Raw genomic sequence first — 54060 nt, forward strand, 5'->3', positions numbered from 1 at the left:
CCTCGACCACGACCGCATCCTGCGCTCCTACCTCACCCACGTCCGCGCGACGCTGCGCACCAACTACTTCCAGACCGGCGTCGACGGCGAGCTGCACCCCTACATGAGCTTCAAGCTCGAGCCGTCCTCGATCCCCGAGCTGCCCGAGCCGCGCCCGAAGTTCGAGATCTTCGTCTACTCCCCGCGCGTCGAGGGCGTGCACCTGCGCTTCGGCGCGGTCGCTCGCGGTGGCCTGCGCTGGTCCGACCGACGCGACGACTTCCGCACCGAGGTGCTGGGCCTGGTCAAGGCGCAGATGGTCAAGAACACCGTGATCGTGCCGGTGGGCGCCAAGGGCGGCTTCTTCTGCAAGCAGCTGCCCGACTCCAGCGACCGCGACGCGTGGATGGCCGAGGGCATCGCCTGCTACACCACCTTCATCTCCGGGCTGCTCGACATCACCGACAACCTCGTCGAGGGCGAAACGGTGCCGCCGACCGGGGTCGTGCGCCACGACGGCGACGACTCCTACCTCGTGGTGGCCGCCGACAAGGGCACCGCGACCTTCTCCGACATCGCCAACGGCGTGGCCAAGGACTACGGCTTCTGGCTCGGCGACGCCTTCGCCTCCGGTGGCTCGGTGGGCTACGACCACAAGGCGATGGGCATCACCGCCCGCGGCGCGTGGGTCTCGGTGCAGCGTCACTTCCGCGAGCGGGGCATCGACTGCCAGACGGAGGACTTCACCGCCGTCGGCATCGGCGACATGTCCGGCGACGTCTTCGGCAACGGCATGCTCTGCTCCGAGCACACGCGCCTGGTCGCGGCCTTCGACCACCGCGACATCTTCATCGACCCCGACCCGGACGCCGCGACGTCGTACGCCGAGCGCAAGCGCCTCTTCGAGCTGCCCCGGTCGAGCTGGCAGGACTACGACACCGACCTCGTCTCCGAGGGTGGCGGCGTGTGGTCGCGCTCGCTCAAGTCGATCCCGGTCCACGACGCCGTACGCCGCGCGCTCGGGCTCGCCGACGGGGTCACGTCCCTGACGCCGGCCGAGCTGATGCGGGCGATCCTGCTCGCCCCGGTCGACCTGCTCTGGAACGGCGGTATCGGCACCTACGTCAAGTCGTCGGAGGAGACCCACGGCGATGCCGGCGACAAGGCCAACGACGCCATCCGCGTCAACGGCGAGGACCTGCGGGCCCGGTGCGTGGGCGAGGGCGGCAACCTCGGGCTCACCCAGCTCGGCCGCATCGAGTACGCCCGCCTCGGCGTCGATGGCGAGGGCGGTCGGATCAACACCGACTTCATCGACAACTCCGCCGGCGTGGACACCTCCGACCACGAGGTCAACATCAAGGTCCTGCTCGACAAGGTCGTCGCCGAGGGCGACATGACCGAGAAGCAGCGCAACAAGCTCCTCGCCGAGATGACCGACGAGGTCGCCGAGCTGGTGCTGCGCGACAACTACGAGCAGAACCTCGCGCTGGCCAACGCCAGCGCCCACGCGGCGCCGCTGCTGCACGTCCACGAGGACTGGATGAAGCAGCTCGAGCAGCGCGGGGTGCTCAACCGCGACCTCGAGGCGCTGCCCACCTCACGTCAGGTGCGTCGCCGCCTCGACCGCGGCCAGGGCCTGTCGGTGCCCGAGCTGTCGGTGCTGCTCGCGTGGACCAAGATCGTGCTCGCCGACGAGCTGCTGGCCTCCGACCTGCCCGACGACCCCTACCTGCGCGAGGACCTGCTCGCCTACTTCCCCGGGCGGATGCACGCCGACCACGTCGGCGCCATGGAGGAGCACCCGCTGCGCCGGCAGATCATCGTGACCCAGGTGGTCAACGACCTCGTCAACGGTGCGGGCATGACCTTCTGGCCGCGGCTGGCGGGGGAGACCGGCGCCTCGCCGGCGGACCTCACCCGTGCCAACTTCGTGGCCCGTGAGATCTTCGGCTCGCTGTCCCTGCGCCAGGAGATCGCGTCGTACGACAACGCAGTGCCGGCCGAGCGCCAGACGCGGATGCGGATCGAGATGCGCACGCTCGTCGAGCGCGCCTCGCGGTGGCTGGTCAACAACCGTCGACCTCCCCTCGACTCGCAGGCGACCGTCGACTTCTTCCGCGAGCGCGTGCAGTCCGTGATGGCCGAGCTGCCGGGGCTCATGAGCGGTCGCGAGGCCGACGGCTTCGAGGCCCGCCGCGACCGCCTCACCAGCCAGGACGTCCCCGAGGAGCTCGCCACCCGGGTGGCCGTGCTGTCGCCGGCGTACGCCCTGCTCGGCATCGTCGAGACGGCCGAGGAGCAGTCGCTCGAGCCGGTCCAGGTGGCACGGGTGCACTTCGCCCTCGGCGAGCGCCTCGGGCTGCCCGCCCTGGTCGACCGGATCTTCGCCCTGCCGCGCGACGACAAGTGGCAGACGATGGCCCGCGCGACGCTGCGCGACGACCTCTACGCCGTGCACCAGCAGCTCACCGCCGCCGTGCTCTCGACCACCGACGCCGACGACTCGGCGGCCGGTCGGGTGGCCGAGTGGGAGGACGCCGACGCGGAGCTGATCGGGCGGGCCGCAGCGACCCTGGACCAGATCTGCCGCGACGAGGCGGACCTGGCCCGGCTCTCGGTCGGCCTGCGGGTGGTGCGGACGCTGCTCACGCGCTGACGCCGCTAGCCTCGGCGGATGGGAGCGATCGAGGTCAGCGGCCTCACGATGGCCTACGGGGAGGTCCGGGCGGTCGACGACGTCTCCTTCGAGGTCGCTGACGGCGAGTTCTTCGGGATCATCGGGCCCAACGGAGCGGGCAAGACGACCACCCTGGAGATCATCGAGGGGCTGCGCCGGCCCGACTCCGGCGAGGTGCTGCTCCTCGGCGAGCGACCGTGGCCCCGCAATCCCGGGTTGCTGCCGCGGATCGGCGTCCAGCTGCAGGCGTCGTCGTTCTTCGAGCGGCTCACCGCGCGCGAGCAGATCCACACCTTTGCGTCGCTGTACGACGTCCCGCGCACCGTCGGCGACGAGTGGCTGGAGCGCGTCGGGCTGGTCGACAAGGCGGACACCCGCGTCGAGGACCTCTCCGGCGGGCAGCACAAGCGCCTCTCCATCGCGTGCGCCCTCGTCCACGATCCCGAGGTGGTGTTCCTCGACGAGCCGACCGCGGCGCTGGACCCGCAGGCCCGCCGTAACCTCTGGGACCTGCTGTCCGGCCTCAACGACTCCGGGCGCACCGTCGTGCTGACGACGCACTACATGGACGAGGCAGAGGTCCTGTGCGACCGGGTGGCGATCCTGGACCAGGGCCGGCTCCTCCAGCTCGACTCCCCGCAAGCCCTCGTCCGCGGCCTGCGGAGGTCGACCCGGATCACCGTGCCGGGCGACGCCGCCGGCCTGGACGGCGTACCCCACGTCGAGCGCCTCGAGCAGACCCGCGACGGCGTGGAGATCACCTCGGCGCAGCCCGGCGCCGTCCTCGATGCGCTCGCCGGGCTCGGGCGCCTGCACGGCATCTCGGTGACCAGCGGCACCCTCGAGGACGTCTTCCTCGAGGTCACCGGGCGGGAGTACCGCGCATGACCTCCTTCGTCACCCTGAGCACCGCGATCCTCAAGGGCTTCCTGCGGGACCGGGCGTCGGTCTTCTTCGCGATGGTCTTCCCCCTGATGTTCCTGGTGCTGTTCGGGGGCATCTTCGGCGACCAGGAGCAGTCGCGGCTCGACCTGGTCCAGGTCGGCCCGGTGGCGCTCCTCGACGAGATGCCCGCCGAGTCCCGGGCCGCCTTCGACGCGACCTTCGCCGTGGAGCGCGGCGACGACCTCGACGCGGCCATCGAGGAGGTGCGCAGCGGTGACGTGGACGTCGTGGTGGAGATGCAGGGCAACGAGCTCGTCGCCCACTACACCCGCACCGACCAGGTCGGCTCGGCGATCGTCCAGGGCTCGCTGCGCGCCTTCGTCGACGGCACCAACGTCGCCCTGACGGGCCAGCCCCCGACGTTCACGCTGCGCACCGAGGCCGTGGAGGATGACTCGCTCAAGGCCATCGCCTACGTCACGCCGGGACTGCTCGGGTGGGCCGTGGCGATGAGCGCGGCCTTCGGCGCCGCTGCGACCCTCAACGGCTGGCGCACGTCGGGCCTGCTGCGCCGCCTCCAGCTCGCGCCCGTCAGCACCCGCACGCTGGTCTCCGCCCGGGTGGCGGTCACGCTCGGTGTCGCACTCGTGCAGATGGCGATCTTCCTCGGCATCGGGGTGGCCCTCTTCGACCTCACGCTGACCGGTGCGTGGCCGGCCGCGATCCCGCTGCTGGTCGTCGGGACGCTGTGCTTCATGGCCATCGGGCTGCTCGCCGGTGCCGTCGCCAAGACGACCGAGGGCGCGGTCAACATGGCCAACTTCATCGTGCTGCCGATGGCGTTCCTGTCCGGCTCGTTCTTCCCGCTGGAGGGGGCGCCGGGGTGGCTGCAGGGCTTCTCGTTGCTCCTTCCGCTGCGCCACCTCAACGACGGGATGACCGACGTGATGGTGCGCGGTGACGACTGGACGGCGGCACTCGTCCCGATGGGGATCCTCGCGGCCTTCGCGGTCGCGGTGACCCTGCTGGCGGCGCGGTTGTTCCGCTGGGAGACGACCTGAGTCGCGGGTCCCGCCGAAACCTCCCGACCGGGGACAACCGGGAGGACCCCCACCGCCATCTGAAGGGCATGGACAGCAACGGGGTCGAGACGGCGACGATCGGCCGGGGGAGGAGCGCGGAGTCGCACGAGCGCGACTTCCCGGCGTACTTCACCGCCACCTGGCCGCGGATGTACCGCACCGCGCTCGCCATCACCGGCGACCGGGCCTCGGCCGAGGACGCCTGCCAGGCCGCCTTCGCCAAGGCGTACGCCGCGTGGTCTCGCGTCTGCGCCGCCGACCACCCCGACGCCTACGTGCGTCGGATGGTCGTCAACGAGGTGCTGGGCACCCGGCGGTCGGCGTGGTGGCGCCGCGAGCGACCGCACGCCGACGTCGGCGAGCCACCGCCCCAGCCGTCCTTCGACGACGGCGTGGCAGACCGCAGCACCCTGTGGGACGCCGTGGCAGCGCTGCCGCCCCGGCAGCGCGCGGTCATCGTGCTGCGCTACTACGAGGACCTCAGCGAGGAGCAGATCGCGGCCGCCCTCGGGTGCTCGCGCGGCACCGTCAAGTCGCAGGCGTCCGCCGCCCTCGGCAACCTCCGCCGCACCACCGGTGCGGCCCTCGACGAAGGAGACCTGGCATGAGCACCGACCTGCGCGACGCGCTCGCCGACCGTCTCGACCGCGTGACGCCGCCCCCGGGCGACCTGGTCGCGGTGGTGCGCGACGGCCGCCGGATCCGCAACCGGCGCCGGGCCGTGGCCGCGGGTGCCGTGGCGGCCGCGCTCGTGGTGGGCGGCCTGGCCGTCACCCAGCTGGTGGGTCCGTCCGACCAGAGGGCCGGGAAGGGCGACGTGGCGACCGACCCGGTGGTCGGTGCCGCCGACGGGCTGCGGGCGTACGCCGATCCCGGGGGCGACCTGCGCTACGGAGGTCTGCGGGTGCCGACCTCGCAGGTCCCCGGCTTCGACACCGACGCCGCCGCGACCCCCGAGGGCATCGTGTACTACGACGCCGGGTTCCCGGAGCTGTTCGGCCTCGACGGAAAGATCCACTCCCTGGTGCCGGGTCCGGTCGACGGGCGCGCGGACTTCCATCCGACGGTCAAGGCGGACTCCACGTCGTCCCGCGTGGCCGTGGCGATCGAGCGCGACGGCGTGCCTCGCATCTACGTCGTCGACACCGAGGCGGTCGCGGTGGTCGACGCCATCAACGTTGTCTGCGACTCCTGCGACGTGGTCATCGACGCCTTCGACGACGGGGCGGTCTTCTTCCGTGACGGCAACGGCACCTCGGTGTGGGACCTCGACGGCAACTTCGGCCGTCCCTTCGCCGGGCCCGGGACGAGGATCGCCGACGTCCGCAACGGCGTCGTGCTCTACGACGGTGACGTGCCCGAGCCCGAGCCGGGGGTGGGCCAGCGCGACTACACCTACGTCCCCGGAGCCATCGACTCCCAGCTCACCCACGACGGGGCCCACGTGCTCGCCTGGTCGAGCACCCTGGCCCCCACGGGTGCGGGCGACCCGCTCCGGCTGTCGGTCACCGAGGAGGAGGGCGCGACGAACTGGACCGTCGACACCGACGGCTCGGTCCTGGTCGCGTCGCGGGCGGGCAGCGCGACGAAGGTCTCCGACTGCGACCCCGTCACGGGTGCCTGCGACGAGGTCGAGGTGCTGGAGGTCAGCGGCGGCGACCTCGGGTTCCTCGGCAACGACATGTGAGGTCCTGATCCTGGTGTCCGGGCCGTCGTGCTGGTCTAGGATCCCCGGCATGATGACCAGGGGGATGGTCGTGGCGGGTGCGCTCGTCGCATCGACGCTCACGACGGCGCACGGAGCAGGCGCGGCGGTGGTGCAGGACCCGCAGGGTCCCTGCTTCTCGACCGGCAGCGACGACTTCGACCGGGTCGTTGTCAAGCGCAAGCCCGTGCGGACCAGGTCCGGGGAGCGGGTGGCCGACCTGCGCATCGTGGCCGGCCACTTCCACCTCAACAGCTCGGGCGGGGTGGACAGCACGGGTGAGTACTGGTGCGTCGACCTCGTGCCGGCACGGGACTTCGCCCGCCGCAACCCGAGGATCACCGGTACGTTCACCCAGTACGGCCACGACCAGGGACTCGCCCAACGCGGATTCGAGGACTACCTCTACTGGACGGGCTCCTCGCCGTCGATGAGCAGCGACGCACTCGCTGTGGAGGTCCGGATCGAGGGTCGACGCCTCCGCGCCCACCGCCTGGTGCGCGCGACGTTCCCGGAGCTCCCGCCACTCGACTGATGGGCAGCGGCGACGGACGGAACCCACCGCATAGGGTCGGCGCCGTGAGCCTGCTCCTCCAGACCCCACGCGCCCGGATCACCCGGCTGACCCGTCGCCTCACCGGTGCGGAGAGCCCGTTGTACGGCGCGACCTTGATGCTGACCGGTGCCTCCTCGGGCATCGGCGAGGCGACGGCGTACGCCGCGGCACGCCGCGGTGCGCACGTCCTGCTGGTCGCCCGGCGGGCCGACGAGCTCGAGCGGGTGCGACGGGCGATCGTCGCCGACGGCGGCCGCGCGACGGCGTACACCGTGGACCTCACCGACGGCGACGCCGTCGACGCCCTGGTGGCCGAGGTGCTCCAGCGGCACAGCGCCGTCGACTACCTGGTCAACAACGCCGGGCGCTCGATCCGTCGATCCCTCGAGCTGTCCTACGACCGCTTCCACGACTTCGAGCGGATGATGGCCGTCAACTACCTCGGGCCGGTCCGGCTGACGATGGGGCTGCTCCCGGCCATGCGGGCCCAGCGCTTCGGCCACGTGGTCAACATCGTGACCTGGGGCAACCAGATCAAGGCGCCCAAGTTCGCCGCCTACATCGCCGCCAAGAGCGCCCTCGACGTCTTCGGCCGGATCCTGGGCCGGGAGGCGTACTTCGACAACGTCACCTGCACCAACGTGCGGGTCGGGTTGGTCGCGACCCCGATGATCGGGCCGACCGAGGCCTACGCGGGCCGGCGGGCGGAGAGTCCCGAGCACTGCGCCGAGCGCATCGTGCGGGCCCTCGAGGACCGCCCGATCACGGTCAACGGGCTGATCGGGTCGACGGCCGAGGTGCTCAACCTGCTGGCCCCCCGGCTGACCGACCGCGTCATCGCAGAGCTGTCACGCCGTAGCCCCGACTCCGCCGCCGCGCGGGGCGAGGCTCCCGCCGACACGCGGACGTACGCCGCCCGCTGACCGCCCTCGCCGGAGCGGTGCGCCAGCCACGTTCCTGAGCGCGCCGCGGTGGCTCAGGCACCCCTCGTACGCCGCGTCGCGCGCGCCACGCGGGCGGGCGGTGCCCGGGCCACCTGCCCGGGCGCGGGAATGTCGCCTGCTCACCGCTCGCGGGGGAGTGGGGCGAGTGCCACGAGTGTGCGTGGATGCACCGTGCGCGCCGCGGGAACGGTGCAACCACGCACACTCGTCAGCGGATCAGCTGGCCTTCTTGGCCGCGGTCTTCTTCGCCGGGGCCTTCTTGGCGGTCTTCTTCGCCGCAGTCTTCTTGGCCGGGGCCTTCTTCGCGGTCGACTTCCTGGCCGCGGTCTTCTTCGTGGGCTTCTCGTCTTGGTGGGATTCGGAGTCCTCGTCGGCCGGGGCCTCGCCCCGGGCGGTCTTCGCCGCCGCCACCGACTTCTGGAGCGCGGCGAGCAGGTCGACGACCTCGCCGGAGGTCTTGGTGGAGCGCTCGGTGCGCTTGACCTCGCCGCCCTCGATCTTGGCCTTGACCAGTGCCTCGACCGCGCCGGCGTAGTCGTCCTCGAACTCCGAGGCGTCGAAGTCGCCGGCCAGGGTCTCGACGAGCATGTGCGCCATCTTGACCTCGGTGTCCTTGACGTCACCGACCTCGACGTCGAAGTCGGGCACCCGGACCTCGTCGGGCCACATCATCGTCTGGAGCACGATGACGTCGCCGCGCTCGGTCTGGCGCACGCGCAGCACCGCGACCGAGGTCCGCTGCCGCAGGGCCACGGTCACCACGGCCATCCGGTCGGCGTCCTTGAGGGCCTGGCGCAGCAGGGCGTAGGGCTTGGCGCCGGACTTCTCCGGCTCGAGGTAGTAGGACTTCTCGAAGAGCAGCGGGTCGATCTGGTCGCTCGGCACGAACTTCTCGACGGCGATCTCGCGCGACGACGTCGCCGGGAGCTCGGCCATGTCGTCGTCGCTGAGGATGACCATCTCTCCGTCCTCGGTCTCGTAGCCCTTGGCGATGTCGGAGTAGGGCACCTCCTCGCCGTCGAGGCTGCAGACCCGCTGGTACTTGATGCGGCCGCCGTCCTTGGCGTGCACCTGGCGGAAGGACACGTCGTGGGACTCGGTCGCGGCGTACAGCTTGACGGGGACGCTCACCAGACCGAAGGAGACGGCTCCCTTCCAGATCGCTCGCATGGGGTAAGCATGTCCCATGCGTCCGATGCTCGCCACCAAGGCGGACCGCCTCCCCACCGGCGAGGGCTGGTCGCACGAGGTGAAGTGGGACGGCGTCCGGATCCTCGCCGACGTCCGCGAGGGCAGCGGTGGTCGCGCCCGGCTGCTCACCCGCAACGGCAACGACGCCTCGATCGCGTGGCCCGACGTCCACGACAGCCCCCTCGGTGACCGGGACCTGCTCGTCGATGGGGAGGTCATCGGGCTCAACGCCGAGGGGCTGCCCGACTTCGGGGTCCTGCAGGAGCGGATGCACGTCCGCTCCGCGACCTCCGCGGCCCGGCTCGCCGAGCGGGTCCCCGCGACGTACATGGTCTTCGACCTGATCCGCCTCGACGGCGAGGACCTCACCGCCCGACCGCTCTCCGAGCGTCGCGAACTCCTGGAGGGGCTGGGGCTGTCCGGCACGTGGCAGGTGCCGGCGTCGTACGACGACGGGGCGATGCTCCTCGACGCCACCCTCCAGCAGGGGCTCGAGGGCGTGGTGAGCAAGCGGCTCTCGTCCCGCTACACCTTCGACGCGCGCAGCCCGCACTGGGTCAAGCTCGCGCACCGGCACCGGTTCTCCTACGTCGTCGCCGGCTGGCGACCGCAGGAGGGCACCAGCGACCGGCTGGCCGCCCTGCTGGTGGGCGAGCCGACGCCCGAGGGCCTGATGTACCGCGGCCGGGTCGGCAGCGGCATCGGGGGCGCGGCCAGCCGCCTGCTCACCGACCTGCTGGCCGGCTCCGAGCGCGACTCCAGCGCGTTCGCCGACGAGGTCCCGCGGGTCGACGCCACGGGCACCCGCTGGGTGGAGCCGATCGTGGTGGTGGACGTCGACACCCACAGCCGGACGCCGGGCAAGCGGCTGCGGCAGCCGTCGTACCGGGGCGTCCGCTCCGACCTGAGTCCTGACGACCTGACGGAGGACCCCGCGTGAGGACCCTGCTCGCCGTGCTGCTGCTCGCGCTGCCGCTGGCCCCCGCGCAGGCAGCCGCCCCGGCCCCGTCCGCGCTGGTCCTCGACGGCGTGCGCGTCGCGGCCGGCCCGACCACCACCCAGGTCGTGACGGTCAACCACACCGCCGGCCACCGGGCGCGGGTGACCTACTGGCGCCTCGTCGCGGGGGAGTGGGTGGCGCGGAGGCGCACCGACGACGGGCGCACCGGCTACGGCGGGCTGGTCGCCGGCGACCGGCGGGTGCAGGGCACCGGCACCACCCCGCTGGGCACCTACGGCCTGCTCTCCGTCTTCGGCACCCACCCCCGTCGTGACGCGGGGGCGCTCGACTACCGCCGCATCCGCCGCGGCGACCACTGGGTCCAGGACAACGCGTCGCCGCACTACAACCGCTACCGCAACCAGCGCCAGGGCGGCTTCCGTTGGTGGTTGCCGTCGTCGGACCCCAACTCGTCGGAGCGGTTGACCGACTACCGCCGGCCCTACGAGTGGTCGATCGTCACCGGCTTCAACGTCGAGCAGGTGCGGCACCGCGGCTCGGGGATCTTCCTGCACGTCAACGGCCGTGGTGCGACGGCCGGCTGCGTGTCCGCGCCACGCCGCTTCCTGCGCGCGCTCGTACGCCGCCTCGACCCGGCCGCCGCTCCGGTGATCGCGATCGGCCGCTGATGGCCGAGATGCAGGTCGACGTCGAGGGCCGCACCCTGACGATCAGCAACCTCGACAAGGTGCTCTACCCGCGCACCGGCACGACCAAGGGCGAGGTGCTCAACTACTACGCGACCGTCTCCGGGGTGCTGCTCCCGCACCTGCGCGACCGGGCGGTGACCCGGATCCGCTGGCCGCACGGGGTGGAGGGCTCCAGCTTCTTCGAGAAGAACAGGCCCGCCGGCACCCCGTCGTGGGTGCGCACCGCCAGCGTGCCGACGACGGGCAGCCGGGCCCAGTCGGACCGCGACACCCTCGACTTCCCGATCTGCGACGACCTCGCCACCCTCACCTGGCTCGCCAACCTCGCCGCCCTCGAGCTGCACGTGCACCAGTGGACGGTCACGAGGGCCGGCCGACCGCGCAAGCCCGACCGCCTCGTCATCGACCTCGACCCTGGCGAGCCGGCGAGCCTGCACGAGTGCTGCCGGGTGGCCCTGCTGGTCCGCGACGCCCTGGCCGAGCGCGACCTCGCGTGCAGCCCGGTCACCAGCGGCAGCAAGGGCCTCCACCTGTACGCCGCGCTGCCCCGCCAGCTCGACAGCGACGGCACCACCGCACTGGCCAGGGAGGTGGCCGAGGAGCTCCAGGCGGCGCACCCCGCGCTCGTCACGGCGACGATGACCAAGGCCAAGCGGCCCGGCAAGGTGTTCCTCGACTGGTCGCAGAACTCCGGCTCCAAGACCACGATCTCGCCCTACTCGCTGCGCGGCCGGGCGCTGCCCACGGTCGCCACCCCGATCACGTGGGACGAGGTGGAGGAGGGCGCCGAGGACCCCGTCGGTCTGGACCAGTTCCGCTTCGAGGAGGTCCTCGAGCGGGTGCAGGACCACGGCGACCTGTTCCTGCCCTGAGGTCGGTGCCACGATGGGCCGGGTGACGACGAGCCCGCCGCGGTCCTCGTCCGGACCGCCCGCCCGGCAGCGGGGTCCGGTACGCCGCTGGGCGCGCGCCCGGCCCGCCGACGTGGTGGACGTGTTCGTCTACGTCGTGGTCCTCAACCTGGCCGTCGAGTACGTCCCCTCGGTCATCAGCGAGGGCTTCACCCTGTCGTTGCTGACGGCCGTCCTCCTCAAGGTGACCCTCGAGGTCGTGCTCGGGTTGAAGGGCGCCGTGCTCACCCGGCTGCGCGCCGCCACGACCCCGGTCGGCAAGTCCGTCGCCGCCCTGGCCCTGTGGGCGGTCGCAGCCGGGAGCAAGCTGGTCGTCCTGTGGCTGGTGGACGTGGTCTTCGGCGACGCCGTGAGCCCTCGGCGGCTTCGTCCCGGTGACCCTGCTCGTGGTCGCCCTGCTGGTGTCCCGGTCGGCCGTCCGGGGCCTGCTGTACGACGTCCCGGAGACGACCTGACGCCTCGCCTGGCGGCGTACCCCGGGGGTGTCCCGAGGCCCCCTGAGCCGGGTGGGACTGCTGTTACCGAACGGTGGAGCAGATGTGTGGTCCACGTGTGCCCTCGGTGGGAGCGACGTGACGGCCCCCTCCCTACGTTGGTCCTGTCGACCTCGGTCGGCACCCAAGCAACCGTGGTGGGTTGGGACTGCCCGGCCGACGGACCCCCTTCGTCGGCCGGGCCATCCAGCTCCGGCAGCGGTTGCCCGCGACGACAGCCTCCCGAGGCCGAGGACACCGCCCATGCTGTTAGCCGAGCTCGACGAGCCCGTCGCAACTATGCTCGCGGACATGGCACAGGTACTGGTCGTCGAGGACGAAGAAGACATCGCGTTTCCGCTCGTCCGCACGTTGGAGCGCGAGGGCTACGAGGTCACCTGGGTGCCCAGCGGTCGTGAGGCGCTCGCGCACCTCGCATCGGCGTCGGCCGACATCCTCATCCTCGACCTCGGCCTGCCCGACATGGACGGCCTCGACGTGTGCCGCGCCGCCCGCGACGGCGGCTTCGAGGGCGGGATCATGATCGTCACCGCGCGTGCCGGCGAGCTCGACCGCGTGGTCGGCCTCGACTTCGGTGCCGACGACTACCTCTCCAAGCCCTTCGGCCTCGCCGAGCTCCAGGCCCGGGTCCGCGCCCTGCTGCGACGAAGCCAGGCCAACGCCGCGCCGGCCGACGAGCCGGAGATCGACCCGTCCGCGCTGCGCATCGACACCGACGCCCGCCGGGTGATGCTGGCCGACGCCGAGGTCGCGCTGACCGCCAAGGAGTTCGACGTGCTCGCGCTCCTCGCCGCCCACCGCGACAAGGTCGTGCCTCGCGAGCAGCTGATGAGCGAGGTGTGGGACGAGAACTGGTTCGGCTCCACCAAGACGCTCGACGTCACCATCGGCCGCCTGCGCAACAAGCTGGAGGAGGCCGGGTCCTCCGACCGGGTCATCGCCATCCGCGGGGTGGGCTTCCGCCTCGAGGGCGGGGACTGACCCATGCGTGAGAGGCTCACTCTCGCCTTCGTGGGCCTCGCACTCGTGATCATCGTCGTGGCCGGGGCGGTCCGTGCCATGACCCTCGGCGACGTCGTCCACGCCTCGGAGACCGACGACCTGCAGCAGCAGTCGCTCGTGGTCGGCCGGGTCGTGGAGGGACTCGAGCAGTCCGGCCGTCCCGTCGACGCCGCGTCCCTGTCCGACCTCGTGGCGCCCCACGTCCGCCTGATCGTGGAGCGGTCCGGCCAGGACGACGTCGTCGTGGACGGCGCCGGCTTCGACGCCGATGCCCAGGACGTGAGCGCCTCGAGCGACGTCGGCGACGCCACGGTGACGCTCGTGCAGGACGAGACCGTCACCGCCGCGGTCCTGGACTCGGCGCGGGGACCGCTGATCGCGCTCATGGTGGGACTGCTCGCCCTCGCGGCCGTCCTCGGCCTGGCCATGGCCTCCGCCCTGTCGCGGCCCTTCCGCGACCTGGCCGAGTCGGCCGCCGCCCTGGGTCGTGGTCGCTTCGACATCGAGCCGCCCCGCTCCCGCATCCCCGAGGTCGTCTCGATCTCGGACTCGCTGCGCGCCAGCTCGCAGCGCCTCCAGAAGTCCCTGCGCCGCGACCGCGACTTCTTCCACCACGCCTCGCACGTGCTGCGCACCCCGCTCACCGGCATGCGGCTCGAGCTCGAGGAGCTCACCCTGCGACGCGACCTCGACCCCGACGTGCGGCGTACGACGGCGCGCTGCCTGTCCGACGTCGAGCGCCTCGACAGCACCATCGCCGAGCTGCTGGACTTCGCCCGTGGCCGCGCCCTGGTCGAGGGCGCCGAGGTCAGCCTGCTCGCACTCGGCTCCCACATCGCCCAGCGGTGGCGCGGCCTGCTGCCCGAGAACCGCGAGGTCAAGGCGTTCGTGGACAGCGGGCCCGAGATGCTGCTGACCCCCGGCCCGGTCGAGCAGCTCCTCGACAGCGTGCTGCGCGACGTCACCGAGTCCGGCTCCGGCCCGGTGATGATCCGCTTCGCCGGCCAGGACGAGCACGTCCGGGTCACCGTCCGCTCGGGCTCGACCACGGCGTACGTCGCCGGCACCGGCTCCCTGGCCGTCGCCACCCAGCTGCGGGCCAACGCCGACGCCGCCCGCACCATCACCGAGGTGCTCGGCGGGCGCTACACGGGCGACGCCACCGTCGACCAGCTCGAGATCCTGCTGCCACGCCGCTGAGGCTCCGGCGCACCGGTCCCGCGCCCCCGATTCCCGCCGGGTAGTTGGGGACGATCTGGTGGGCCGACCCGCGGTCTCGCCCACGACTTCGTCCCCGACTACCCCGGGACGCGGGTCCAGGTCAGGTCGAAGTCGTGCTCCCAGGTCGCGCCGTCGTCGTGGGACTTCGACCAGGCGGCGTCGATCCGGGACCCGTCCCCGCTGATGCGACCCTCGAAGCGCTGGTGGAAGCCCGGGTCCTCCCGGTGCTGCACCCACAGCCGGTCGGCGTACGTCATGGCGTAGATGCGGGACACGCCGCGCTCGTCGGCGTAGAGCACCGTGTAGTCGTCGCGGTCGTCGTTGCGCCCGACCACCGAGGTGGAGTCGGGCGGTCCCTCGCCGAACGACGAGCGCAGCACGAGGAAGAAGTCGTCGAGCCACTCGACGCGGGTCTCGCCGACGAGGGACTGCCCCTCGTCGAGCCAGTCGGCCGCGGTGAGCTCCACGCGCCAGGTGCCGAGGAGGATCGTCAGGTCGGACAGTGCGGGGTTGGTCATCGTCCCGAGGCTAGCCGCCGATCGTCCTGCCCTCCAGCGTCGTACGCCGTCCTCGGCGACCTCGACGGGCCGGTAGTTGGGGATGATCTGGTGGGCCGACCCGCGGTCTGACCTACGACATCGTCCCCAACTACCCCGAGGCTGGGCCCTCGTTCGGGTAGTCCGTGACGGACGGACCCCTGATGGGCTCGAGGTGGGGTCCGATCGTCACGGACTACCCCGGAGAGGGCGACGTACAGCGGTTCACCGGTCGAGCGCAGCATCCTGCAGGGAGGCGAGCTCGGCGTCGAAGAACGCGATCAGCTGCTCGGGGTCCGGCACGGTGGCGGCATCGACCTTGAAGCCGATCCGGACGGTGTCGGCGTAGCTGAAGATGCACACGCCCAGCGTCTGGCCACCCGACCCGGGCACCCAGCCGAGGACCCCGGTGACCTCGACCCCCGCGAGGTAGCGGGGTTCGGTCGGTCCCATCACGTTGGTGGTGACGCCGATGGCCTTGCCGGCGAAGAAGTCGACGAGCGGCTTCTCGATGGCGTGGAGGTGCCCGATGCCCTCCGCCATGGCCGAGGTGATGAAGACCTCCGGCGACTGCTTGATGTGCGCCATCCGGCGGTGCACCTCGTCGAGGCGTTGCAGCACCGACATCTCGGCCGTGGGCAGGTGGAGCATGACGAGGGCGAACTTGTTGCCGAGCTCGCGGGGCAGCGGCTGGTCCACGGGCCGGATGTTGACCGGGACCATCGTCGTGAGGTGGTCGACCGCCTCGTCGAAGGAGTCCAGGTAGCGCGCGAGCGCACCCGAGAGCGCGGCGATGAGCACGTCGTTGACGGTGCTCCCGGTGCTGCGGCCGATGGCCTTGACCTCGGCGAGCGGGTGGGGCTGGGACCAGGCCAGCCGTTTGGCCACGCCGGGGTCGCGGCTCAGCAGGGTCTCGGGGAGTACGTCGAGCAGGAGCTTGCGGGTCACCGCGAGGCCCTGGAGCGCCGTGCCCGGGACCCGCGGCAGGCTCAGGGTGCTCCGCACCAGTCCGGTGGCCAACGAGACGAGGGACCGTCCCCCCTGGGGAGCGCGGGGCGCCCGGTCCGGATGGCCGTCGGGCGACGGGTCGGTGAGCGTCAGCATCACCTGCGCCAGCGCCATCCCGTCGGCCATGGCGTGGTGCAGGCGGGTGAAGACGACCGAGCCCTCGCCGTACCCGTCGACGAGCCACGCCTCCCACAACGGTCGGCTCCGGTCCAGGGGCCGGCTGACCTTGGACTCGAGGAAGGCACGCAGCTGGGCGGGGCCGCCCGGCCTGCGCAGCTTGGCGTGGTGGAGGTGGTGGGACAGGCTGAAGTCGGGGTCGTCCTCCCAGCCCGGCAGGTCCCAGGGGCGGGCCGGGTCGACGGGCCGCTGGTGGAAGACGGGGTAGGTGTCGACCAACCGCTCCTGGATGGTGTCCTTCAGGCGGGCCCAGTCCAGCGGCTGCTCGGTCCACATGATCCCGTCGATCACCATCAGGTGGTTGGGGCGGTCCGCGTGCAGCCACATGGCGTCGGCGCCGCCCATCGTGCGGCGGGTCCCGGTGGTCATGACTGCGCTCCGGCCGCCAGGGCGAGGTCGCGGACCCGGGCGATGTCGTCGGGGGTGTGGACGCCGTTGACGCCGGAGATGGTGGCCAGCCGCATGCCGTGCTTGAGCCCGAGCCGGTAGATCTCCTTGACCTTCTCCCACTCGATGTTGCGGCCGACGGTGAAGGTCTCGTACCGCCCCTCCAGCGCCAGGACCACCGTCTCCGCGAGGCACGCGTAGGCGACGTTCTTGGGGAGCCCGATGTCGCGCATCTGCACGTCGCCCGGCAGCTCGATCTCACCGGACTCGATGACGAGTACGTCGGGGCGCTTGGCGACGTCCTCGGCCGACAGGTCGAGGGGGCGGGCGACGTCGGTGATCACGCAGCCGGGCTTGACGGCCATGATGTCGAGGACCCGCTTACCGGCGCCCGAGGTGGCCGTGACGATCAGGTCCATGTCGGGGAGGGCCTCGTCGGGGGTGGCCGCGATGTGCACCTCGGCGCCCGGGTGCTCCCGCTCGATCAGCTCCTTGAGCGCCAGCAGCTTGGCCGACTCCGGCGAGACCAGCCACAGCCGGGCCTCGGCGACGGCGAGGAGCCGAGCGCAGACCGACCCGATGGCCCCCGTGGCCCCGACGACCATCGCGTTTCCGCGCAGGGCACCGTCGGCGTCGACCTCGGCCAGGCCGAGCTGGCGCAGCGCCTCGTGGGCGGCCCACAGTGCGCCCGAGGCGCTGTAGCTGTTGCCGGTCGTCACGGGCAGCGGGGCCTGCCGTGCGACCGTCACCCCGGCGTCGCCGACGACCTTGGTGAACGCCCCCAGTCCCATGATCTGCGCCCCGAGCTTGCGGGCGGTGTCCGCCGCGACGAGGAGGCGCTTGTAGGTGAACTCCGGGCTGTGGGCCATCATCTCGTGCGGTGTGCCCCCGACGGAGATGAGCCAGCCCTCCGCCTCGGCGCCGGTGGGGGAGGTGATGCCGGTGACGTGGCTGTAGGTGAAGGGCGGGCTGTAGGCCACGGCCTTCTCGACCAGGTCCATCACCGGGGCCGGCGCGATGCGCGAGATGGTGCGCAGCGGCTCGACGTTGCGCAGGTACTGCTGCGACAGCGGGTGGATGACGAACGCGAACCGGCTCTTCCGACGGGGCCCGTTGGGCTGGAGCAGTCGTGGCTCCAGCCCGGCGGAGACGATCATGTCGAGAAGGTCGTCGTGGGTGAGCGTGCTGGCCCGGTGGACCGACGCCGTCATCAGCGCCTCCAGGGTGGCCGCGTTGACCGTCACGCCGTCGAACGGTTGCGGCGTTACGTCGACGACCAGGTCCACACCCCGGTCACCCAGGTCGGCCAGCCGGTCCGGCGAGGTCTCCGAGGTGATGAGGGTCTTGCCCGCCAGGTCCTCGAGCCCGAAGCCGGTCAGCTCGTCGTACGTCGCGACGAGGACGTCGCAGTCGCGTGCCGCCTTGCGGGCCAGCGCGTGCGCGGCCAGGTGGCCCGGCGCGGCGGCCTGCGTCCGCACTCCGTCGGGGACGAGGCGCAGGGCCAGCCCGGTCGCGCCGCCCACGGCGTCGGCGGCGAGCCCCAGCACCGGGTTGGTGTGCAGGCGGTCCGGCAGGCCCAGGCGCAGCAGCGGGTCGGCGTGCTGGACGTTGTTGGTGTGCTCGCGCAGGATCCGGACCGTGCGGTCGTGGTGCCGGCCGCCGAGCACGACGGTCCGGGCGTTGGTGAAGTAGCCCGGCATCTCGGTCTCGACGCGCCGCACCGCCCACTCCTGGAGGACCTCGAGGAGCTGGGCGCCGTCGGTCACGGGAGTCGTGCCGGCCTCGGCCATCAGCCGCTCGCGCGCCCGCAGCTCGCCGCCGTACAGGCCGGTGACGCGCGCGTCGCGGACGCCCGTGACGGCGACGGCGGCGGCCTTCGGCGCCCACTCCCGGACGAGCCCGCGGGCGGCGTCGACGTCCCCGGACGTGCCGCGGCGGACGATCCGGAAGCGCTGGCCGAGGAAGGTCACCCGGGTGTCGTGGTCCCACTCGGGGCCCATCAGGCTGATGTTGACGACCACGGGGGTCCTGGGTGTCATGTCGCGTCCTTCGTCGTCCGTCGTCGTCAGACCATGGCCGCGGAGTCGAGCTCGGGGTGCTCGACCATGTAGTCGAGGAGCCGGTCCGCGTACTCCTCGAAGCGGGGGCAGGCCACGCCCGTGCCGGCGAGGTCGGTGGTCGTGTGTGTGGTGTCGTACGTCGTGGGGGAGGCGAAGTAGTCGAGCGCCTCGACGGGCAGGCCCATCAGCCGCTCGGCGAGGGGCAGCGAGACCACGGCGCGGGTGAGCGACAGCGGCAGCGGCACCCAGACGACCCGTTTGCCCAGTCGGGCGGCGAACGCGTCCACCAGCTCGCGCACGGTCGGCGGGTCCGGGTCGGTGAGGGCGTAGGTCCGGCCCAGCGACACGTCCAGCACCGAGAGCTGGTCCATTGCGTCGACGACGAAGTCGCGGGGGACCAGGCAGAAGCGGACCACGTCGGGGTCGGCGACGGCGGGGACGACGGCGACGGGTGGCTGGCGGCGCAGGAAGGTGGCCAGGAAGTAGGGGCCGTCGAGCTTCTGCGTCGCCCCGGTGCGGGAGTCGCCCACCACGATGCCGGGTCGGTAGATCGTCGCGGGCATCCCGGCGGCCATGGCCCGGCGCACCAGGAGCTCGGCGTCGTACTTGGTCGACTCGTAGTGGTTGCGGAACTCCTGGCCGACCTCGAGCTCGTCCTCGCCGAGCTCGCCCTCGTGGCGCCCGCTGACGTAGCAGGTGCTGACGTGGTGCAGCCGCTCGAGCCCTGGCAGGCTGCGGCACAGGTCGAGCACCCGGTCGGTGCCGACCACGTTGACCCGGTGCGCCAGCTCCTCGCCCACCGTGAGGTCGTAGACGGCCGCGAGGTGCCAGACCTCGGTGACGTCCTCGAGCAGGTGCTCGTCGGCGCTGCTGAGGCCCAGTCCAGGGGCGGCGACGTCGCCCAGCACCAGGCGGACCCGGCCGACCACGTGCGGCTCGTCCGCCTCGATCGCGGCGAGCCTCTCCCGGGCGTCGTCGAGGTGCCGTGCCTGGACCAGGCAGATCGCGTCCACGCCCGGTCGCCGCGCCAGCAGCCGGGGCAGCAGGGCGGAGCCCAGGAAGCCGGGGAACCCGGTCATCAGCAGCGCGGTCATCGTGCCCTCCGCTCGTCGTCGGTACGTCGTCGTACGTCCAACCTGTCAGCGGAGACCGGTGAGCCCCAGTGCCGAACGCCCCTCCGTGCACGGGCCGAACGGCGGCTATCCCCGGGGCGCCAGCGCGTCGAGGCCGTCCAGGACCCGGGCCAGGCCGAAGTCCCAGGCGAGCGACGGGCTGCCGGGGCCGCCCATGGCCTCGCCGGCCGCGCCACCCACCCGCCGGGCGAGGGGGTGGTCCTCGCCCAGGTAGGAGGCGAGCCGGGGGCTCCACTCTGGCCAGTGCTCCGCCATCTCGCCGGCCCGGGGCTGGGGACGCAGCGCCCGGGCGCTCGCCCGCACGAAGTCCAGGACGAAGGTGAGGGCCGCGTCCCAGGTGGCGTCGTCGAGCCCGAGCGGCGCCAGGGCTGCGAGCTCGTGGTCGTACTTGGCGATCGTCCCGGGCCCCAGCGCGGTGCGGTCGTCGGCGACGTCGACCAGCCACGGGTGCTGCTGGAGCAGCGCCAGGTTGGCCTCCGCCACCCGGCGCACCCGGGTCCGCCAGCCGGCCCGACCGTACGGCGCGCGGTCCGTGCGCTGGTGCGCCGCGTCGGCCATCAGGACCAGCAGGTCGTCGCGGTTGTTGACGTGGGTGTAGACCGACATCGTCGAGACGCCGAGCTCGGCGGCCAGCCGGCGGACGGTCACCCCGGCCAGCCCGTCGGCGTCGGCCAGCCGGGTGGCCGCCTCCACCACGGCGCCGGTCGTGACGCGGGCCCGCGGGCCGCGCTGCCCGCCCGTGGGTGCGTCCGGGTGGTCACGCCAGAGCAGGTCGATCAGGGGGAGCGGCACGGTCGTCTCCTGGTCCGGGAACATTCCTATAACAGCGTACGTTGTACGGTGTACTACGTAACGACAGGAGTCCAGTATGAACATCACCGCCACCGCCATCTCGCTCAACGTCGCCGACATCGGGGCCTCGGCCGCCTTCGCCGCGGAGCTCGGCTTCGCCGAGGCGATGTCGGCCGACGGCTTCGTGTCCGTCGAGCACCCGACCGCCGGGGTCAACGTGATCTTCCTGCGCACGGGGCTGTCTTCGTTCAAGCCGGCGGAGATCGCCGGTCCCGCGGGCCAGGGCATGCTGCTGGCCTTCGTGGTCGACGACGTCGACGCCGAGTTCGCCCGGATCGCCGGCACCGGCGCCCGGGTCGTGACGCCGCCGGAGACCGAGCCGTGGGGGGAGCGCTACTGCCAGTTCGCCGACCCCAACGGGCTCGTCTGGCAGCTCGTCCAGTGGGTGAGCCCCCCGGAGTGACGGACGCGGCGGGTTGTCCACAGGCTTAACCTTCGCCGGTGTGTGAGGCGCCCGTGCGTGGGTAGGTTGTCGCGCAGAAACCCACTCGGGACGGGGGACTCGGATGACCGTGACGCGCCAGGACTCGCACAGCGAGCTCGTCGAGATGCTCGACGGACAGGTGCGCGAGCGCGTGCGCTCGGACGGCGTCGACCCCCAGCGCGACACCGGTCTGGTGCGCCGCATCGCGGAGGACGTCGTACGCCGCCACGACGAGCGCAGCCTGACCGGTGCGGTCGTGCCGGTGGCCGATCCCGACGGAGTCGTCGGCGAGCTGATCGCCCGGGTGTCGGGCTTCGGCCCGCTGCAGCCGTTCCTCGACGATCCCGAGGTCGAGGAGATCTGGATCAACGACCCAAGCCGGGTCTTCATCGCCCGGCGGGGTCGGCACGAGCTCACCAACCTGATGCTCAGCGCCGCGCAGGTGCACGAGCTGGTCGAGAGGATGCTCAAGTCCAGCGGCCGGCGGATCGACCTCAGCCAGCCCTTCGTCGATGCGATGCTCCCCGAGGGGCACCGGCTGCACGTCGTGCTCGAGGGCATCAGCCGGGGCTTCTCGGCGGTCAACATCCGCAAGTTCGTGGTGCGCGCGAGCCGGATGGGCGACCTGGTCGAGCTCGGCAGCCTGTCGCAGCAGGCGGCGACCTTCCTCGACGCCTCCATCCGGGCCGGGCTCAACATCCTCGTCGCCGGCGGCACCCAGGCGGGCAAGACGACGTTCCTCAACTGCCTGGCGGCCGCGATCCCCGGCGGCGACCGGGTGATCTCCGCGGAGGAGGTCTTCGAGCTCCGCTTCAACCATCCCGACTGGGTGCCCATGCAGACCCGGCAGGCGGGGCTCGAGGGCACCGGCGAGATCGCGCTGCGCGACCTGGTCAAGGAGGCGCTGCGGATGCGGCCGAGCCGGGTCGTCGTGGGGGAGGTACGGGCCGAGGAGTGCCTCGACCTGCTGCTCGCGCTCAATGCCGGTCTCCCCGGCATGTGCACCCTGCACGCCAACAGCGCCCGCGAGGCGCTGGTCAAGATGTGCACCCTCCCGCTGCTGGCGGGGGAGAACATCTCGGCCCGCTTCGTGGTCCCCACGGTCGCGAGCTCCGTGGACCTGGTCGTGCACCTGGGCATCGACGAGCACGGCGTACGCCGCGTCAACGAGATCGTGTCCGTCCCCGGCCGGGTGGAGAACGACATCATCGAGACCGAGCCGCTCTTCGAGCGCAGCGACGGCGAGCTCCGCCGGGCCGCGGGCACGCCGACGCGGCTGGAGCGCTTCCAGCGGAGTGGCATCGACGTCCACCAGATCCTGGCCGGGGGGCGCTGATGGGTGCCCTCGTCGGGCTCGGCGTCGGGGTTGGGCTGCTGCTCGTCTGGTCCGCGTTCTTCCTGCCGCGCACTCCGCGACCCCCGCGGCCGGGCGGCACGCGTGCAGAGCAGCTGCTCGCCCGTGCGGGGCTCGGTGATGTGTCGGTGACCAGCCTGGTGCTGCTCTGCGTCGTGCTCGCCGTGGTCGCGTTCGTCGTCATCCAGGCGGTGTCGAGGACGGTCCCGGTGGCGGTCGTCTTCGCGCTGATGGCGGGCTGGGCGCCGGTCCTGGTGCTGCGCCAGCGGGCCGCCCGACGGCAGCGGGAGTTCGCCGAGGTCTGGCCCGACGCCGTCGACAACCTGGCCAGCGCCGTCCGCGCCGGCATGTCCCTGCCGGACGCCCTGGGGGCACTCGGCACCAACGGTCCCGAGGCGCTGCGCGCGGCGTTCGAGGCGTTCGCCCTCGACTACCAGGTGACCGGCCGTTTCCACGAGTCGCTCGACCTGCTCAAGGCACGCCTGGCCGACCCCGTCGGGGACCGGGTCGTCGAGGGTCTCCGGATCGCCCGTGAGGTGGGCGGCGGTGAGCTCGGCCGCCTGCTGCGCAACCTGTCGGGCTATCTCCGGGACGAGGCCCGCACCCGCTCCGAGCTGGAGTCACGCCAGGCCTGGACGGTCAACGGTGCCCGTCTGGCCGTGTCCGCTCCCTGGGTCGTGCTGCTGCTCATGTCCTTCCAGACCGGCTCGGTGCAGGCGTTCTCCTCGCCGGCCGGGGTCGTGGTCCTCACCGTCGGAGCCGTGGCGTGCGTGGTCGCCTACCGGCTGATGATGCGCATCGGCCGGTTGCCCGTCGAGCGGCGGATCCTGGCATGACGCTCGCGATGTGGGGCGCGGTCCTCGGCGCGCTGGCGGCCGGCGGCCTGCTGCTGGTCGTCGTACGGGTGGCCGCCATCCGGCGACCGCAGCTCGCGCTGCGTGTCACGCCGTACGTCCGCGACCTGCCGCAGGTCGGTCGCACCCCGGCCCTGAAGGTCGCCTCGGCATCGCCGACTGTCGCGGCCGCGGGCGTCTTCGGGCCGTTCCTCCGTGCGGCGGCCGACGGCGTCGAGCGGGTGCTGGGTGGTGAGGCGTCCGTACGCCGCCGCCTCGTCCGCGCCGGACTCGACAAGTCCGTGCACGAGTTCCGCGTCGAGCAGGTGATGTGGGGCCTCGGTGGCTTCGCCGTGGCCGCGGGGCTGCAGCTGCTGCGGTCGCTCACCGGCGGGGTCAACCCGGTGGCGGCCCTGGGCCTGTGTCTGTTCGGCTTCGCCGCGGGAGTGCTGCTGCGCGACAACCGGCTCTCCTCCCGGGCCACCGAGCGCGAGCGACGGATGATCCTGGAGTTCCCGGCCCTGGCCGAGATGCTGGCGCTGGCCGTCGCGGCGGGGGAGAGCCCGGTCGCGGCCCTCGACCGCGTCGTACGACGCAGCGGCGGTGAGCTGTCCGCCGAGCTCGGCCGCGTCCTCGCCCGGATCCGGACCGGCACCCCCGTCGCGGCCGCCTTCGAGCAGCTGGCCGCCACGACGGGGGTGCCGATGGTGGCGCGGTTCGCCACCGGCATCGCCGTCTCCATCGAACGCGGCACGCCGCTGGCCGACGTGCTGCACGCCCAGGCGGGCGACGTGCGCGAGGCCGGCCGCCGCGCACTGATCGAGACCGCCGCCCGCAAGGAGGTCTTCATGATGGCGCCGGTCGTCTTCCTCGTCCTGCCCGTGACCGTGCTGTTCGCGTTCTTCCCCGGCGCCCTCGGGCTGCGCCTCGTCGTGCCCTGACCACCTACCCACCAGACCCATCCATCCACTCGACCCTCGGGGGTACCCCATGCACACACCACTCACGGAGCTCCTGCTCCGGTCCTGGCTCGCCGTCACGGTGCCGCGTCGTGACGAGCGCGGCGACGTGCCGGGCTGGGTCATGGTCACGGTGATGACCATCGGCCTGGCCATCGCGATCTTCACCTTCGCCGAGGAGCCCCTCAAGGGCCTGCTCAGCGCGGCCTTCAACCAGGTCAAGTAGGCCCGGTGCCCGCCGTCCGGCACCGGGGGGAGCGCGGCTCGGCCGTCGTGGACTTCGTGATGGTCCTCCTCGTGCTGCTGCCGTTGTTCATCGGGCTGCTCCAGCTCGCCCTGGTGCTGCACGTGCGCAACACCCTCTCCTCGGCCGCCGCCGAGGGTGCGCGGTCGGCCGCGGTGGCGGGCGCGACGCCCCAGGACGGGGTCGCCGAGGCGCGCGACCAGATCGTCGGTGCCGTCTCGCCGGACTACGCGCGGGCGATCCGCGTCGAGCCGGTCTCCATCGGTGGCGCCGCGGCGTACGAGCTCACCATCGACGCCCGGGTGCCCACCCTCGGTCTCGGCGGCATCGCGATCGAGTTCTCGGTGAGCGGCAACGCGATCCGCGAGCAGGTGCCGTGAGGCGGGCGCGCGACGACCGGGGGAGCGCCCTGGTGGAGTTCTGCTGGGTCGGGCTGGTGCTCTTCATCCCGCTGACCTGGATCGTGATCTCGGTCTTCGAGGTGCAGCGGGGTGCCTTCGCGGTCAACGGTGCGGCGAGGGCCGCCGCGCGCGCCTTCGCGCTGGCCCCCGACGACGTGACGGGGCGGGCGCGGGCCGAGGCCGTGGCGACGCAGACCCTGGCCGACCAGGGCAGCGACGGCATGGTGGCCGACGTCCGGGTGTCGTGCGGTGGGCTCGCCAACTGCCACACCGGCACGGCTGTCATCACGGTGGAGATCCGCTCCCGCGTCGAGATGCCGCTGCTGCCGGAGGTGCTCGCCGCCGAGCGTCGCAGCTTCGCCCTCGAGGCGAGCCACACCGTGCCGATCGGCCAGTACGTCGAGACGGGACGCGGCAGCGGATCGGCTGATGGTGGTTGAGCAAGGCGCGCGGCCGAGGCCAGCGCCACGAAGGAGGCGCGACGATCGCGGCTCGGCCATTCCGCTGATCGTGGGGCTCGCCGGTGTCCTGGTGCTGGCCATCGCCGTCGTCGTCAACGCCTCCTCGGCCTTCATGCAGCGCCAGTCGCTCGACACCCTCGCCGACGGTGCGGCGCTCTACGGCGCCGACATCGGCTCTGCCGGCGTGTACGCCGAGGGGTTGCCCGCCGAACGGCTCCTGCAGGAGGAGCGTGCGGTCCGGGTCGCGGTGCAGGACTACCTGCGCCGGGTCGGTGCCTACGAGACGTACAGCGACATCGCGGTCGTCGCCCGGGTCGACCCCGCCGCGCGAGCGGTGACGGTGGTCCTCAGCGCCCCGCTCGACCTCCCGCTCACCGTGCCCGGCACCCCGAGCCGGCCCACCGTCTCGGCCACCGGCCGTGCGGCGGTCACCATCGAGCCGGCGGGGTGAGTCTGGCCGCCTGTCACTCGGGCGAGAGTCGCGCTCGTGGTGGCCGGAAGCATCGAGGTCGACAGGGTCTGGGAAGCCGCGCATCTTGCCGCCCGAAGTGACTACGTGTCCATAGGTCATCTGGGTCTGCCGCATAGCCCGTTGTGGATCTACCGTCAGTGGTCACAGGGGGGCCTGAGCGTCGGGGGAGGCCAGGTTTCGACCAGACCACCCGCCGGCACAGACCTGAGAAGGTCGCCGACGGGTGGTCTGATCTCGTTCGAGCCCGCGTCGGCGTGACGAGCCCCCGCACGTGGTCCGTGGCGGCCGCGCGGAGGTCACCGTCGACCAGGCCGGCTCAGCCGGCGGATGCGCCGATCGGGATCGTGGCCACCTCGGTCAGCTCGTCGCCGGACCCGAAACCGAGCCGGGCCAGCGTGACGACCTCGACCGACCACGGAGTGCCGACGAAGTCCTCGAGCCCGGCCACCAGGGTGGCGAGCGCCTCGTCCGAGACCCCGTCGTCCAGGTCCGCCACGGGCAGCAGCGGCCTGAAGGAGCGGCGGTCCAGCATGAAGCCGGCCCGCTTGGCGGAGTCGGTGATCTCGCGGAAGACGCCGCGCAGGCCGTCGACGTCCCCGCCGAGCGCGAGGTGGAGCCGCTCGTCGGACCCGTGGGTGCTCAGCTCGCCGGTGACGTGCACCGTCGGTGCCGTCCACCCGAGGGCGTCGCGCTCCAGGGTGGTCCGCAACCGGGTCCCGGCCTCCGGCTCCACGTAGCCGAACTTCGTCACGTGCACCGCCATCAGCCCCACCGGCAGCGGAGTGAGCGTCCCTCCTGCGCCGGCGGGCGCGGACGAGGGACGCGACCGGCCCCACCGCCTGCGTGACTCGACCGCCGGCGCCGACATCCGCCCACCGACGTCCGCCAGCAGGGCCGCGACCTCCTCCCGCTGGGCGAGCGGGGGGTGCAGGACTGCGCTCAGGTACACGGGTGCCTTTCCTCCGAGAGATCGCCGGCCCCACGGGGACGATGGACACAGCATGACAACCGCGCCGGCGCACTCCGCATTCATCGCTCGCGATCCGCAACCTTTTGCGCACCCGGCGCATCTCCTCCGCGCAACGGGCCCGCACGGGCCCCACTGACACGGGAGAACCTCATGCACCGCACCACCACCACCCTCGTCTCGCTGGCCGCCGCGGCGGTCATGGTCGCCGGCCCGCTCGCCCTGACCACCACCACCGCGCAGGCCGCGGACACCGCCGAGCGCCGCGCGGCGGCGTACACGGTCAAGGCGAAGGTGAACAAGGACGTCGTGACCGTCGGCGAGGACGTCGTCAAGGTCCGCGGCAAGGTCACGCCGCGCGCCGCCGGGGCCAAGGTCGTCCTCCAGCAGCGCCTCGACGGCAAGACGAAGTGGGCCGTCAGCACCAAGGCGAAGGTCAAGCGCAACGGCACCTTCCTGCTCAAGGACGAGCCCAGCGTGGCCGGCACCCGGGAGTACCGCGTGCTCAAGCCCAAGAGCCAGGGCATCCGCAAGGGGACCAGCAAGGTCCTCTCCGTCGAGGTCTACCGGTGGGAGTCGCTCTCCGGGCAGCCCGCAGGAGCCAACGCCAACATCTCGGCCTACGGCACCGCGCGGATCGGCACCAAGGTCTACAGCCCCAGCCTCATGGCGACCAACCCCAGCGCCTCGGGGTACGTCGAGTACACCCTCGGCCGCCTGTGCACCGACCTCCGCACGACCTACGCCCTCGACGACTCGTCCGAGAGCGGGTCCACCGGGGCGGTCAAGCTGCTCGTCGACGGCGTGACGAAGGTCGACCAGGGCCTCGTCGTCGGCCAGGTCGTCGAGTCGACCACCGACCTGACGGACGCGTTCCGCCTGCGCTACGAGCTCGCCTCCTCGGCCACGCCGGTGGGCCGGACCGTCGTCGGCACCCCGGAGATCCGCTGCACGAAGTAGCCATGTCGCGCGGGCGTCGACGGTCCTAGGATCCGAAGAGGCCCGGTGCGGGCCGCCACAGCAACCGGGAGGACCTCATGAAGCGTCTCACCACCCTGATCACGTCCGCGGCCGTGGTCGTCGGCCCGATGGCTGTGGCGGCCACCGCCCAGGCCGCGCCGGACGACGCCCGCAAGCCCGCGGCGTACACCGTCACCGCCAAGGTCAACATCCAGGAGATGGACCTCGGCGAGGGCGTCGTCAAGGTCCGCGGCAAGGTGACGCCGCGTGCCGCCGGCAAGAGGGTCTTCCTCGAGCAGCGCGGCGCCGGCCTCAGGAAGTGGACCGTCACCGGCAGGGCGACGATCAAGCGCAACGGCACCTACCTCTTCACCGACGAGCCCAGCGCCTACGGGACCCACCAGTACCGCGTCGTCAAGCTCCGCTCCAACGGGGTGAGGAAGGGGACCAGCCCGGTCGTCGCGGTCCGGGTCTACGAGTGGCAGAAGCTCGCGCAGCGACCGCGGGGCGCCTTCGAGAACATCGCCGTGTCCAGCACCGCGATCGTCGGCGGCCAGACCTACCTCTACTCCTTCCAGCCCTTCACCCGCGGTGCCGTGTCCTACGTCGAGTACCCGCTGAAGGGCCTCTGCACCGACCTGCGCACGACGTACTCCATGCACGACAGCGCGGCCGTGGGCTCCTCGTCCCGCATCACGCTCTCCGTCGACGGGGTGACCAAGGTCGACCAGACGCTGGTGAAGGGCCAGGTGGTCCCGTCGACCACCGACCTCACCGGCGCGCTGACGTTGCGCTACGACCTCTTCTCCAACGTCGAGCCGGTCAGCTACCCGGCCGTGCTCGTCCCGGAGGTCCGCTGCACGAGGTAGCCCCCAGACCACGCCGGGAGCGCCGCCCACGGGGGTCGGCGGTGCTTCCGGCGTGCTGCCTTTCGACACTCCTCACACCCGAGCCGTAGTGTGGGTCCTTGTGGCGAGTACCGACTTCGAAGCAGAGATCAAGCAGCTCCAGGCGACCATGAAGACCATCGGTCAGGTCCTCGACCTGGACACGATGCGCCGCGAGATCGCCGACCTCAGCGAGCAGGTGGCTGCGCCCGACCTGTGGGACGACGTGGACAGCGCGACCCGCATCACCGGGCGCCTCTCGACGCTCCAGGGTGAGCTCGACAAGTTCACCGGCCTCGACTCGCGCATCGAGGACCTCGCGCTCATGGTCGAGATGGCGCAGGAGGAGGGCGACGCATCCTCCCTCGAGGACTCCGAGCGCGAGCTGCTCCGCATCAAGAAGTCCGTCGAGTCCCTCGAGATCCGCACCCTGCTCAACGGCGAGTACGACGCCCGCGAGGCGCTGGTCAGCATCCGTTCCGGTGCCGGTGGCGTCGACGCGGCCGACTTCGCCGAGACCCTGATGCGCATGTACATGCGCTGGGCCGAGCAGCACAAGTACCCCGTCGAGGTCTACGAGACGTCGTACGCCGAGGAGGCCGGCCTCAAGTCCGCCACCTTCGCCATCCACGCGCCGTACGCCTACGGCACCCTCTCCGTCGAGGCCGGTACCCACCGCCTCGTGCGGATCAGTCCCTTCGACAACCAGGGCCGCCGCCAGACGTCGTTCGCCGCCGTCGAGGTCGTGCCCGTGCTCGAGCAGACCGACGAGATCGAGATCCCCGACGAGGAGATCCGCGTCGACGTCTACCGCTCGGGCGGCCCCGGCGGCCAGTCGGTCAACACGACCGACTCCGCCGTGCGCCTCACGCACATCCCGACCGGCACCGTCGTGAGCTGTCAGAACGAGAAGTCGCAGCTGCAGAACAAGGCCTCGGCCATGGTCGTCCTCAAGGCCAAGCTCCTGGCGCTGAAGAAGGCCGAGGAGAAGGCCCACCTCGACGGGCTGCGCGGCGACGTCCAGGCGTCGTGGGGCGACCAGATGCGCAACTACGTGCTCAACCCCTACCAGATCGTCAAGGACCTCCGGACCTCCTACGAGTCCGGCAACCCGCAGGCGGTCTTCGACGGCGACATCGACGCGTTCCTCGAGGCCGGCATCCGCTGGCGCCGCGGCGCCGAGAAGGTCGAGGCCTGACCCAGCCCGGGCTCAGCCCGTGCGCATCGCCTCGAGCGCCACGACGCACCAGCGGCCGACCCGCTCCGCGTCCCCGGTGCCGGTCATCCGGCAGGCGAGCCAGGTGTCCTCGACGAGGCCGTGATACGTCGTGTGCTTGCCGGGCCCGTCGGGGCAGGTCACGACGACGCCGGGGGAGCCGATCGTCGGGACGTCCTTGCGCTGGCAGTCCCCGCGAGCCGCGTCCCGGACCCACTCGCGCGCGCGGTCGCTGCTGACCGGGGTGGCGAAGACCCAGGCGGAGGCGGTGAGGTCGCCGGCGGCCACCGAGCACCCCCACTCGTTGGCGATCGACCCGGTCCCGGGGATCGGTACGCCGGGGCGCCAGGCGACCGGGTCGTCGGCGGTGTCGACGCCGATCGCCAGGGCGGCCGACTCCGCGGAGATGCGTCCGCAGAAGGGGGCGCGCACCACGGCCAGGTCGGAGGTGTCGTAGTCGGTCAGCGGGGTCGCGGTCGCCTCCGGGGCGGGAGTGACCGGGGTCCCGGCCTCCTGGCCGGGGTCGTCGACCAGCACGGCCCGCCCCAGCACGATGGCCAGCGCGGTGACCACCACGGCGACGACGCCGAGGAGGACGACCGTCACCCGGCCGCGGCGCGGGCGGGGCGTCGTACGGCGTCCGGGGCTCACACCGTCAGCCTAGGGGCGCGCCCGGGACCGATGTGACGTCCGTCCGGGTGCCCGCGTGCGGGGGCGCGCCGAATCGAGCGGTTGGGCCGCGGCGCGTAGCCTCGCATCCGTGATTCGCTTCGACCAGGTCACCAAGACCTACCCCGGCCACCCCCACGCGGCGCTCGACCAGGTCTCGGTCGACGTCGAGAAGGGCGAGTTCGTCTTCCTCGTGGGCTCCTCCGGGTCGGGCAAGTCGACCTTCCTCCGGCTCGTGCTGCGTGAGTACCGCCCCACCTCGGGTCGGGTGTACGTCGCGGGCAAGGAGATCAACCGGCTGGCGAGCTGGAAGGTGCCCCGGCTGCGCCGCGACATCGGCACCGTCTTCCAGGACTTCCGCCTGCTCGGCAACAAGACGGTCAGCGAGAACGTCGCCTTCGCGCTCCAGGTGATCGGCAAGTCCCGCAGCGACATCGCGAGCCTCGTGCCCGAGACCCTCGAGATGGTCGGCCTCGACGGCAAGGGCGACCGGATGCCCGACGAGCTGTCGGGCGGCGAGCAGCAGCGTGTCGCGATCGCCCGCGCCTTCGTCAACCGGCCGATGATCCTCATAGCCGACGAGCCCACCGGCAACCTGGACCCCACCACCTCGGTGGGGATCATGAAGCTCCTCGACCGCATCAACCGCACCGGCACGACCGTGGTGATGGCCACCCACGACGCCGGCATCGTCGACCAGATGCGCAAGCGGGTCATCGAGCTCGAGGACGGTCGCGTGGTGCGCGACCAGGCCCAGGGCGTCTACGGCTTCCAGAACTGATCCCCCAGAAACCCCCGAAAGGGAGCAATGCAGCTTCGCTACGTCTTCTCCGAGCTCGGCCAGGGTCTGCGGCGCAACCTCTCGATGCACCTCGCGGTGGTCCTGACGCTGTTCGTCTCGCTCACCCTCGTCGGACTCGGCGTCCTCTTCAACCAGCAGGCGACCAAGGCCGCGGAGCACTGGGGCAGCCAGCTCCAGATCACCGTCTTCCTGTGCCGCGCCGACGACAGCAACCCGGCCTGCGCCGGTGAGGTCACCGACGCGCAGCGCACCGAGATCGAGACGGTCGTCCAGGACAACCCGGAGGTCGCGGACTACCACTTCGAGAGCAAGGAGGAGGCCTTCGAGAAGGTCAAGGAGCTGCTCGGCCCCGAGCGCTTCGAGGGCCCCAACCCGGCCGCCACCGCCGAGGACCTCTCCGAGTCGTTGTGGATCGAGCTCAAGGACCCCGAGGAGTACCAGGGCATCACCAGCGCCGTGGAGGGCCTCGACGGCGTCTCCCAGGTCCGGGACATGCGCCAGGTGATCGCGCCCATCATCGGGTCGATCAACATGCTGCAGTGGGTGGCCCTCGGGACGGCCGGCTTCCTGGTCTTCGCCGCCCTGCTCCTGGTCGGCAACACCATCCGGCTGGCGGCGTTCGCGCGCCGCAAGGAGATCGGCATCATGAGGCTGGTCGGCGCCTCCACGCTCTACATCGCGCTGCCCTTCCTCCTCGAGGCCCTGGTGACCGCCTTCATCGGGGTGGTGCTCGCAGCCGGGGCGCTGGGTGCGTTCATGTACTTCGGCATCGAGCAGCGCGGCACCGACCAGCTCAAGTTCATGCCGTGGATCGGGATGGAGGAGTACGTCGTCGCGCTGGTCGCCGTCGGGGTGCTCGGCCCGTTGCTCACCGTGATCCCGACACTCGTGCTGACGCGCAAATACCTCAAAGTCTGATCCGCGCGGGTTACCTTCGGTCCGTTCTCTTCCCCGAACGACCAAAGGCTTCCACGGTGCGCTCCTTCCCCCGTACCGCTCGCCGGCGCATGGCCGCAGCTTCCGTTGCTGCTGCCCTGCTGGTGGGCACCGTCTCCGTCCCCTACGCGTCCGCCGACGACGACCTCAAGGACAAGCAGCGCAAGGTCGAGAAGAGCATCGACCACGCGCACGACGACCTCGACCACTCGAGCAAGCGGCTCGTGGCGGCCACCGAGCGGCTCGAGGCCGCCCGGTCCCAGCTGGCCACGGCGCGCAACGAGCTGGCGACGGCCCGCGGCAGGCTGGCGGTCGCGCAGGAGCGTGACGCCGAGATGCAGGCCGCGCTGACCCAGGCGGAGGCCGAGCTGGCCGCCGCCGAGGCTGACCTCGTCGCCGGTCAGCAGAACATGGACGACCAGGCCGACCAGGTCGCGAGCACCGTCTCCGACATCTACATGGAGGGCGACCCGCAGCTGCTCGCCTTCTCCTCCCTGCTCGAGTCGGCGTCCACCGACGACCTCACCCGCCAGGAGGAGGTGCGCGACGTGATCGTCGGTCGCGAGGCGCGCGCCTTCGACGAGCTGCACGCCGCCAAGGTCCTCCTCGAGGTGCACGAGCGCCAGGTCGAGGAGGCGCGTGACGCGGTCGCCGTCAAGCGCCAGGAGGCGGCCGACAACCTCGTCGTCAAGCAGCAGCTCGAGAGCGAGGCCGAGGCCGCCAAGGCATCGGTCGCCTCGCTCGTGGGGGAGCGGTCCTCCGCCCGCACGGAGGCCTCCAAGGCCCGGGCCGCCGACGCCCGCCAGCTCCGGGAGCTCGAGCGCGAGGCCGCCCGGATCGAGGAGCGGCTGCGCCGCCTCGCCGCGGCCGCGCTGGCCCGGGCGCGCGCCAAGGCCGCCGCCCAGGGGCGCAGCGTCCCCTCCGGCGGCGGCAACCTGATGATGCCCGTCGCCGGCGGTGTCACCTCGCCGTTCGGCTACCGCACGCACCCGATCTACGGCTACTGGGGCCTCCACGACGGCACCGACTTCGGCGGCGGCTGCGGGCAGCCGATCCACGCGGCCGAGTCCGGGCGCGTCGTCTCGTCGTACTGGAGCGACGTCTACGGCCGGCGGCTGATCGTGAACCACGGTGTCCTCAACGGGGCCGGCGTCGCGACGATCTACAACCACGCCGCCAGCTACATCGTCGGTGCCGGCGCCCAGGTCCAGCGGGGCCAGGTGATCGGGTACGTCGGCGACACCGGCTGGTCCACCGCCTGCCACCTCCACTTCACCGTGATGGCCAACGGCCAGGCCGTGGACCCCGCCAACTGGTTCTGATGCCCCGGTCCCGAGCGCAGCGAGGGGCCGACGAGGGCATCAGATCGAGGGACTCGACGTACACCTGAGCGCAGCGAAGGGGTGCGTGAGTCGTCTCGAGATCTCGTGCGGGGCGGGGATGCAATCAGGTTGCGACCGACTGAGAGAATGGCGCCATGGCCAAGGACACCGCGAAGGACCAGCGCAACCGGTTGATCGCGCAGAACAAGAAGGCGCGCCACGACTACCACATCGAGGACACCTTCGAGGCCGGCATGGTGCTCCAGGGGACCGAGGTGAAGTCGCTGCGCGCCGGGCGCGCGAGCCTGGTCGACGGCTTCGTGGACCTCGACAACGGCGAGGTGTGGTTGCACGGCGTCCACATCCCGGAGTACGCCCAGGGCACCTGGACCAACCACGCCGCGCGACGCAAGCGCAAGCTGCTGCTCAACCGCGCCGAGATCACCAAGCTCGAGCGCAAGGTCGGCGACAAGGGCTTCACCATCGTGCCGCTGTCCCTCTACTTCAAGGACGGGCGGGCCAAGGTCGAGATCGCGCTGGCCAAGGGCAAGAAGGAGTACGACAAGCGGCACTCGCTGGCCGAGCGCCAGGCCAACCGCGAGAAGGAGCAGGCCGTCCAGCGCCGGCTCAAGGGCTTCAAGGACTGATGGGCCCCGCAACCGACGAGGACGTCCGCACCTGGACGTCCGCGCTGGGACTTCCCGGACTGGTCGACGTCCACACCCACTTCCTCCCGCCCCCGGTGATGACCAAGGTGCGCGCGCAGTTCGACGCCGCCGGTCCGCTCATCGGGCGGCCCTGGCCGCTGCACTATCGCGACACCGACGAGGCGCTCGTCGAGGTGCTGCGGTCGCTCGGCGTCGCGCGCTTCACCGCGCTGCCCTACGCGCACCGGCCGGGCATGGCCGACTGGCTCAACGACTGGGCGGCCGGCTTCGCCGCCCGGGTGCCGGAGGCGGCCGTCTGCGGCACGTTCTACCCCGAGGAGAGCGCCTCGTCGTACGTCGCCGAGCGGCTCGCCTCCGTCGAGGTCTTCAAGGTGCACGTCCAGGTCGGCGGCTTCGACGTCACCGACCCGCTGCTCGACGAGGCCTGGGGCCTGGTCGCCGAGGCGGGCACGCCCGTCGTGCTGCACGCCGGCAGCGGACCCGTCGCGACCACCCACACCGGGCCGGCCCCCGTCGCGACCCTGCTCGCGCGGCACCCGCGGCTGCGGCTGGTGATCGCGCACGCCGGCGCCCCGGAGTACGCCGAGTTCCTCGCCCTGGCCGAGCGGCACGAGCAGGTGGTGCTCGACACCACGATGGCCTTCACCGACTTCTTCTCCGAGATGGGCGGGGTCTACCCGGACGAGCTGCTGCCGCGGCTGCGCGACCTGGGGCTGGCGGGCAAGGTGCTGCTCGGCTCGGACTTCCCCAACATCCCCTACCCCTACGCCCGCCAGCTCGAGGCGCTCGAGCGACTGGACCTCGGCGACGACTGGCTGCGCGCCGTCTGCTGGCACAACGGCCACGCCCTGGTCGGACCTGCGCCGATCGGCTGACCGGGACTGGCACGATGTCCCCCTCCGACCCCCGTGGAGGCCCCCGTGCGCGTCATCCCCACCCTCGTCGTCGCGTTGCTCGCGGCCCTGCTGCTCGGCCCGGTCGTGCCGGCCTCCGCGGTCCCCGCCCCGCTCTCGCGCGCGTCGGCCGGCCTGCTCGTCGAGGCCGGCACCGCCCGGTCGGGGGAGGACGCCCCGATCGGGGTGCTGCTCACCGACCCGTCCGGCCTCCCGGTGGCCGGGGTGAGCGTGCTCGTCGAGCGCCGGGTCGGCGGGGTGTGGCAGCCGCTCGCGTCCCTCGTCACGGACGCCGCCGGGCGTGCCGGGACCGTGCTGCGGATGGGCCCGGTGCGTGACGACAACGTGGTGCGCGCGTCGTACGCGGGTGACGCGACCACGCCGCCGACGGTCACCGCCGACGCCCAGGTCGAGCTCGTACGCCGCGCCGCGCGGCTGACGCTGACCGGGCCGTCGCGGGTGGTCGACGAGCGGGAGATGGCGCTCGTGGTGCGCTGGCGCGCCGACGACGGCACCCCGGTGGCGGGGGAGGTCCGCCTCCAGCAGCGCCGGCGAGGTGGCTGGCGCACCCTAGGCCGACCGGTCACCGACGCGACCGGCACGGCCACCGTCCGGCTGCGCCCGCGCACCGACGCCGTGCTGCGGGTGAGCGCCCCCGCCCTCGACTGGGTCGAGGCGACCCGGAGCGCGCGGAAGCGCATCGACAACGTCCCGCCCGTCGCGCCGGTGCGGCTGTCGCGCGCCGCCCCGCGACCCCGCCGGCACCTCCCGCCGCAGGAGCGGGCCCGGGGAGCGGGCGCGGCGCCCGTCGTCACCGGCATCCCCGACGCCGCGTGGCGGGGGATGGTCGGCCGCAGCTGGCACGCGGGCTGCCCCGTCGGTCGCGACGGACTGCGGCTGCTGCGGGTCAACTACGTCGACTTCTCCGGCTACCGGCGCCGCGGCGAGCTGGTGGTGGCGGCCGGAGCCGTGGGCCAGTTCGTGGGCGCGCTCACCGAGCTGCACGACCGCCGGATCCCGATCCGCTCGATGTACCGCGTGGACCGCTTCGGCTGGTCCGGACGCCTTCGGGGCGCCGACGACCTGGCCTCGATGGCCTCCGACAACACCTCGGCGTTCAACTGCCGCGACGTGGTGGGCCGCCCGGGCGTGCGGTCGCCGCACTCCTACGGCCGCGCGCTCGACCTCAATCCGTGGGAGAACCCCTACCGCGTCGGCGGGAGCTGGCTCCCCAACGGCTGGTGGCCCTCGCGCTCCCACCCCCGCGTGGCCTGGCGCAGTGCGGCCCACCCGGTGGTCTCGATCCTGCGCCGACACGGCTTCTCCTGGACCTACGGCGTCTCGGACGCCCACCACTTCGACGCCCGTACGACGGGTGGTCGCGTCGTCGCCCGCTGCTCCGGCGTCTGCCACTGAAGGCTGATCGGGGTGCGGGGAGGGAATGCATGCGGCGTCCGTCGGTGTTGACCCGTAGACTGACCGCAGTACAACTCAAGAGGGGCTGATCGGTTTCGACTTGGGACGTTAGTCCCAGGGGAAGCGGGTCGAGAAGGCAGCGTCATCTCGTTAACGATCGCTGCAAAACCATAGTTGCCAACACCAATCGCAACGACTTCGCTCTCGCTGCCTGAGCAGTGATCGAAGGGTCTGACCGGGCGCCCGTCCTCGTCCCGGACCCAGGCCTCATCTAGAGGACTTGCTGGCCACTCTCTGTCAGGAGGGGTGGCCGGGACTTCATCCTGACTGGGCCTGTCGGCGACGTGTCTGTGCGAGCGCCGGGGCCGAGAAAAGCGACAACACTGACTGCACCCGGAGAAGACCTGGTTCGACGCTCGAGGACGCGGGTTCGATTCCCGCCAGCTCCACCATCACTGCCGGTCCCGGTGGGTCACACCACCGAGATCCAGCCCTCTTGAACGAGAGCCGCTCCGACACCCGTCGGAGCGGCTCTCGTGCGTCCGCACCCGTGCTCAGGGGGTGATGACGAGCTCGGCGATGAGGTCGTCGGCCAGGGTGAAGCGGTAGCGGAGCTCGGCGACGCCTCCGGGGAAGTCGCCCTCCAGCCGGTTGACGGCGACCCAGTGCGTGTCGTCGACACGCTGGGCGCCGACGAGCTCGGTCGTGTAGGTGAACTCGGCCCCGGCGCTGCGCAGGAAGCCGAGGACCTCGTGGGTCCCGCGGAACGTCTTGTCCTCGTCGACGACCACGGCGGTGGGGGTGAAGGTGCGGACCGCGGTGTCCGCCTCCCCGGCTGCGTGTGCAGCGAGGTAGGCGCGGATGGTCGCGGGGAGCTGGGTGGGCTGGATCTCGGTGTGAGTGGTCATGCCGCCACGGTGCGGCGTCCGGCCGGGGGAGGGTCAAGCGCTGGACTCTCCCCCGGGGAGAGGGTGCACACTGCGGGCATGCTCGCGATCGGGGAGTTCTCCCGCCTGACCCACCTGAGCATCCGCACCCTGCGCCGCTACCACGACGCGGACCTGCTCGTCCCCGCGACGGTGGACGAGGCCACCGGCTACCGCTACTACAGCGGGGACCAGATCCCCACCGCCCAGGTCATCCACCGCCTGCGCGAGCTCGACGTCCCGCTCCCGGAGGTCCGGCGCATCCTGCGCTCGTCCGACCCCGGCACCCGAGCCGCCCTCATCGGTGATCATCTGCAGCGCCTCGAGTCGGAGCTGGACCGGACCCGCGCCGCCGTGGCGTCGCTGCGGCGGCTGCTGTGCCCGCAGCCCGCGCCGGTGCACGTGGAGCTGCGCGCGGTCCCGACGCTCACGGTGGCGGCCGTCGAGGGCGACGTGGGCCTGGACGAGGTCCTGTCCTGGTACGCCGGCGCCATGGCAGAGCTGGACGCGACCGTCCCCGAGCCGACCGGCGCCCCCGGCGGCCTGTACGACAACTCCCTGTTCGAGGTCTGCCAGGGGCACGTGGTGGTCTACCGGCCGACCAGGCAACCCCCGCGCAGCGGCCGGGTGCACCCGCTGACCCTCCCGGCCGTCGAGCTGGCCGTCGCGACCCATGTCGGCGAGCACGACGACATCGACGTGACCTACGGCGAGGTCGGCGCCTGGGTGGTGGCCAACGCGCTCGCGGTGGCCGGGCCGATCCGGGAGACCTACCTGGTCGGACCCCGGGACACCGCCGACCCGTCCGCATGGCGCACCGAGATCGGATGGCCGGTCTTCCGGGTGCACTCCGTCGGTTAGCCTCCGGGCCATGTCCGACTGCGTGTTCTGCGGGATCGTCTCCGGCCGCATCGCCGCCGACCTGGTGCTCGACCGCGAGGACTTCGTCGGCTTCCTGGACACCCGTCCGCTGTTCAAGGGCCACGTCCTGCTGGTGCCCCGCGAGCACGTCGAGACGCTGCCCCACCTGCCGGCCGGCCTCCGTGACGGCTTCCTCGCCGCCGCCCAGGACCTCGCGGTCGCGGTCAAGGACGCGCTCGGGGCGCAGGGCTCCTTCGTGGCGATGAACAACACCGTGAGCCAGTCGGTCCCGCACCTGCACCTGCACGTCGTGCCTCGCACGAAGGGCGACGGCCTGCGCGGGTTCTTCTGGCCGCGCACGAAGTACGCCGACGGTGAGGGCGCCGTGTACGCCGCGCGGTTGCGAGGAGCGCTGGACGGCTGAGTCCGGCCGAGGGACCTTCGTCCCTTCGATCGAGGACGTCCGACCCTGCTGCGGGGCCCTCCCGACGCCTAGCGTGAGGAGGAGGTGCGAGCGTCCCCGCTTTCGGGCAGCCGTGATTCGGCACAGCCGGTCACGGGGCGGGGGGTACCCGAGCCGGCTGTGCCTCGAGACATGGTTCCCGGTCCCGGGCGCACGGCCAAGACCTTCCGGTGTCGTGAACTCGCCATGACGAGAAACGACACGGGGACGCCAGGTCACCGCCGCCGGTGCGGGGCCCGTGCGCAGCACCATGTCCGCGCAGCACCGTGCCACCACCCTCGAAACGGAGTCCCGTTGTCGCTCCACAGCCTTGGCCTGTCCGACCTGGAGTCCCGCGCCTACGCCGCGCTGGCCCGGGTCCCGTCCGCGTCCGTCGAGGACCTGGCCCGGGAGGTCGGTCTGGGCGACGCCGAGGCTGCCGACGTGCTGGAGCAGCTCACCCGGCGGCTGCTCGTCGTACGCCGTCCCGCGGCTCGGTGGGCTGCCGTGCGTCCGGCCGTGGCCCTCGGGGCGCTGCTCGCCCAGCGCAGGGAGGACCTCGGGGCCACCCGGGTCGTCCTCGACGAGCTGGACGACGCGTTCCGCGCGGCGCGGCCGGACATGGCCACCGACGTCGTCCTCGACGTCGCCCACGGACCCGACGAGATCGCCGACCGGATGCACCAGATGCAGGTCGCCGCGAGGTCCGAGGTGCTGACCCTGGTGAAGTCGCCCGTCATCGCGTCGGGCAGCACGGACGGCGGTGCGGAGGACGACGCCGTCCGGCGAGGGGTGGAGTACCGCGTCGTGCTCGAGCGGTCGATGCTGGAGGAGGAGCCGCGGCTGGTCGAGGGGATCCACCGCGCACGTGCGGCGGGGGAGCAGGTGCGCGTCGCGGCGCACGTGCCCACCAAGCTCATCGTCGTCGACCGGGAGGTCGCACTGGTCCCGCTCGGCAGCGACAGCGCCGTGCTGCTGGGAGCCGGTGGGCTCCTCGACGCCCTCGTGGCGCTCTTCGAGGCGGTGTGGGAGCGCGGGCAGGAGGTGGACCTCGGTCCGGAGGAGCCCGAGAGCGACGACGGTCCGTTGATCACCATGCTCCTGGCCGGGCTGACGGACGAGGCGATCGCCCGGGACCTGGGGATCTCGCCCCGCACCCTGCAGCGCCGGGTGCGGGGCCTGCTCGACCTCGCCGGCGTCGACACCCGGCTGCAGCTCGGCTACGTGGTGGCCCAGCGCGGCTGGACGGGAGGGTCTCTCGGCCCGCGGACCGAGTGACGCCCGGGGGTACTAGGGTCGGCCCCGGCCGCCGCCGGGTCGTCGACGCCGTGCGGGACGGGCCCCACCACCGCATCGAGCAAGGAGTCACGCATGGGCCGCTATGACGGACGCGTCGCAGTCATCACGGGAGCCGCACGAGGCATCGGGTTCGGGACGGCCCAGCGCTTCGCGGCCGAGGGCGCGAGCGTCGCGATCCTCGACCTCGACGAGTCGAGCGCGCAGGAGGCCGCGGGCCGCCTCGAGCTGGTCGACGGCGCCAAGGCCGTGGGCATCGGGTGCGACGTCGTCGACGGTGCCGCGGCCGGGGACGCCGTGCAGCGCGTCGTCGACGAGCTGGGCGGCATCCACGTGCTGGTCAACAACGCCGGCATCACCCGCGACAACCTGCTGTTCAAGATGACCGAGGACGACTGGGACCTCGTGATGAACGTCCACCTCAAGGGTGCGTTCAACATGACCAAGGCCGCCCAGAAGCACTTCGTCGAGCAGCGCTACGGCAAGATCCTCAACCTCTCCAGCGTCTCCGCGCTGGGCAACCGCGGCCAGGCCAACTACTCCGCGGCCAAGATGGGCGTGCAGGGCTTCACCCGCACCCTCGGCATCGAGCTGGGCCCGTTCGGCATCAACGCCAACGCCATCGCGCCCGGATTCATCGCCACCGAGATGACCGACGCCACCGCCGCTCGCGTCAAGATGAGCGTCGAGGACTTCCGGGCCGCGGCCGCCGAGTCCAACCCCGTCAAGCGCGTCGGGTTCCCCGAGGACATCGCCGCCGCCGCGGCGTTCCTCTGCAGCGACGAGGCGTCGTACATCACGGGTCAGACCCTGTACGTCGACGGCGGCGCCAAGCTCGGCTGAGCCACCCGCAGACCGCTGCTGCGCCCGGCGCGGCGGGGTGACGCTCGTCACACCCGCCCGCCCGTCGTTCGCCTGAGACGCCCCCGGGGACCACCCCGGGGGCGTCCCGCGCGTTTGGACATGGCGAGGAGGTGAACCTACGGTGGCCAACGGTCACCGTGCTTCTTCCCGTGTAGGCACGGCGCCACAACCCAATAGCCACCCCGGGCAACGCCGAGTCCTGCCCGCCCGGGGCTGGACCCCCGAGAAACGTATCGGGCAGGAGTGGGGGACCCACAGGTTCCACCGCCGACCGGACCCGTCCGGGCGGCTCGGGGTGAAGCCACCGACAGGTGGCGGAGCACCTTCCAGCTCCAACCCGACAGCTCACCTCACAGGCGTGGGAAAGGACATTGCCATGCCTGCGATCCGTCGCATGGCGCGCTCCGGCGCGCTCAGCCTCATCAGTCTCGGCCTCGCCGCCACCGGTTCCCTCGGTGTCTCGCTCGCCGCGACCCCCGCCCAGGCCGCCGACCGCGACGCCGTCGCGCTCGACGAGGGCCAGTTCGCGAAGTACCAGAAGAAGGACGCCGCCCGCAAGAAGGCGGCCGCTCGCAAGATGACCACCAAGCTGCGGACCGCGCAGTCCATCGCGCTCAACCAGCGCGGCGACGCGTACTCCTACGGCGCCTCCGGCCCGAACGCGTTCGACTGCTCCGGCCTCATCTACTACAGCTACCGCAGGGCCGGCCTCAGCGTCCCCCGCACCTCGAGCGCCCAGGCCGGTGCCACCCGTCGCGTCGCGAAGCAGAACATGCGACCCGGCGACCTGATGTTCTTCTACGGCTCGGGCGGCGTCTACCACGCGGGGATCTTCCTGCGCTGGGAGCGCGGCCACGCCGTCATGGTCCACTCGCCCAGCTCGGGTCGCAGCGTGACCGTGTCGGCCCCGTGGACGAGCAGCTGGTTCGGCGGCACCCTGCGCTGACGCGGCGCAGGCGTACGGCGCGGCTCCCGCGCCGTACGTCACACCCCGTCCGACCTCCTGTGTGGCGCGCCTTCCCCTCCCGGGTGGGGAAGGCGCGCCACACTTGGCGGCGAACGACCAGCACCACCCACCGATCGGAGTCCCCCGTGCTTCCCCGCCTGCCCCGCCGCCTGAGCGTCACCGTCGCATCCCTCGCCGCAGCCTCGCTGCTGCTCGCCGGATGCGGGGGCGACGAGGAGCCCGCCAGCGCCCCCGCGCCGGCCGAGGAGACCAGCGAGACCACGGCCGCCGCCGAGCCGGAGGAGCCGGCCCTGTGGCCGCTCACCGGGCTGCCGATGAAGGGTGACGCACCGAAGAACCCGGTCGTCGTCACCAAGGTGGACAACACCTCGTCGAGCTCCCCGCAGGTCGGCCTCGGCCAGGCCGACATGGTCGTGGAGGAGCTCGTGGAGGGCGGGGTGACCCGCCTCGCGGCGTTCTACTACTCCCGGTTGCCCCAGGTGGTCGGCCCGGTCCGGTCGATGCGCGCGAGCGACATCGGCATCGTCCCCACCGGCGCGCACGTGGTCACCAGCGGTGCCGCCGCCGTGACGCTGGGCCGCATCAACCAGGCCGGCATCCCGTTCGTCACCGAGGGCGCCAAGGGCGTCTACCGCGACAACACCCGCTCCGCGCCGTACAACCTCTTCGCCGACCTCAAGACCATCGCCGGCACGATCAAGGGTGGCGACGCTCCCGAGCCCTACCTGACGTTCGGCGAGGAGGGCGACTCCATCGGCGGCAAGCCCGCCCGCACCCTCTCGGCGGCCTTCGGCAACCACACCACGACCTGGCAGTTCCAGGACGGGACCTACGTCAACACCAACTCGTACGCCGGCGAGGGCGACGCCTTCCCGGCCACCACCGTGCTGGCGCTGCGCGTGCCGATCGGCGACGCGGGCTATCGCGACCCGGCCGGCTACCCCGTCCCCGAGACGAAGTTCGAGGGCAAGGGGCAGGCCGTGCTCTTCCACGGCGGCAAGGTCGTGCGCGGCACCTGGACCAAGGACGGGCTGACGGGGGCGATCGAGCTCACCGGCCCGAAGGGCGGGGAGATCACCGTCCCGGCCGGTCGCACGTGGGTCGAGCTGGTCCCGGCCGGCACGGGCGACATCACCTGGAGCAAGTAGCCCCGGAGCATCCGAACCCGGAGCCACACAGCGGCCCGTGCGGTCCACCCGGTGGACCGCACGGGCCGCTGTCTCGTCGGGCCGCTCGTCGGGTTCCTCAGCCCGCGGCGGCGTCGGGCCCGCGGACTGGCCCGCGGTCGGGGCCGGGCAGGGCGACACCGGCCGCCACCAGCGACTGCAGCGCGGCCAGGATGTAGGCGATCGCGCTCTCGACCCGGGCGGCCGCCGCGGCCGGGTCGTCACTGGTGGCCACCGACTCGCCGGCGGAGGAGAGCGCCCCGAAGAAGATCCGGGTGAAGGTCAGCAACATCTCCTCGTCGATCGCGCGACCGTCGTCGGTCAGCACGCCGCGCACGATCTCGTCGACCGTCGCGAAGGTCGAGCGCTGCTCCTGCTCGCGGAAGCGTTCGTGGTCGAGCACCGAGGGGCCGTCCTGGATGACGATCCGGCGGTAGTCGGGCCGCTGCACGACCTCCAGGAAGGCCCGCAGCCCCGCGTGGGCCTTGACCCACGGGTCGGACTCCCGGTCGAGGGCCGACCGGACCGCCCGGCCCGCGGTCCCCTCGACCCGCACGAAGACGGCGGTGAAGAGCGCCTGCTTCCCCGAGAAGTGGTGGTAGAGCGCGCCCTTGGTGACCCGCGCGCCGGCCACGACCTGGTCGAGGGACGTGGCGGCGTACCCGTGCTCGGCGAAGAGCCCCTCGGCGACGTCGACGAGGGCGGCCTTGGTGGACGCGGAGTACTGCTGTCGGCGGCTCGGGACGCCCGGGACCTGCGAGGCCGGCGTGCCGGTCGTCTGGGGAGCCATCCGGGCAGTGTAGGGACCAGCCGTGCCGTGCGGGTCGAGCCTCGAGGGACGCATCGGCCATGATGGATCCATGACCGACGTCGCGCCCGGGATGCTCCTGCTGGCGACGCCCGGGCTGACCGACCCCAACTTCGTCGACTCCGTCGTGCTGCTGCTCAACGCCGACGACGGGGGCGTCCTCGGGGTGGTGCTCAACCGTCCCTCGCAGGTCCCGGTGGCCGAGATCACCGAGATCTCGTCGTGGGGACCCACGCTCACGTCGCCGGAGGTGTTGTTCCGGGGTGGTCCGGTGAGCGTCGAGGGCGCCATCGCGGTGGCCCTCCTGCGCGACGAGGACGACGAGCCGGTCGGCTTCCGCTCGGTCCGGGGCAGGCTCGGCATCGTCGACCTCGACACGCCGGTCGCGCTCTTCGAGGGCAGCCTGGTGGGCATGCGGATCTTCGCCGGGTACGCCGGGTGGGACCCCGACCAGCTCCAGGGCGAGATCGATCGCGGGGACTGGTACGTCGCGGCCGGCGAGACCGGCGACCTGTTCCGCGACGACCCCACCGAGCTGTGGCGCGACGTGATGCGGCGCCAGCCCGGCCGGCTGGCCTGGCACTCCACCAGGCCGGTCGATCCCGACCTCAACTGACCCGGACCGGTCGACGGCGTGTCCTCCGATCACCCCCGCACGCCCTAGACTGGCCCGCATGAGCACCATCGGATTCTCACCCGGCACCGAGACGATCGAGGACCGTCGCACCCAGCCGACCGACGATGGTGACCACGAGCGGTTCAGCCACTACGTCCCCAAGGACAAGCTGACCGAGGCGATGGTCATGGGCACCCCCGTCATCGCGCTGTGCGGCAAGGTCTGGGTCCCCTCCCGAGCCCCGGAGAAGTACCCGGTGTGCCCGGAGTGCAAGGAGATCTGGGACTCCATCAAGCCCGGTGGCGACGGCTCAGGCGGCGGCGACCAGGGCCCCGACGCGTGACGGGGCGGCACGACGCCGTACCCCCTGCTCCGGTCCTCGCACCGGCCTGGCCGGAGCGCGCGGCCTGGGGCACCGCGCCCCTGCTGCGTGCCTGGCAGCAGGCCGCGATGGAGCGGTACCTCGCCGACAACCCCCGTGACTTCCTCACCGTCGCGACGCCGGGCGCCGGCAAGACGACCTTCGCGCTGACGGTCGCGGCCGACCTGCTGGGGCGCCGGGTCGTCGACCGGATCACGATCGTGGCGCCGACCGAGCACCTCAAGACGCAATGGGCCGAGGCCGCCGCCAAGGCGGGCATCCCCATCGACCCGACGTACGCCGCCGGCAAGGGCAAGACCTCGCAGGACTACGTCGGCATCGCGGTGACCTATGCCGGGGTCTCGGTCAACCCGCTGGCCATGCGGATCCGCACCGAGCGCTTCAAGACGCTGGTGATCCTCGACGAGATCCACCACGCCGGCGACGCCATGTCGTGGGGCGAGGGCGTGCGTGAGGCCTTCGAGCCGGCCACCCGGCGGCTCGCGCTCACCGGCACGCCGTTCCGCTCCGACGTCAACCCGATCCCGTTCGTGACCTACGCGCCCGGTGACGACGGGATCCCGCGGTCGGTGGCCGACTTCACCTACGGCTACGCCCACGCGCTGGCCGACCACGTCGTCCGGCCGGTGCTGTTCATGGCCTACTCCGGCGAGATGACCTGGCGCACCCGGGCCGGCGACGAGATCGCCGCCCGCCTCGGCGAGCCGCTCACCAAGGACATGCACGCGCAGGCCCTGCGCACCGCGCTCGACCCGGCCGGGTCGTGGATGCCGTCGGTGCTGGCGGCGGCCGACAAGCGCCTGGCCGAGGTACGCCGCCACGTCCCGGACGCGGGCGGCCTCGTGATCGCGTCCGACCAGGAGAAGGCCCGCGCGTACGCCGGGCTGCTGAAGAAGATCACCGGCGAGTCACCGACCGTGGTGCTCTCGGACGAGAAGGCCTCGTCGAAGAAGATCAGCGCGTTCAGCGACTCCGACAAGCGGTGGATGGTCGCCGTGCGCATGGTGTCCGAGGGCGTCGACGTGCCCCGCCTCGCGGTCGGAGTCTGGGCGACGATGACCTCGACCCCGCTGTTCTTCGCGCAGGCGGTCGGTCGCTTCGTGCGCGCCCGCTCGCGCGGCGAGACGGCGTCGGTGTTCCTCCCGTCCGTGCCGCACCTGCTCGGCTACGCCTCCGAGCTGGAGGTCGAGCGCGACCACGTCCTCGGTCGCAGGATCACCGACGAGGACGACATCTTCGCCGCCGAGAACGACCTGCTGGCGGCCGCCAACGCGAGCGAGGCCGCCTCCGGCGAGCTCGAGATGTCGTGGGAGGCCCTCGGTTCGACGGCGTCCTTCGACCGGGTCCTCTACGACGGCGGCGAGTTCGGCCACTCCGGCGAGGTGCACGTCGGGTCGGAGGAGGAGATGGACTTCCTCGGTATCCCCGGCCTGCTCGAGCCCGACCAGGTGCGCGAGCTGCTGCACTCGAGGCAGTCCGAGCGCGCCATCAAGCAGAAGGCCGCCCGTCCCGAGGCGGACTCGGTCGCCGAGGTCTCGACGCACGAGCAGCTGGCGATCCTGCGACGCGAGCTCAACGGGCTGGTCGCCGCCTGGCACCACCGGACCGGTCAGGCGCACGGGATCACGCACGCCACCCTCCGCAAGGAGTGCGGGGGACCGGCCGCCGCAGTGGCCAGCGCCGACCAGCTCCACGAGCGGATCGACCGCATCCGCGACTGGGCGGTCCGCAAGTCCTCCTGACCGGCCGACCGCCGGACGCAGCGTCGTACGGCGCGTCGGACGTGCAGAAGTCGGAGCGGTGGGCGGTGCCCCGCGTGCCGTGACCCGACCCCGGGGACTTCGGCCCGTCTGACATGCTCGGGCCGGGACGCGGACCGGCCGCCGCCCGCGGGTGCGGACGACGGCCGGCCTGCAGCCGAGCGGGTGGGTCAGCGGCGCTCGACGTTCCACGCACGCTCGACGGAGAAGGCACGGTCGGTGCCCTTGCCGCCGTTGGCGCGGTCGAACCCGAGCCCGCCGACGAGCACGTCGTTGCCGAGGTGGCCCAGCAGGCGGTCGTTGCCCTTGTCGCCCTGGACCCGGTCGTTGCCGGTGTTGCCACCGAGCTCGTCGTTGCCCTCGCCGCCGCGGACCTTGTCGTTGCCGGCCCCACCCCGGGCGCGGTCGTCGTCATCTCCGCCGAAGACGACGTCGTCGCCGCCCATGGCCTTGACGAGGTCCTCGCCCTTGTTGCCGAACAACCGGTCGTTGCCGGACGTGCCGGAGATGGTGTCGGCGTCCTTGCCGCCCCGGGCCACCATGGAGGCGCCGGTGCAGGTCAGGGCGGGGGCGTTGGCGAGGTCGACGCCGTAGCCGATGGTGTCGGCGCCGGCCCGGCCCACGGCCCAGATCTTGCAGCCCTGCAGGTTGAGGACGTTGCCAACGTCGGTGCCCTTGACGGTCACCGTCGCGCTGACGGCGTCGACGTTCTCGACGTCGGTGACGCGCTGGTCCACCGTCACGTCGGGCTCGCCGGTCTCGAACTGACCGCTCCTGAGGTCGACCAGGACCTCGTCGTAGTCGAACGCGACCTGGAACAGGTCCGTGCCGTCGCCGCCCGACCACGTCGAGCCGTCGAGCACGCGGGAGCGCACCGTCATGGTGTCGTCGCCGCCGGCCATGTCGACCTTGACCGTGGTCGGCGTGGCACCGGTGGCCGGGTCGCGCAGCACGAAGGTCTCGGCCGCGTCGGTGCCCGTGAAGGCCACCGAGGAGGCGGTCGAGTCGACGACGTACGTCGAGACGGCGCCGCTCCACGTCAGGACGGGTGCGCCGCCCCGCTCGATCTTCCGTGCGGGGGCCCCGATCGAGACGACCCCGCCGTCGCTGTCGGCCAAGGTGTCGGCGCCCTCGCCGAAGGCGACGCTGCCGCCGGCGGCCTGGATGCCGTGCCAGTCGAGGACGTCGTCGCCGGCACCGAGGTCGATCTTGTCGGCGTTGGGCTGACCGGCGGTCCCGCTGCCGACACCGTCGTCGCCGGCACCGGTCGTGACCGTGTCGGCACCGTCACCGGTGGAGACCTGGTCGGAGCCGGCGCCACCGGTGTAGCTGTCGTCGCCGGCACCGAGTGCCGTCGTCACGGTCGCCCCCGCGGGGATCGTGGCGGTGTCGACAGAGTCGTTGCCCTCGCCGGCGTCGACCGACGTGGCGGTGGTGGCCGTGCCCGGCAGCACGCAGATGGTGTCGTTGCCGGCCAGCGCCGTCACGGTGGAGCCGAGGGTCGCGGCGATGACGTCGTCACCGGCGGTCCCGGTGACGGTGGCCTGGCCGGAGCCGTCGATCGTCACGGCCTTGCCCTGGCAGGTCTCCACCGCAGCGGCGGCGTACGCGCCGGGTGCGGTGAGCAGTGCTGCTGCGAGAAGAGCGGTCGTGCCGGTCGCGGCGAACGTGCGTCGTACATGGCGATGCATGTGTTCTCCCTTGATCGTGTGGTGGGTTGTCACCCCGTCTCGGGGCAGTGCGTCGTGCACCTGCAGGCTAGGACGTGCGTGGTCATCGTGAAGTTGTCACTAGATTGGCCACATGACCGCCGAAACTTCACAGACCCTCGATCGGGGGCTGCGGGTGCTGGAGGTGCTGGCGGCCACACCCCACGGTCTCACCGTCACCGAGCTGTCGGTCGAGCTGGGGGTCAACCGCACGGTCGTCTACCGGCTGATCAGCACCCTGGAGCAGCACGGGCTCGTACGCCGCGACGCGCGCGGTCGGCTCTTCGTCGGCCTCGGGATGCTCCACCTGGCCTCGGCCGTGCAGCCGCTCCTGCGGGACCTCGCCGTGCCGGTCCTCCGCAGCCTCGCCGATGCCATCGGCTGCACCGCCCACCTGACGGTGGCCGACGGTGACGAGGCCCTGGCGCTGGCAGTGGTCGAGCCGTCCTGGACCGACTTCCACGTCTCCTACCGCGTCGGCGCGCGGCACGCCCTGACCCAGGGAGCCGCCGGCAAGGCGATCCTCCTCGCCCGGGAGAGCGCCGGGCAGTATGTCGTCACCACCGGCGAGCTCCAGTCGGGCGCGCAGGGGCTCTCGGCGCCGGTCCGCGGCGTCGCCGGGCTCGAGGCGTCGGTCGGCGTCGTGACCCTCGGCGGCGGCATCGACGAGGGCGTCGTGGCACCCCGGGTGCTGGCGGCCGCCGAGTCCGTGCGGCTCGCGCTCGCCGGCGAGGTCAGCCGCTGAAGGGCAGGATCCCCGGGCCCGGCCGCGTGACGACGTCGCGTCGGCCGGTCAGCTCGTGGCCCTCGCGGCAGCGGAGCACCGCGTCCACCTCCGCGCCGCAGTCGACGTGCGCGAACTCGACCGGCGATCCCTCGGGGTCGGCGAGGTAGCGATCGCCCCATTGCCGGACGGCGACGAGGACGGGGTAGAGGTCGAAGCCCTTGTCGGTGGGGCGGTATTCGTGGCGCTCGCGCTGGCCGGGCTCGCGGTAGGGCACCCGGCGGAGGATGCCCTGGTCGACCAGCAGGGCGAGCCGGTCGGTGAGCACCTGGCGTGGCATGCCGGAGTGGCGGCGCATGTCGTCGAAGCGTCGTACGCCGTTGAAGACCTCCCGCAGCACGACGAAGGTCCACCGCTCACCGAGCACCTCCATGGCGCGGCCGACGGTGCAGTTGTCGGTGGACCAGGCGAGGGCGGGCGGTGCGGCGGTCATGACTGCACCCTAGGTCTGATTGACAGACTCAGCAAGGAGGTGCGACGCTGGATCCATGACCCAGACCCAGGACCGACCCGGCCACGGCGACTTCGCCACCGACACCCGCGTCGTCGAGTGGGCCCGTCCCGGCCAGGGCGACTTCGACCGGCTGCTGGCCGCCACCGGCCTCCAGCAGCTGCAGATGATGGTCTCCGGCGAGCTGCCCCGGCCGCCGATCATGGACACCCTCGGCATGACCGGCTTCCACCCCGAGCAGGGTCGCGTCGTGGTCGAGATGCCTGCGCAGACCTTCCACTACAACCCGTTGGGTGGCGTCCACGGCGGCGTCATCTCCACGCTCCTCGACACCGCGGCGGGCTGCGCGGTGCACTCCACGCTGGCGGTGGGGGAGATGTACACCTCGCTCGACCTGACCGTGAAGTTCCTGCGCCCGGTCACCGCGGACTCCGGCCTGCTGACCTGCGAGGGCACGGTGCTGCAGCGCGGACGGCGTACGGCGCTCGCCCAGGCGGAGCTGCGCGACGAGGCCGGCAAGGTGGTCGCCCACGCCATCTCGAGCTGCATGATCTTTCACGCCGCCCAGGGCTGAGTCGAAATCAGCTGACCGCCGACCTCGCCAGCGGCAGCACCCGGTGCGGGATCTGGGTCGCCAGCGCGATGACCGTCGTGCAGCGCTCGATCCCGGGCTCGGCGAGCACGCGGTCGATGACCCGCTGGAGGTCGGCGTTGGACTGCGCGACGACCCGCGCCCACATGTCGCCGGCGCCGGTGATGGTGTAGGCCTCCAGCACCTCGGCGATGCCCGCGAGGTGCGTGGCGACGGCGTCGTGGCCCGCACCCTGGCGGATCTCGAGGGTCAGGAACGCCATCACCGGGAAGCCCAGCGCCTCGGGTGAGAGGTCGGGTCCCCAGCCGGTCACCACCCCGCTGGCGGCGAGCTTGTCGAGGCGGGCCTGGGCGGTGCCGCGGGCCACGCCGAGCCGCCGGGACGCCTCGAGGACCCCGATGCGCGGCTCGGCGGCGAAGAGCTCGATCAATCTGCGGTCCAGGTCGTCCACGCGGACTCCTTCTGCTGTGCAATGTGCGCAACGTTTCGTCGTACTGTTGCACACTCTGTCGCTCCCCGACACGCTGTGCGTATGACTTCGACGACCGACCAGCCCTCGACCGGCGCAGCCCTCACCACCGACGAGCTCAAGGCCGACCTCACCCTCGAGCAGCTCCGGCAGCTCGTCGGCCTCGTGGAGTACGACGAGGACAGTGACGTCTTCCCGGTGACCGGCTGGGACTCCATCGTCTTCGTCGTCGGCAACGCCACCCAGACCGCGCACTACTACCAGTCGGCGTGGGGGATGCAGCTCGAGGCCTACTCGGGCCCGGAGAACGGCAACCGCGACCACAAGTCCTTCGTGCTGCGCTCGGGCTCGATCCGCTTCGTCATCAACGGCGCGGTCGACCCCGACAGCCCGCTGGTCGAGCACCACCGCCGGCACGGGGACGGCGTCGTCGACATCGCGCTCGAGGTGCCCGACGTGGACAAGTGCATCGCCCAGGCCCGCTCGGCCGGCGCGACGATCGTGCGTGAGGTCGAGGAGATCTCCGACGAGCACGGCACGATCCGCATCGCGGCCATCGCGACGTACGGCGACACCCGGCACACGCTGGTCGACCGCTCGCGCTACTCCGGCCCCTACCTCCCCGGCTACGTCGCCAGGTCGAGCACCTTCGAGAAGAAGGAGGGCCAGCCCAAGCGGCTCTTCCAGGCGCTCGACCACATCGTCGGCAACGTCGAGCTCGGCAAGATGGACCAGTGGGTCGAGTTCTACAACAAGGTCATGGGCTTCACGAACATGGCCGAGTTCATCGGTGACGACATCGCCACCGACTACTCCGCGCTGATGTCCAAGGTCGTCGCCAACGGCAACCACCGCGTGAAGTTCCCGCTCAACGAGCCGGCGATCGCCAAGAAGAAGTCGCAGATCGACGAGTACCTCGAGTTCTACCGCGGCGCCGGCGCCCAGCACCTCGCGGTCGCCACCAACGACATCCTCGGCTCCGTCGACGCGCTGCGCGCCAACGGCGTGGAGTTCCTCGACACCCCGGACTCCTACTACGAGGACCCCGAGCTGCGCGCGCGCATCGGCAACGTCCGGGTGCCGATCGAGGAGCTGCAGAAGCGCAAGATCCTCGTCGACCGCGACGAGGACGGCTACCTGCTGCAGATCTTCACCAAGCCGCTCGGCGACCGCCCGACGGTCTTCTTCGAGCTGATCGAGCGGCACGGGTCGCTCGGCTTCGGCAAGGGCAACTTCAAGGCGCTCTTCGAGGCCATCGAGCGCGAGCAGGACGCGCGCGGCAACCTCTGATCGGATGGACCATCTCGCACCCTCGGTCGGGTCGGTCGCAGGGATGAGGGTCGCGCCCCTCCGGCGGGAGTACGCACTCGACATCTGCACCTGGCGCTACCCGGCGCCGTACGACTGCTACGACATGACGGACGCGGACCCCGAGTGGTTGCTGGATCCCGCCTCGGGGTTCCACGCGCTCCTCTCGGGCGATCGGCTGATCGGCTTCCGCTCATTCGGTGCGGACGGGCAGGTGCCGGGGTGGGACTACGACGACCGCGCGCTCGACACCGGCGGGGGCCTGCGCCCCGAGCTGGTGGGACAGGGCCTGGGACGCCGTGCCATCGCGGCGGGCCTCGCGTACGGCCGGGAGACGTTCGCCCCTCGAGCTTTCCGCGTGACCGTGGCGAGCTTCAACACGCGCGCCCTGCGCACGGTCGAGGGCCTCGGCTTCCAGCGCGTCGGTCGCTTCGACGCCGCGACGGATGGATCCAGCTTCGAGGTGCTCCTGCGACCGAAGACCTGAGGCCGGCACCTTGCCCGGCCAGGGTCCGCCGCGTCGAGGGTGGTACCGATCACCACGCGCCACGTCCTGGCGACGACGGGGGACACTTGCGCCCATGGACGAGCATCCCCCGGACCCGCCGCAGCTCCCGGTCGAGGCCGTCGACTCCCTCGTGGACTGGCTCGACGAGTACGCAGCGTGGCTCCGAGTGGACCACGACCGGGCCCGCGCCCACGGCCACGCGATCTCCCCCGAAGCGCTGGCGACCCTTCGGCTCCACGAGGGCGCCGCGCTGCTGCTCCGTGAGTCCTACGGCTTGCCCACCGACCCGGGGTGACGTCGCTGGTGTGCCCGCCACGTCCTCTGCCCCCCTCGTGGGATCACCGGTCAGCCGGTGATTCCGGGAGCCCTCGATCAGGCAGGCGCTGGAGCCGTTGCGGTGGCCCGCAGCTCGTGCGCCTCGTCGACCCCCGACGACATCGCCCAGCGGATGGTGCCGGTGGCCAGGGTGCCCAGCGCCTTGACGACGGTCCGCTCGGAGACGGGCAGCCACGGCAGCCGCAGCGGGCGCCGGGTCCATCGGGGCATCAGGGCGACGCCCGCGGCCATCAGCACGGCGTACGCCGGTCGCGCCGCCACCGGGAGCTCGGGGTGCAGGATGAGGAAGCGCACCGCGCCGCGGGCCTCCTCCGTGGCGCGCAGCTCGGGACGGAAGGCGTCGAGCACCGCGCGCAGCTCGGCCACGGTCGTCGGCGGGTCGAGCACGCCGAGCTTGCCGGCGACGAGCGCCGCCTGGGCGACGTAGGCGTCGCACCCGGCCACGTCGAGGGGGCGGGCGCCGTACGTCTGGTGCGCCAGCAGGAAGCTGTCGACCTCCGCCGCGTGCACCCAGGCCAGCAGGTGCGGGTCGGAGGCGGCGTACGGCGTGCCGTCGGGCATCGTGCCGGTCACCCGCTCGTGGATCGAGCGCACGGCGCGGATCGCCTGCTCGGCGTGGTCGATCGTGCCGAAGGTGGTCACCGCGAGGAACTGGCTGGTGCGGGCCAGGCGCCCCCACATGTCGCCCTGGTAGCCCGAGTGGTCGGCCACGGCCTTCATCGCGGCCGGGTGCATCGTCTGCAGGAGCACCGCCCGGATCCCGCCGATGAACATCGATGCGTCCGCGTGAACGCGGACGATCTCCGAGTCGGCGTCGAACCAGCGTGGACCCGGGGTGCCGTGGATGCGCTCGCGTGCCTTCGGGCCGTCGGGTCCGGCGACACGGCGGAAGATCTCGCGACCGAGGCGCGCCCGCAGGGGAGTCATGTCCCGACACTACGAGGGCGCTCGAAGCGTCGCCGTTGACGTATCGAGAAACGATGCCCTATCGTCTGTCGATAACATCGAAGATCGATATGGAGGACGACATGGACACCACGGACGGCTCACGAGGCTCGGACCCGCTCAGGACGCTGGAGATCGTCGTCGGGGTGATCGTCACGCTGATGGCCGTCGTCGTGGGGGCCGTCCTCGTCGGCGCCGTGGCTGGAACCGGCTCCATCCCCGGCGTCGATGCGGAGGTGTGCGTCACGACCCTGACGGACGGTACGCCGGCCTTCCGCCAGGTGGAGGGGGAGTCGACCGGACCGGTCGGCCTCGCCGAGGGGATCACCTGGCGCGCCGAGCAGGTGCAGGTCTGCGACCCGGAGCCCGACGGCGTGACCCGCGCCCTGGGCGTCGCCGGGCTGACGATGTGGACGATCGCCCCGTTGCTGTTCTTCGGACTGCTCTGGCGGCTGTTGCGTCGCGCCCGCCGCGACGGCGTCTTCGCCGACCAGGTGCCCGGCGGCCTGCGGGTGCTGGGGAGGCTGCTGCTC

The 54060-nt window shown here is 72.1% G+C and carries 58 protein-coding genes, 1 other RNA gene and 1 riboswitch (2 of these 60 running past the window's edge); of the genes, 45 read left to right on the forward strand and 14 right to left on the reverse strand.

The features are described from left to right. The 7 genes from DAE25_RS19270 to DAE25_RS19300 form a co-directional block, all read left to right on the forward strand. Nucleotides 1-2638, forward strand: partial view of an NAD-glutamate dehydrogenase gene (locus DAE25_RS19270; protein WP_107767757.1) — the 3' portion only. The gene continues 2237 nt to the left of window position 1, outside the view; only the last 2638 of its 4875 coding nucleotides appear in the window; the start codon falls outside the window, past its left edge; it ends in the stop codon at nt 2636-2638. An 18-nt stretch (nt 2639-2656) separates the two neighbouring features. Beyond that, nucleotides 2657-3547, forward strand: a complete 891-nt coding sequence (locus DAE25_RS19275; protein WP_107767758.1) for an ABC transporter ATP-binding protein — start codon at nt 2657-2659, stop codon at nt 3545-3547. Beyond that, nucleotides 3544-4605 carry an ABC transporter permease gene (locus DAE25_RS19280; protein WP_107767759.1) on the forward strand — a complete coding sequence of 354 codons (1062 nt, stop codon included), beginning with the start codon at nt 3544-3546 and terminating at the stop codon, nt 4603-4605. Before DAE25_RS19275 ends, DAE25_RS19280 begins: the two co-directional genes overlap by 4 nt. 68 nt (nt 4606-4673) lie before the next feature. Next, nucleotides 4674-5234 (forward strand): SigE family RNA polymerase sigma factor, encoded by a 561-nt coding sequence (locus DAE25_RS19285; RefSeq protein ID WP_107767760.1) that lies wholly within the window; start codon nt 4674-4676, stop codon nt 5232-5234. Then, the gene (locus DAE25_RS19290; RefSeq protein ID WP_107767761.1) at nt 5231-6313 is read left to right on the forward strand and encodes a hypothetical protein; all 1083 of its coding nucleotides are present in this window, start codon (nt 5231-5233) and stop codon (nt 6311-6313) included. Before DAE25_RS19285 ends, DAE25_RS19290 begins: the two co-directional genes overlap by 4 nt. Before the next feature lie 49 nt (nt 6314-6362). Continuing rightward, nucleotides 6363-6866, forward strand: a complete 504-nt coding sequence (locus tag DAE25_RS19295; RefSeq protein ID WP_159083846.1) for a hypothetical protein — start codon at nt 6363-6365, stop codon at nt 6864-6866. 44 nt (nt 6867-6910) lie between these two features. Further along, nucleotides 6911-7810 carry an SDR family NAD(P)-dependent oxidoreductase gene (locus DAE25_RS19300; RefSeq protein WP_234411153.1) on the forward strand — a complete coding sequence of 300 codons (900 nt, stop codon included), beginning with the start codon at nt 6911-6913 and terminating at the stop codon, nt 7808-7810. 237 nt (nt 7811-8047) lie between these two features. On the opposite strand, the gene ku is transcribed toward DAE25_RS19300, so the two are convergent. Continuing rightward, entirely contained in the window at nt 8048-9001 is a 954-nt protein-coding gene (gene ku, locus DAE25_RS19305) for a non-homologous end joining protein Ku (RefSeq protein ID WP_107767764.1), read from the reverse strand. Nucleotides 9002-9017: 16 nt separating this feature from the next. Between ku and DAE25_RS19310 the strand changes: the two genes are divergently transcribed. The 5 genes from DAE25_RS19310 (at nt 9018) to DAE25_RS19335 (ending at nt 14279) form a co-directional block, all read left to right on the forward strand. Further along, nucleotides 9018-9962 (forward strand): ATP-dependent DNA ligase, encoded by a 945-nt coding sequence (locus DAE25_RS19310; RefSeq protein WP_107767765.1) that lies wholly within the window; start codon nt 9018-9020, stop codon nt 9960-9962. Beyond that, nucleotides 9959-10651 carry a L,D-transpeptidase family protein gene (locus DAE25_RS19315; RefSeq protein WP_107767766.1) on the forward strand — a complete coding sequence of 231 codons (693 nt, stop codon included), beginning with the start codon at nt 9959-9961 and terminating at the stop codon, nt 10649-10651. The genes DAE25_RS19310 and DAE25_RS19315 overlap by 4 nt, the downstream gene beginning before the upstream one ends. After that, nucleotides 10651-11544, forward strand: coding sequence for a non-homologous end-joining DNA ligase (gene ligD, locus DAE25_RS19320; RefSeq protein ID WP_107767767.1), 894 nt, complete (start codon nt 10651-10653; stop codon nt 11542-11544). Before DAE25_RS19315 ends, ligD begins: the two co-directional genes overlap by 1 nt. An 824-nt stretch (nt 11545-12368) precedes the next feature. Next, entirely contained in the window at nt 12369-13058 is a 690-nt protein-coding gene (locus tag DAE25_RS19330) for a response regulator transcription factor (RefSeq protein ID WP_199907683.1), read from the forward strand. A 3-nt stretch (nt 13059-13061) separates the two neighbouring features. Beyond that, complete coding sequence (locus DAE25_RS19335) at nt 13062-14279, forward strand: sensor histidine kinase (RefSeq protein ID WP_107767769.1); 1218 nt, start codon at nt 13062-13064, stop codon at nt 14277-14279. Between the two features lie 98 nt (nt 14280-14377). Here DAE25_RS19335 and DAE25_RS19340 read toward each other — a convergent pair whose 3' ends face one another. From DAE25_RS19340 to DAE25_RS19360, 5 genes are all read right to left on the reverse strand, one after another. Then, the gene (locus DAE25_RS19340) at nt 14378-14818 is read right to left on the reverse strand and encodes a hypothetical protein (RefSeq protein ID WP_107767770.1); all 441 of its coding nucleotides are present in this window, start codon (nt 14816-14818) and stop codon (nt 14378-14380) included. Between the two features lie 243 nt (nt 14819-15061). Then, nucleotides 15062-16390, reverse strand: coding sequence for a wax ester/triacylglycerol synthase family O-acyltransferase (locus DAE25_RS19345; protein WP_199907684.1), 1329 nt, complete (start codon nt 16388-16390; stop codon nt 15062-15064). Next, complete coding sequence (locus DAE25_RS19350) at nt 16387-18447, reverse strand: dehydrogenase (protein ID WP_107767771.1); 2061 nt, start codon at nt 18445-18447, stop codon at nt 16387-16389. Before DAE25_RS19350 ends, DAE25_RS19345 begins: the two co-directional genes overlap by 4 nt. 26 nt (nt 18448-18473) lie before the next feature. Then, the gene (locus DAE25_RS19355; protein ID WP_234411154.1) at nt 18474-19562 is read right to left on the reverse strand and encodes an SDR family oxidoreductase; all 1089 of its coding nucleotides are present in this window, start codon (nt 19560-19562) and stop codon (nt 18474-18476) included. 105 nt (nt 19563-19667) lie between these two features. Further along, the gene (locus DAE25_RS19360) at nt 19668-20393 is read right to left on the reverse strand and encodes a TetR/AcrR family transcriptional regulator (RefSeq protein ID WP_107767837.1); all 726 of its coding nucleotides are present in this window, start codon (nt 20391-20393) and stop codon (nt 19668-19670) included. A gap of 76 nt (nt 20394-20469) precedes the next feature. Here DAE25_RS19360 and DAE25_RS19365 point away from each other — a divergent pair, with 76 nt between their 5' ends. From DAE25_RS19365 to DAE25_RS19400, 8 genes are all read left to right on the forward strand, one after another. Then, entirely contained in the window at nt 20470-20856 is a 387-nt protein-coding gene (locus DAE25_RS19365) for a VOC family protein (protein WP_107767772.1), read from the forward strand. Between the two features lie 103 nt (nt 20857-20959). Next, a complete protein-coding gene (locus DAE25_RS19370; protein ID WP_107767773.1) occupies nt 20960-22213 on the forward strand; it encodes a CpaF family protein in 1254 nt (417 codons plus the stop codon). Then, nucleotides 22213-23067 (forward strand): type II secretion system F family protein, encoded by an 855-nt coding sequence (locus DAE25_RS19375; protein WP_107767774.1) that lies wholly within the window; start codon nt 22213-22215, stop codon nt 23065-23067. Before DAE25_RS19370 ends, DAE25_RS19375 begins: the two co-directional genes overlap by 1 nt. Continuing rightward, nucleotides 23064-24005, forward strand: a complete 942-nt coding sequence (locus DAE25_RS19380; protein ID WP_107767775.1) for a type II secretion system F family protein — start codon at nt 23064-23066, stop codon at nt 24003-24005. Before DAE25_RS19375 ends, DAE25_RS19380 begins: the two co-directional genes overlap by 4 nt. Nucleotides 24006-24054: 49 nt before the next feature. After that, a complete protein-coding gene (locus tag DAE25_RS19385) occupies nt 24055-24249 on the forward strand; it encodes a hypothetical protein (RefSeq protein WP_107767776.1) in 195 nt (64 codons plus the stop codon). A 5-nt stretch (nt 24250-24254) separates the two neighbouring features. Continuing rightward, complete coding sequence (locus DAE25_RS19390; RefSeq protein WP_234411155.1) at nt 24255-24647, forward strand: TadE/TadG family type IV pilus assembly protein; 393 nt, start codon at nt 24255-24257, stop codon at nt 24645-24647. After that, the gene (locus DAE25_RS19395) at nt 24644-25108 is read left to right on the forward strand and encodes a hypothetical protein (RefSeq protein ID WP_107767777.1); all 465 of its coding nucleotides are present in this window, start codon (nt 24644-24646) and stop codon (nt 25106-25108) included. Before DAE25_RS19390 ends, DAE25_RS19395 begins: the two co-directional genes overlap by 4 nt. Beyond that, on the forward strand, nt 25098-25580 hold the full coding sequence (locus tag DAE25_RS19400; protein ID WP_107767778.1) for a pilus assembly protein TadG-related protein: 483 nt from the start codon (nt 25098-25100) through the stop codon (nt 25578-25580). The genes DAE25_RS19395 and DAE25_RS19400 overlap by 11 nt, the downstream gene beginning before the upstream one ends. A gap of 337 nt (nt 25581-25917) precedes the next feature. Here DAE25_RS19400 and DAE25_RS19405 read toward each other — a convergent pair whose 3' ends face one another. Further along, nucleotides 25918-26550, reverse strand: a complete 633-nt coding sequence (locus DAE25_RS19405; protein ID WP_107767779.1) for a 2'-5' RNA ligase family protein — start codon at nt 26548-26550, stop codon at nt 25918-25920. A 171-nt stretch (nt 26551-26721) separates the two neighbouring features. On the opposite strand from DAE25_RS19405, the gene DAE25_RS19410 reads away from it, so the two are divergent. The 3 genes from DAE25_RS19410 (at nt 26722) to prfB (ending at nt 29613) form a co-directional block, all read left to right on the forward strand. Beyond that, the gene (locus DAE25_RS19410; RefSeq protein WP_107767780.1) at nt 26722-27528 is read left to right on the forward strand and encodes a hypothetical protein; all 807 of its coding nucleotides are present in this window, start codon (nt 26722-26724) and stop codon (nt 27526-27528) included. A 77-nt stretch (nt 27529-27605) separates the two neighbouring features. Next, nucleotides 27606-28397 carry a hypothetical protein gene (locus DAE25_RS19415; RefSeq protein ID WP_107767781.1) on the forward strand — a complete coding sequence of 264 codons (792 nt, stop codon included), beginning with the start codon at nt 27606-27608 and terminating at the stop codon, nt 28395-28397. Between the two features lie 100 nt (nt 28398-28497). Further along, entirely contained in the window at nt 28498-29613 is a 1116-nt protein-coding gene (gene prfB, locus DAE25_RS19420) for a peptide chain release factor 2 (RefSeq protein WP_107767782.1), read from the forward strand. A 12-nt stretch (nt 29614-29625) separates the two neighbouring features. Here the strand turns inward: prfB and DAE25_RS19425 are convergent, their stop codons facing one another. Beyond that, nucleotides 29626-30282 (reverse strand): hypothetical protein, encoded by a 657-nt coding sequence (locus DAE25_RS19425; protein ID WP_159083847.1) that lies wholly within the window; start codon nt 30280-30282, stop codon nt 29626-29628. 109 nt (nt 30283-30391) lie between these two features. Here DAE25_RS19425 and ftsE point away from each other — a divergent pair, with 109 nt between their 5' ends. From ftsE to ssrA, 7 genes are all read left to right on the forward strand, one after another. Continuing rightward, nucleotides 30392-31081, forward strand: a complete 690-nt coding sequence (gene ftsE / locus DAE25_RS19430; RefSeq protein ID WP_056885873.1) for a cell division ATP-binding protein FtsE — start codon at nt 30392-30394, stop codon at nt 31079-31081. 27 nt (nt 31082-31108) lie between these two features. Then, nucleotides 31109-32020: a permease-like cell division protein FtsX gene (gene ftsX, locus DAE25_RS19435; RefSeq protein WP_107767784.1), complete on the forward strand. Its 912-nt coding sequence runs from the start codon at nt 31109-31111 to the stop codon at nt 32018-32020. An 89-nt stretch (nt 32021-32109) separates the two neighbouring features. Then, complete coding sequence (locus DAE25_RS19440; RefSeq protein ID WP_159083848.1) at nt 32110-33360, forward strand: M23 family metallopeptidase; 1251 nt, start codon at nt 32110-32112, stop codon at nt 33358-33360. A 155-nt stretch (nt 33361-33515) separates the two neighbouring features. Further along, nucleotides 33516-34007: an SsrA-binding protein SmpB gene (smpB, locus tag DAE25_RS19445; RefSeq protein WP_056885870.1), complete on the forward strand. Its 492-nt coding sequence runs from the start codon at nt 33516-33518 to the stop codon at nt 34005-34007. Then, nucleotides 34007-34903: an amidohydrolase family protein gene (locus DAE25_RS19450; RefSeq protein ID WP_107767786.1), complete on the forward strand. Its 897-nt coding sequence runs from the start codon at nt 34007-34009 to the stop codon at nt 34901-34903. The genes smpB and DAE25_RS19450 overlap by 1 nt, the downstream gene beginning before the upstream one ends. Before the next feature lie 45 nt (nt 34904-34948). Beyond that, complete coding sequence (locus DAE25_RS23285) at nt 34949-36337, forward strand: M15 family metallopeptidase (protein WP_159083849.1); 1389 nt, start codon at nt 34949-34951, stop codon at nt 36335-36337. Between the two features lie 81 nt (nt 36338-36418). Continuing rightward, nucleotides 36419-36789: a transfer-messenger RNA gene (gene ssrA / locus DAE25_RS19460) on the forward strand. A 102-nt stretch (nt 36790-36891) separates the two neighbouring features. Here ssrA and DAE25_RS19465 read toward each other — a convergent pair. Beyond that, nucleotides 36892-37245, reverse strand: a complete 354-nt coding sequence (locus DAE25_RS19465) for a nuclear transport factor 2-like protein (protein WP_107767787.1) — start codon at nt 37243-37245, stop codon at nt 36892-36894. Between the two features lie 78 nt (nt 37246-37323). Between DAE25_RS19465 and DAE25_RS19470 the strand changes: the two genes are divergently transcribed. The 6 genes from DAE25_RS19470 (at nt 37324) to DAE25_RS19495 (ending at nt 42841) form a co-directional block, all read left to right on the forward strand. Further along, a complete protein-coding gene (locus DAE25_RS19470; protein ID WP_107767788.1) occupies nt 37324-38124 on the forward strand; it encodes a MerR family transcriptional regulator in 801 nt (266 codons plus the stop codon). Nucleotides 38125-38134: 10 nt separating this feature from the next. Then, nucleotides 38135-38548 (forward strand): HIT family protein, encoded by a 414-nt coding sequence (locus DAE25_RS19475; RefSeq protein ID WP_107767789.1) that lies wholly within the window; start codon nt 38135-38137, stop codon nt 38546-38548. Between the two features lie 333 nt (nt 38549-38881). Continuing rightward, a complete protein-coding gene (locus tag DAE25_RS19480) occupies nt 38882-39844 on the forward strand; it encodes a helix-turn-helix domain-containing protein (protein WP_159083850.1) in 963 nt (320 codons plus the stop codon). 93 nt (nt 39845-39937) lie between these two features. After that, complete coding sequence (locus tag DAE25_RS19485; RefSeq protein ID WP_107767791.1) at nt 39938-40705, forward strand: SDR family NAD(P)-dependent oxidoreductase; 768 nt, start codon at nt 39938-39940, stop codon at nt 40703-40705. A 247-nt stretch (nt 40706-40952) separates the two neighbouring features. Continuing rightward, nucleotides 40953-41100: riboswitch (cyclic di-AMP (ydaO/yuaA leader) on the forward strand. 2 nt (nt 41101-41102) lie between these two features. Then, nucleotides 41103-41672: a C40 family peptidase gene (locus tag DAE25_RS19490; protein WP_107767792.1), complete on the forward strand. Its 570-nt coding sequence runs from the start codon at nt 41103-41105 to the stop codon at nt 41670-41672. A 146-nt stretch (nt 41673-41818) separates the two neighbouring features. After that, nucleotides 41819-42841: a DUF3048 domain-containing protein gene (locus DAE25_RS19495; protein ID WP_107767793.1), complete on the forward strand. Its 1023-nt coding sequence runs from the start codon at nt 41819-41821 to the stop codon at nt 42839-42841. Between the two features lie 97 nt (nt 42842-42938). On the opposite strand, the gene DAE25_RS19500 is transcribed toward DAE25_RS19495, so the two are convergent. Then, the gene (locus DAE25_RS19500; RefSeq protein WP_107767794.1) at nt 42939-43649 is read right to left on the reverse strand and encodes a TetR/AcrR family transcriptional regulator; all 711 of its coding nucleotides are present in this window, start codon (nt 43647-43649) and stop codon (nt 42939-42941) included. Nucleotides 43650-43719: 70 nt separating this feature from the next. On the opposite strand from DAE25_RS19500, the gene DAE25_RS19505 reads away from it, so the two are divergent. Genes DAE25_RS19505 through DAE25_RS19515 form a run of 3 tightly spaced genes read left to right on the forward strand, consistent with a single transcriptional unit; the run spans nt 43720 to nt 46407 of the window. After that, nucleotides 43720-44283: a YqgE/AlgH family protein gene (locus DAE25_RS19505; protein ID WP_107767795.1), complete on the forward strand. Its 564-nt coding sequence runs from the start codon at nt 43720-43722 to the stop codon at nt 44281-44283. Nucleotides 44284-44341: 58 nt separating this feature from the next. Beyond that, nucleotides 44342-44626 carry a DUF3039 domain-containing protein gene (locus DAE25_RS19510; protein WP_056885858.1) on the forward strand — a complete coding sequence of 95 codons (285 nt, stop codon included), beginning with the start codon at nt 44342-44344 and terminating at the stop codon, nt 44624-44626. After that, entirely contained in the window at nt 44623-46407 is a 1785-nt protein-coding gene (locus tag DAE25_RS19515; protein WP_107767796.1) for a DEAD/DEAH box helicase, read from the forward strand. The genes DAE25_RS19510 and DAE25_RS19515 overlap by 4 nt, the downstream gene beginning before the upstream one ends. A 188-nt stretch (nt 46408-46595) precedes the next feature. Here the strand turns inward: DAE25_RS19515 and DAE25_RS19520 are convergent, their stop codons facing one another. Next, entirely contained in the window at nt 46596-48116 is a 1521-nt protein-coding gene (locus DAE25_RS19520) for a calcium-binding protein (RefSeq protein WP_107767797.1), read from the reverse strand. 112 nt (nt 48117-48228) lie between these two features. On the opposite strand from DAE25_RS19520, the gene DAE25_RS19525 reads away from it, so the two are divergent. Further along, entirely contained in the window at nt 48229-48879 is a 651-nt protein-coding gene (locus DAE25_RS19525; RefSeq protein ID WP_107767798.1) for an IclR family transcriptional regulator, read from the forward strand. Here the strand turns inward: DAE25_RS19525 and DAE25_RS19530 are convergent. After that, nucleotides 48869-49351, reverse strand: coding sequence for a winged helix-turn-helix transcriptional regulator (locus DAE25_RS19530; RefSeq protein WP_107767799.1), 483 nt, complete (start codon nt 49349-49351; stop codon nt 48869-48871). The two genes, DAE25_RS19525 and DAE25_RS19530, sit on opposite strands and share 11 nt — an antisense overlap. A gap of 55 nt (nt 49352-49406) precedes the next feature. On the opposite strand from DAE25_RS19530, the gene DAE25_RS19535 reads away from it, so the two are divergent. After that, nucleotides 49407-49943: a PaaI family thioesterase gene (locus DAE25_RS19535; RefSeq protein ID WP_107767800.1), complete on the forward strand. Its 537-nt coding sequence runs from the start codon at nt 49407-49409 to the stop codon at nt 49941-49943. A 7-nt stretch (nt 49944-49950) separates the two neighbouring features. On the opposite strand, the gene DAE25_RS19540 is transcribed toward DAE25_RS19535, so the two are convergent. Further along, nucleotides 49951-50412 carry an Lrp/AsnC family transcriptional regulator gene (locus tag DAE25_RS19540; RefSeq protein ID WP_107767801.1) on the reverse strand — a complete coding sequence of 154 codons (462 nt, stop codon included), beginning with the start codon at nt 50410-50412 and terminating at the stop codon, nt 49951-49953. A gap of 81 nt (nt 50413-50493) precedes the next feature. Here DAE25_RS19540 and hppD point away from each other — a divergent pair, with 81 nt between their 5' ends. The 3 genes from hppD (at nt 50494) to DAE25_RS19555 (ending at nt 52541) form a co-directional block, all read left to right on the forward strand. Further along, nucleotides 50494-51720 carry a 4-hydroxyphenylpyruvate dioxygenase gene (gene hppD / locus DAE25_RS19545; protein WP_107767802.1) on the forward strand — a complete coding sequence of 409 codons (1227 nt, stop codon included), beginning with the start codon at nt 50494-50496 and terminating at the stop codon, nt 51718-51720. Between the two features lie 43 nt (nt 51721-51763). Next, on the forward strand, nt 51764-52225 hold the full coding sequence (locus tag DAE25_RS19550) for a GNAT family N-acetyltransferase (protein WP_159083851.1): 462 nt from the start codon (nt 51764-51766) through the stop codon (nt 52223-52225). Between the two features lie 94 nt (nt 52226-52319). Next, a complete protein-coding gene (locus tag DAE25_RS19555; RefSeq protein ID WP_107767804.1) occupies nt 52320-52541 on the forward strand; it encodes a hypothetical protein in 222 nt (73 codons plus the stop codon). Nucleotides 52542-52618: 77 nt separating this feature from the next. On the opposite strand, the gene DAE25_RS19560 is transcribed toward DAE25_RS19555, so the two are convergent. Further along, nucleotides 52619-53509 carry an oxygenase MpaB family protein gene (locus DAE25_RS19560; RefSeq protein ID WP_107767805.1) on the reverse strand — a complete coding sequence of 297 codons (891 nt, stop codon included), beginning with the start codon at nt 53507-53509 and terminating at the stop codon, nt 52619-52621. Nucleotides 53510-53610: 101 nt separating this feature from the next. On the opposite strand from DAE25_RS19560, the gene DAE25_RS19565 reads away from it, so the two are divergent. Next, on the forward strand, nt 53611-54060 hold the 5' portion of the coding sequence (locus DAE25_RS19565; protein ID WP_159083852.1) for a DUF2975 domain-containing protein. It continues 201 nt past the right edge of the window; the window shows 450 of its 651 coding nt (coding positions 1-450); it begins with the start codon at nt 53611-53613; its stop codon lies off the right edge, out of view.

It is taken from the genome of Nocardioides terrigena (assembly GCF_003047265.1).
GTDB lineage: Bacteria > Actinomycetota > Actinomycetes > Propionibacteriales > Nocardioidaceae > Nocardioides > Nocardioides terrigena.

What these genes read in the sequence shown, in the direction of transcription:
- DAE25_RS19275 (WP_107767758.1), top strand. Translation starts at nt 2,657, where the DNA reads ATGGGAGCGATCGAGGTCAGCGGCCTCACGATGGCCTACGGGGAGGTC.
- DAE25_RS19280 (WP_107767759.1), top strand. Translation starts at nt 3,544, where the DNA reads ATGACCTCCTTCGTCACCCTGAGCACCGCGATCCTCAAGGGCTTCCTG.
- DAE25_RS19285 (WP_107767760.1), top strand. Translation starts at nt 4,674, where the DNA reads ATGGACAGCAACGGGGTCGAGACGGCGACGATCGGCCGGGGGAGGAGC.
- DAE25_RS19290 (WP_107767761.1), top strand. Translation starts at nt 5,231, where the DNA reads ATGAGCACCGACCTGCGCGACGCGCTCGCCGACCGTCTCGACCGCGTG.
- DAE25_RS19295 (WP_159083846.1), top strand. Translation starts at nt 6,363, where the DNA reads ATGATGACCAGGGGGATGGTCGTGGCGGGTGCGCTCGTCGCATCGACG.
- ku (WP_107767764.1), bottom strand. Translation starts at nt 9,001, where the DNA reads ATGCGAGCGATCTGGAAGGGAGCCGTCTCCTTCGGTCTGGTGAGCGTC.
- DAE25_RS19310 (WP_107767765.1), top strand. Translation starts at nt 9,018, where the DNA reads ATGCGTCCGATGCTCGCCACCAAGGCGGACCGCCTCCCCACCGGCGAG.
- ligD (WP_107767767.1), top strand. Translation starts at nt 10,651, where the DNA reads ATGGCCGAGATGCAGGTCGACGTCGAGGGCCGCACCCTGACGATCAGC.
- DAE25_RS19330 (WP_199907683.1), top strand. Translation starts at nt 12,369, where the DNA reads ATGGCACAGGTACTGGTCGTCGAGGACGAAGAAGACATCGCGTTTCCG.
- DAE25_RS19335 (WP_107767769.1), top strand. Translation starts at nt 13,062, where the DNA reads ATGCGTGAGAGGCTCACTCTCGCCTTCGTGGGCCTCGCACTCGTGATC.
- DAE25_RS19340 (WP_107767770.1), bottom strand. Translation starts at nt 14,818, where the DNA reads ATGACCAACCCCGCACTGTCCGACCTGACGATCCTCCTCGGCACCTGG.
- DAE25_RS19345 (WP_199907684.1), bottom strand. Translation starts at nt 16,390, where the DNA reads ATGACCACCGGGACCCGCCGCACGATGGGCGGCGCCGACGCCATGTGG.
- DAE25_RS19350 (WP_107767771.1), bottom strand. Translation starts at nt 18,447, where the DNA reads ATGACACCCAGGACCCCCGTGGTCGTCAACATCAGCCTGATGGGCCCC.
- DAE25_RS19355 (WP_234411154.1), bottom strand. Translation starts at nt 19,562, where the DNA reads ATGACCGCGCTGCTGATGACCGGGTTCCCCGGCTTCCTGGGCTCCGCC.
- DAE25_RS19365 (WP_107767772.1), top strand. Translation starts at nt 20,470, where the DNA reads ATGAACATCACCGCCACCGCCATCTCGCTCAACGTCGCCGACATCGGG.
- DAE25_RS19370 (WP_107767773.1), top strand. Translation starts at nt 20,960, where the DNA reads ATGACCGTGACGCGCCAGGACTCGCACAGCGAGCTCGTCGAGATGCTC.
- DAE25_RS19375 (WP_107767774.1), top strand. Translation starts at nt 22,213, where the DNA reads ATGGGTGCCCTCGTCGGGCTCGGCGTCGGGGTTGGGCTGCTGCTCGTC.
- DAE25_RS19380 (WP_107767775.1), top strand. Translation starts at nt 23,064, where the DNA reads ATGACGCTCGCGATGTGGGGCGCGGTCCTCGGCGCGCTGGCGGCCGGC.
- DAE25_RS19385 (WP_107767776.1), top strand. Translation starts at nt 24,055, where the DNA reads ATGCACACACCACTCACGGAGCTCCTGCTCCGGTCCTGGCTCGCCGTC.
- DAE25_RS19400 (WP_107767778.1), top strand. Translation starts at nt 25,098, where the DNA reads ATGGTGGTTGAGCAAGGCGCGCGGCCGAGGCCAGCGCCACGAAGGAGG.
- DAE25_RS19410 (WP_107767780.1), top strand. Translation starts at nt 26,722, where the DNA reads ATGCACCGCACCACCACCACCCTCGTCTCGCTGGCCGCCGCGGCGGTC.
- DAE25_RS19415 (WP_107767781.1), top strand. Translation starts at nt 27,606, where the DNA reads ATGAAGCGTCTCACCACCCTGATCACGTCCGCGGCCGTGGTCGTCGGC.
- ftsX (WP_107767784.1), top strand. Translation starts at nt 31,109, where the DNA reads ATGCAGCTTCGCTACGTCTTCTCCGAGCTCGGCCAGGGTCTGCGGCGC.
- DAE25_RS19440 (WP_159083848.1), top strand. Translation starts at nt 32,110, where the DNA reads ATGGCCGCAGCTTCCGTTGCTGCTGCCCTGCTGGTGGGCACCGTCTCC.
- smpB (WP_056885870.1), top strand. Translation starts at nt 33,516, where the DNA reads ATGGCCAAGGACACCGCGAAGGACCAGCGCAACCGGTTGATCGCGCAG.
- DAE25_RS19450 (WP_107767786.1), top strand. Translation starts at nt 34,007, where the DNA reads ATGGGCCCCGCAACCGACGAGGACGTCCGCACCTGGACGTCCGCGCTG.
- DAE25_RS19465 (WP_107767787.1), bottom strand. Translation starts at nt 37,245, where the DNA reads ATGACCACTCACACCGAGATCCAGCCCACCCAGCTCCCCGCGACCATC.
- DAE25_RS19470 (WP_107767788.1), top strand. Translation starts at nt 37,324, where the DNA reads ATGCTCGCGATCGGGGAGTTCTCCCGCCTGACCCACCTGAGCATCCGC.
- DAE25_RS19475 (WP_107767789.1), top strand. Translation starts at nt 38,135, where the DNA reads ATGTCCGACTGCGTGTTCTGCGGGATCGTCTCCGGCCGCATCGCCGCC.
- DAE25_RS19485 (WP_107767791.1), top strand. Translation starts at nt 39,938, where the DNA reads ATGGGCCGCTATGACGGACGCGTCGCAGTCATCACGGGAGCCGCACGA.
- DAE25_RS19490 (WP_107767792.1), top strand. Translation starts at nt 41,103, where the DNA reads ATGCCTGCGATCCGTCGCATGGCGCGCTCCGGCGCGCTCAGCCTCATC.
- DAE25_RS19500 (WP_107767794.1), bottom strand. Translation starts at nt 43,649, where the DNA reads ATGGCTCCCCAGACGACCGGCACGCCGGCCTCGCAGGTCCCGGGCGTC.
- DAE25_RS19505 (WP_107767795.1), top strand. Translation starts at nt 43,720, where the DNA reads ATGACCGACGTCGCGCCCGGGATGCTCCTGCTGGCGACGCCCGGGCTG.
- DAE25_RS19510 (WP_056885858.1), top strand. Translation starts at nt 44,342, where the DNA reads ATGAGCACCATCGGATTCTCACCCGGCACCGAGACGATCGAGGACCGT.
- DAE25_RS19520 (WP_107767797.1), bottom strand. Translation starts at nt 48,116, where the DNA reads ATGCATCGCCATGTACGACGCACGTTCGCCGCGACCGGCACGACCGCT.
- DAE25_RS19525 (WP_107767798.1), top strand. Translation starts at nt 48,229, where the DNA reads ATGACCGCCGAAACTTCACAGACCCTCGATCGGGGGCTGCGGGTGCTG.
- DAE25_RS19530 (WP_107767799.1), bottom strand. Translation starts at nt 49,351, where the DNA reads ATGACCGCCGCACCGCCCGCCCTCGCCTGGTCCACCGACAACTGCACC.
- DAE25_RS19535 (WP_107767800.1), top strand. Translation starts at nt 49,407, where the DNA reads ATGACCCAGACCCAGGACCGACCCGGCCACGGCGACTTCGCCACCGAC.
- hppD (WP_107767802.1), top strand. Translation starts at nt 50,494, where the DNA reads ATGACTTCGACGACCGACCAGCCCTCGACCGGCGCAGCCCTCACCACC.
- DAE25_RS19550 (WP_159083851.1), top strand. Translation starts at nt 51,764, where the DNA reads ATGAGGGTCGCGCCCCTCCGGCGGGAGTACGCACTCGACATCTGCACC.
- DAE25_RS19555 (WP_107767804.1), top strand. Translation starts at nt 52,320, where the DNA reads ATGGACGAGCATCCCCCGGACCCGCCGCAGCTCCCGGTCGAGGCCGTC.
- DAE25_RS19560 (WP_107767805.1), bottom strand. Translation starts at nt 53,509, where the DNA reads ATGACTCCCCTGCGGGCGCGCCTCGGTCGCGAGATCTTCCGCCGTGTC.